The organism is Achromobacter sp. JD417 (assembly GCF_041879325.1).
Taxonomy (GTDB): Bacteria; Pseudomonadota; Gammaproteobacteria; order Burkholderiales; family Burkholderiaceae_B; genus Achromobacter; species Achromobacter mucicolens.
Genome location: NZ_CP087159.1, coordinates 2,216,106 through 2,272,437 on the forward strand (window position 1 = coordinate 2,216,106; position 56,332 = coordinate 2,272,437).

Sequence of the window (56,332 nt, forward strand, 5' to 3'; positions counted from 1 at the left end):
ACGGGATTGCTTTTAGCGAACTTGCCTTAGTGGATCGGCCGATACACGCAGCCGTACTAGGCCGCATTTTTACAAGCTGGTCACTAATCGAGAGTTCTATAACGGCCCTGCTGGGTTTGATGATGCACGACGACCATCGGGCGGCGCTGGCAATCCTCGAGACCTTCAAGAACAACAGCAGCAGGGTCGAGGCAGTCAGGCGAGTCGGCAAGGAGGTGCTTGATGCGTCTCTTCGCCAAGACTTCGACGAGTTAATGAAGGACGTGCTTTCTTACGCAAGAGAGCGGAACGCAATTGCGCACGGACTCTGGGGCTCTCGCAAGTCCGAATACGAGGTTGTATACCGCATGCCTGTGTCAGCGCTCGCAACCTTCATCGTCGAGGCGCCGCACAAGACTGATCATGACACCGGTGCGCTGCTGGATTCATTCAAAGAACAAATAAGGATGTTGACCGTAGATGATCTCGAACGAATTGAGCAGAAAGGGAGAGACCTGTTACGCCGTCTCATGAGCGAAACGACACAAAAGATGTCTTCACGGGCGCGCTCGGGCTCTAAATAGTTCAACTTGCTCTTCGATCGCTTGTTCAGGATTTGGTGGAATGATGTTTACCGGTATGACAACTTCGCAGTCTACTGGCTCTCTATGTTCCAGTTTCAATTCCACAACACTGTTGCCAAGCACATGGTAGAAGAACGTTGCATAGGCACGAACGTCTGCTTCGTTCGGCTGGTTCTGCTGCGACTCACAAAGGCCGCCCTCGTCGAGTTGGATGTGAACGCGGCCGTGTCGGAAGTCAAGTACGAATGGAAGGACAATCGTCATGCGGTCGTTAAGAAGAATGACGCGTACTACGCCCTCCCCGAATGCATCGACGCGCATCGTCATCGCTTCGAGCCCGGCTATGGGCCCGTCAGGCCATAATCCAATAGAAACTTGTCGGCCTTCTAGCTCGCCAAGTGTTCTAGTAGTGCCGCCGGCTTCCAGCAACGTCAATGTTTCTGCATGAATAATCTCCAGCCACGGCCCCAACCGGTTCCGGGTTGCATAGGTCTCGCGTTCGTTCTCAATATGCAATTCGCGGGAAATGTAATGCCGGGCGAGTGCCTCCATGATGCAAAGGTCGCTCGATATACGGCGGCGGTCCGCAGGCACGTCAGGATCGATAATCTCTCCGTTCAAACTTGCGTGAGCGACCGCGCAACGTCCGCTTTCAAACAGATGATCGCCGACATCTAGGCCACTGGCCCGAAGCTCGGCGATTCGTGCAACTGCGCTCTCGTCAGTCAGATTGTCGAGGTTAGCGTTAATCCACCGCCCCTTAATCCTGCCATTCGCGAATTGCGACTCGATAGCTTTGTGAAAGCTCAAAAAGGAATAGTTATCGTGAACGTAGCGAAGACGACTTCCTTCGCGGTAAAACGCTAAAGCCTTGCGCGCAAGCTCCTCCCGCACAATCGGCATGTGGTTACAGTTGAAGCTTTTCGCAGTTAGCGTGCCTAAGCTTGAAAAGACATTATGCGGGTCCCCGTAGAGAATCGGGTGGCTGCTGTGCACGTATCCACTTACATCAACAAACCCGCCTTGATACCATCCGAGAATCGAACTGAATCGATAAATCTTCGAGAGCGCGTCGTCGACGTTCTCTCTGTCGCACATAACCGTAATCCCGGGCGGCGAGGGGGCACCGTTCAGCTTCGAACCTCGTAGGAAGTAGTCCTCCCCGTCATAGGTAACCCAAACATCAGCGGGTGGCCAAGCGATTGACGTGGCTACGCCTGCCGTTAGCCAACCACGACGGCTTCTCAACTTTCTTTCAACCGCCTCTCCAACATAGTGAGGAATATAAGGCCCAGCCAATATTTGCCTCCTTATCGAATGATTCGGTGCACCGCAATAACCATATAGATAGATTACACGCCCCGATCCCTACACACGAACGGCCGCTTCGTATAACGCCAACCGTCCGTTCCGGGTCGGAAGCGGACCGCCACCAGGGGCTGCAACCGGCCACAAGCAGCGGTTCAACTGGCAGCTCAAGGCTCATGTGTGGGCATGCTGGCGGTCTCAAGAAGCCTCCCGTCGCGTATTAAGCCGCCCAGAAGACCCCGCCGAGGTCCTGCGGGAAATGAAGGGCCGCCGAACTCAGGCTACCGGAACGACTCGCATGGATCCCACACCGAATGCGGCTAAGACACGCAGGCGATGGAATATTTCTGTTGGCACGACCGTAGCAGTCGTCACAATTCAAAACACCCAAGGAAGTTCATTGGGTGGCGCGGTCGTAGCTGGCTACCAATGCCGTCCCGGAGGTGCTAACCCATGTCAGATGGGTTGCTCATTAAAAATCAATTCAACGGAATCTACGCCGTTATTGAAAACCGAGATTGCGAAGCGGTAGCAGTAGTTGTTTTTAAATCCAAAATCTCCCCGCCCACAGCCTTCGCTATCATTGCGGCACGAATCGATCCCAAGTTGCTAGAAGCATCACTCGGAAGATCCAGGCCTTTCAGTTGTTCGGCGAATTGATCGGTGATCTCTATGACGCCCGACTTATAAATGGTAGCAACACGCTGATCGCCCTTCATAACAGCTTTAACGGCATTTTGGGGCGAGTTGTCGGCTGGAAGGCGAGCCATGCGGCGTTCTACTGCTTCCGCGTTGCGCAGCGCTTCAGCCGAAGCCTCTAACTTATGAGCAAAGTTAGCAGTCGGTTTGACCAGCGGAAGATTCAGGTCCGCAATGCTGCGGGACTTCACCGTTAACGGTAGGCCTTTGGAAATATCCATAAAACGAACCTCCCTCCGTTAAAAATTTCCAATCACTGAAAAAGCAGTCCGACTGTTGAGGCAGCCTAATCCATCAGTCGATTCTACGAATCCCTGAACCGCATTGATGCCCGAAATAACGCCCACCTTTATGGCTATTTTTGCCATTGCGCCTGGGTTCAGAACAACGTGCTATCGCGCAGATTGGACGGGCAGCCAATGAGCGCCGTCAAATCGCTGGCAGTTTGTCGGGTGGCGAGCAGCAGATGTGCGTCATGGCGACACCCTTGTCAGCAACGCGTCGGACGTGATCTGTATCTTCGCAGTGCCAGTCCCAGGGCTGCGAGAAGTCGACCCTCAATGCCCTGCGCTTCGCGATACGGTGGTTAGCAACGGCCCCCTGGTAATGTTCGACTTCCGCGGACCGACACTTTCGTTGCCGAAGGGGGCCGTGCTTAGCGACGAGGCTGATTCAGGTTTGCGATGCTAATCTGCCCTTATTAACTTGGGCAGGGGGAGACGGCATGAATCGACTTGCTGAACGCTATCTTCGGTTTGCCAAAATCGAGGCGGCGGGTCGCTCTCCGCTGTATGAACAATGGGCGTTGCATGTCGCGGGATCGACTGACGCATTAGCTTTTCTACAGGATTTGCCCGTAGACAAGCAGCAACCCAATCTGCTGTTTGCAGCGTTCCGGCATGCAGTGGGCACGCCCACATCGACAGCGCAGTTCGATGCAGGTCTGACGCAGCATGGCGCCGCTATCCGGGCGGTTATGCTGGCTCGTTCGACCCAGACCAACGAGCCAGGCCGTTGCGCGGTATTAATGCCCGCTCTCGCCTCAATCGCGGGAAAGATCGCGCTAATCGAAGTGGGAGCATCTGCAGGGCTCTGTTTGCTGATGGACAAATACGGCTACGACTGGGGTTTACAACGCCTCGTTCCCGGCTCGGACGGTTCAGATTACCCAGTCTTCCCCTGTGACGTCACCGGTCCTGCCCCGCTGCCTCGCACTTATCCTGAAATTGTTTGGAGGGCGGGACTAGACCTGAGCCCGATCGACGTCGATTGCGAAAATGACAAGAAGTGGCTGGAAGATTTGGTGTGGCCCGAAGATGCTCCACGGCTTGCGCGCCTTCAGTCTGCGCTGCGGATCTGCAAACGCGAGTCACCTCAGATTGTCCAAGGCGATTTACGACGAGATCTTCCCTCCTTAATCGAACAGGCGCCAGCGGACGCGACGGTTGTGGTGTATCACTCTGCCGTTCTGAACTACGTTGCGGAGCCGGCACAGCGCCATGAATTCGCGCGCGGCATGCAGGCCTCGCGTTGCGTCTGGGTTAGCAACGAAAGTCCGCTGGTATTTCCGCAATTCTTGCCTGCAGACGTGCAGCAGCCGTCCGGTATGTTCCTGTTATGCATTGATGGCCATGCGGTGGCCTGGACAGACCCTCATGGCGCCGCGCTGCATTGGCTGTGATCCAGCGATTCCTACGCTGATCAACGTAGGAATCGCCATGGAGAGATGGGAAAGGCCGCTATCAACCCTTACCCCATCTGCCCATACTTTCCGGCATTGAAGTCCTGGATCGCCTCGACGATCTCCGCTTGCGAGTTCATCACAAACGGCCCATACCCGACCACGGGTTCATCAATCGGCTCCCCGCTCAAGATCAAAAACACCGCGTCGTTATTCGCTTCGACCGTGATGTCCTCGCCCTCTTTGGAGAACAGCGCCAATTGCGCATCCCGCGCGACGGATTCGCCGTTGACCAGCACTGTGCCGCGCAGCATGACGAGCATGCTGTTGCGGCCCGCGGCAACGGGGAAGGTGGCCGTCTTGCCCGCCGCCAGCTTCACGTCCCACACGTCCATCGGCGTAAAGGTCCGGGCGGGCCCCGCGTGTCCGGCGTAATTGCCTGCGATCACGCGGAGCGTGCCGGCGTCGTCGGGCAGATCCACGACCGGGATGTCTGCGTTCAGAATGCCCTGGTAGCCGGCCGGCGCCTTCTTGTCCTTGGCGGGCAGGTTGACCCAGAGCTGCACCATTTCCAGTTTGCCGCCCGTGCGGGTGAAGGCGTGGGAATGGAATTCCTCGTGCAGGATGCCGGACGCCGCCGTCATCCACTGGACGTCGCCGGGGCCGATGACGCCGCCGTTGCCGGTGGAGTCGCGGTGTTCGACTTCGCCGCTGTAGACGATGGTCACGGTTTCGAAGCCGCGGTGCGGGTGCTGGCCGACGCCGCGGGGCTGGCTGGCCGGACCGAATTCGGCGGGGCCGGCGTAGTCCAGCAGCAGGAACGGGCTGGTGTCGCGGCCTTTGTCGTTGTACGAGAACATGGAGCGCACCGGAAATCCGTCGCCCACCCAGTGGGGACGGGGGCTGGCGTGCACGCCGAGGATCTTCTTCATGGTGAGGTTTCCTGTTGCGCGGCCCCTTCGGGGCCGTTCGTCATAGGGAAGAAGATAAGGGCGGATCGGCATTCCCGGTAGTGCTCGTGATTGATAAGCACCGTTCCATGTGGCGAACGATCAATGCGGGCGAGGCGGGCGAGCCAGCGTCGCGGCGGGTATCCTTGCGGGCATGGACAAGATCAGGGACGACATCGCGGCGGTGCGGCGCGAGGCGGTGGTTACGGGATTTGCCCCGGTGGTGGGGGACGGCCCGCGCGTGCTGGTGCTGGGCTCCATGCCGGGCGTGGCGTCGCTGCGGCAGGCGCAGTATTACGCGCATCCGCGCAACGCATTTTGGCCGCTGGCGGCGCGGATCTTCGGGTTTGACGCCGGGCTGGGTTACGACGAGCGGTTGCAGGCACTGCGGGCGAACCGCGTGGCGCTGTGGGATGTGCTGCAGGCTTGCGAACGGCCGGGCAGCCTGGACGCCGATATCCGGGGCGACACGCTGGTGCCGAACGATTTCAACGCGTTCTTGGACCGCTATCCCTCGATTGCACGCATCTGTTTCAACGGCGCGAAGGCCGCGGCGATGTTCCGGCGGCATGCGTTGCCCAACCTGCCTGCTGCCGCCTCGATCCAGTTTTTTGAACTGCCTTCGACCAGCCCCGCGCATGCTTCGGCCAGCTTCGCGCAGAAACTGGCTGCCTGGGAACCGGCGCTGACGCTTCCAACGCCCTGACGAGACGTCCAGGCCAAACGCCCGCCGCTACCGTAACTCCGTCCCCCAATTGACGCTTATCAAGGTGCTATATAACTACAAGTGATAAGTTAATTTCCGTAACACCTAAACGTTTCGGAGTTTAACGATGCACACCCCCACCAGCCCCCCGGAAACACCGCTGCCGGGCAAGCGTGGCTTTCTGAAAGGGCTGCTCGGCCTGGGCGCCGCGGCCACCGTCATTCCCATCCACGCCGACGCCGCGCCCGGGCTCAATGGCCAGCCGCCGCGCCGGCCCGGCATGGCCGGCAAGCGCTACGGCATGGTTGTCGACATGCGCAAATGCATCGGCTGCCAGTCCTGTACGGTGAGCTGTTCGCTGGAAAACGTGCCGCCTATCGGGCAGTTCCGCACCACCGTCCTGCAGTACGAGGTCACGCCCGACGCGGGCGGCCCGTGTTCGATGGTCATGCTGCCGCGCCTGTGCAACCACTGCGACAAGCCGCCCTGTGTGCCGGTCTGCCCGGTGCAGGCGACCTTCCAGCGCGAAGACGGCATCGTGCTGGTCGACAACGCGCGCTGCGTGGGGTGCGGTTACTGCGTGCAGGCCTGTCCCTACGATGCGCGCTTCATCAATCACGAGACCCAGACGGCCGACAAGTGCACGTTCTGCGAGCACCGGCTGGAAGCCGGGTTGCTGCCGGCGTGCGTGGAAAGCTGCGTGGGCGGCGCCCGGGTGATCGGGGACATGAACGATCCGGACAGCGCCATTTCGCGCTTGCTGGCCGAACACAAGGCGGACATCAAGGTGCTCAAGCCCGAGATGAAGACCGATCCCCACGTTTTTTACATCGGCCTGCCCGATGCGTTCGTGCATCAGGTTGACGGCCAGGCCGGCGTGCGCCTAGCGGGCGGCCACTGAGCCAAGGAAGGGGACACTCATGCAAATCTCTGAATTGCTCACGCCGGTCTACGACGCCGCCTGGCTGCCTTGGGCCGTGCAGTATTTCTTTCTTATCGGCATCAGCGCCACCACCGCGCTGACCGCCGCCTTTGCGGCGTTTGGCCGCGCCGATTCCGACGCGCGCCGCCTGCTGCCGGCGGCGGTGACGGTGCTGCTGGTCAGCGCCATCGCCGCGCCGGTGTCGCTGTTGGCCGACCTGCACCAGCCCGGCCGCTTCTGGCACTTCTATGCGCACATCACGCCGTGGTCCTGGATGTGGCTGGGGGCATTGCTGCTGCCGGTCTTCGTGACGTTGGCGCTGCTGTTCTGCGCGGCGTGGTGGTGGGGCCGGATGGGGTGGCTGCGGGTGGTGGCGGCGGCGCTGGCGCTGTCGGCGCTGTCCATTCTGGTCTACACCGGCGCCGAGGTCATGGTGCTGCGTTCGCGGCCCTTGTGGCACACCGTGTTCCTGCCGGTGAACTTTGCGCTGACCGCCTGGCTGGGCGCGCTGGGCGCGATGTTCCTGGTGGGCCGCTGGCTGCCCGGCGGACTGCGCGTGCTGCCCGTGGCGATGCTGCGCCGGTTGAGCGTGACCGCGGTCGTGATGATGGCGATGGGCGCGGGGGCGTGGGCGTTGCTGGGCCTCTCGGGACTGGATGCGTCTTTCGAGGCGGCGCTGCGGCTTTTCGCGGACTTTCCGGTCTGGCGTCTGAGCCTGGCGGGCGCGGTCATCACGGCCTTCTGCATCGTCGCGCTGCTGCAGCGGCCGGCACGCACGCTGGCCGCGCCGCTGCCGTCGGCCGCGTTGGCGCTGACCATGCTGGGCGCGGCGTGGATCTTCCGCTGGGTGGTCTTCATGAGCGTGCAGGGCGTGCCCAAGTACGGCGCGGGGCTGTACCTGTACGACATGCCCTGGGGCAGCGATGGGCTGCTGGGCATGGTGGGCGTGCTGGGGCTGTGCGTGGCGCTGATCACCGTCGTGACCTGGGCCCTGGACATCTTCCCCGCGCGCGCACGCGCCGTGGCCGCCTGAGCGCGCGCCGAGACGAAAGCACATGGATAAGAACGCAATGGACAAGCAACACAAAGACGACAAGCCCGGCGCCGCGGACGATGGCCCGGATCTGCCTCGCGACGAGGCCCGCCGCAAGCTCATGGTGCGCGGCGGCCTGGCGGCCGGCGGCATGGCGGCGTTTGCCGCGGGCTACGGCGACACGGTGGTCAAGGCGGTCAAGGGGCTGGCGCAAGGCACGGCCGGCGTGCCGACGGCGCATGCCGTGCGGGGCAACTCGCTGCCGCCGGAATTTCGCATCGATCCGCTGACCGGTGCGCTCAGCGCCCAGCCGGGGCAGACGGTCAGCCCGTCGAGCTGTCTGGGCTGCTGGACGCAATGCGGCGTGCGGCTGCGCGTGGACACGGCCGAGAACCGCATCCTGCGCGTCGCTGGCAACCCGTATCACCCGCTGGCCACGACACGGCCCGCGGCCATGGACACGCCGGTGCGCGATGTCTACGCGCAATTGGGCGGGGACAGCGGCCTGGAAGGGCGCGCCACCTCGTGTGCGCGCGGCTCGGCCATGCTGGAGCAGATGGACAGCCCGTATCGCGTGCTGCAGCCTTTGAAGCGGGTGGGCAAGCGCGGCGAGGGCAAGTGGCAGACGATCACCTTCGAGCAGCTGGTCGAGGAAGTCTGTGAAGGCGGCGATCTGTTTGGCGAAGGCCACGTGGACGGCCTGCGCGCGATCTACGACCGCGAGACGCCGCTGGACCCCGACAATCCCGAGTACGGCGCGAAGGTCAACCAGTTCCTGTTCACCGACGCCTCCAACGAGGGGCGCACGCCGCTGATCCAGCGCTTTGCGGGACAGTCCTTCGGCACCGTCAACTTCAGCAATCACGGCTCGTACTGCGGGCAGAGTTTCCGGGTGGGGGCGGGCGCGGCGCTGGGCGACCTGAAGGGCATGCCGCACGGCAAGCCGGACTGGGACAACGCACGCTTCGGGCTCTTCATTGGCGCGGCGCCGGCGCAGGCGGGCAATCCCTTTCAACGCCAGGCGCGTCAGCTGGCCGAGGCGCGCGTGCGCCCGCAGGAATCGGGATTCAGCTATGTGGTGGTGTCGCCCGTGTTGCCGGCCTCGTCCAGCCTGTCGGCGGGATCAGGCAATGAATGGGTGCCCGTCAATCCAGCTAGCGATCTGGCGCTGGCCATGGGGCTGATCCGCTGGATTCTGGACAACGAACGGTTCGACGCGCGCATGCTGGCGCAGCCGGGCCCCGCCGCCATGAAGGCGGCGGGCGAGGCGGCGTGGACCAACGCCACGCACCTGGTGGTGGCCGAACCGGGCCATCCGCGCCTGGGCGCCTTTTTGCGCGGCGCCGATATGGGCTGGGCGCGCCCGGCCGACGCGGATGAGAAATGGGAGGACGTCTACGTCGTGCGTCTGGCGGACGGCACGTTGGCGCCGCACACGACGGCCTCGCCGGCTGCGCTGTTTGTCGACGAGCCCGTCGCCGCGCCCGGGTTGGCCGGTACACAAGGGACGCTGCGGGTCCGGACCTCGCTGGACCTGCTGCGCGAAGAGGCGCGCCGTAAGACGCTGGACGAGTACGCCACGCTCTGCGGCGTGCCGGCAGCGAAAATCGCGTCCCTGGCCGAGCGTTTCACCAGTCACGGCAAGCGCGCCGTGGCCGATGCGCACGGCGGCACCATGAGCGGCTCGGGCTTCTACACCGCCTACGCCATCGCCATGCTCAACACGCTGTTGGGCAACCTGAACGTGGAAGGCGGACTGGTACTGGATGCCGGGCCGTTTCCGCCTTACGGCGCGGGGCCGCGCTACAACATTGCCGGCTTCGCGAACAAGGCCACGCCCAAGGGCGTGTCGCTGTCGCGCAACCGCTTTCCGTATGAAAAATCCAGCGAATTCAAGCGCAAGAAGGCCGCGGGCCAGCCTGCCTATCCGGCAGCCGCGCCGTGGTATCCGGCGACGGGCGGCCTCAGTTCCGAGATGCTGGCCTCGGCGCTGGCGGGTTATCCGTACCGTGCCAAGGTCTGGTTCAACCACATGAGCAACCCGGTCTACGGCATTGCCGGGTTCAAGCACGTGGCGCTGGAAAAACTGAAGGACCCGCGCATCCTGCCGCTGGCGGTGTCGATCAACCCTTTCATCAACGAGACCAACGCGCTGGCCGATTACATCGTGCCGGACACGGTCACGTACGAAAGCTGGGGCGTGTCGGCGCCGTGGGCGGACGTGGTGGCCAAGGCCTCGACGGTGCGCTGGCCCGCCGTGCAGCCGCGCGTGGCGCGCACGGCCACGAATGAGCCGGTTTGCCTGGAGACCTTCCTGATCGCGTGCGCCAAACGCCTGGCCATGCCGGGATTCGGCGAGGGCGCGATGTCAGACAAGGAGGGCGTCAAGTACGCGCTGGATACGCCCGAGGACTTCTTTCTGCGCGGCATGGCGAACATCGCGTTTGCCGCGGGACGGCCGGTGCCGCAGGCCAGCGACGACGACATGGCGCTGACCGGCGTCGACCGCTATCGCGACCTGCTGCAGGCCAAGCTCAAGCCTGCCGAATGGCGGCAGGTGGCCATGTTGATGAGCCGCGGCGGGCGATTCGACCGGATGGACGACGCCTGGACGCAAGAAGGCGGCCAGACGCGCCGCACGCGCGTGGCGCACGCCAAGCCGCTGCACGTGTGGAGCGAAGAACTGGCGGGCTTTCGTCATGCGATGACGGGCGAGCGGTACAGCGGTTGTCCCACCTGGTATCCGACCAGGCTGGCAGACGGCCGCGACATGCGCGATGCGTATCCGCGGCAGGATTGGCCGTTCCTGCTGAGTTCGTTCAAGTCCAATCTGATGAGCTCGATGTCGATTGGCGTGAACCGCCTGCGTCAGGTGCATCCGCACAACCCGGTGTCGATCAACCGGCAGGACGGCGAACGGCTGGGCATCCGCAACGGCGATGCGGTGCGCATCGTCACGCCCGGCGGGTCGGTAACAGGGCCGGCGTTGCTGCGCGACGGCGTGCAGCCGGGCGCGGTGGGCATCGAGCACGGCTACGGCCACACCGAGCTGGGCGCGCGGGTTCATGTCGTGGATGGCAAGCCCATGCCGCACGACCCGGCGCTGGCCTCGGGCGTCAACCTGAACGACCTGGGTTTTGGCGACGCGACGCGGGGTCAGCACGCCAACGTCTGGATCGATTGGGTGTCGGGCGCGGCGGTGCGGCAAGGCCTGCCTGCCCGGATCGAGCGGGTCTGACGGCTGTGGGGGGCCGGTCCGCGTGCGCGGCGGTAAGCGTCAGGGCACGACGGTGTCGGCCACCAGCGCCAGACCGTCCGCCCGAGGCCCCACATCCGTCAGCACGCCGTTCAGGTCTCCGGGCTGGGCGGCGGCGTTGCCCGAGCGGCTGACGCGAATCTCCACACGCACCTTGCCGGCCTTGGACAGCGTGGCGTCCGGCGACATGGCGGTGCTGTCGTCCAGCACGAAGGCCCGCGGCAGGTCCGCGGCCTGCATCTTCAGGATGGCGACGGGCATGCGCGATCCCGTCATGGGGCGCGCCAGGATGAAAACGGTGTCGGTCGGGCGGACCTGATCGCGCAGGGCGTCAGCGATCCGCGCCTGGCCGGCGAGCCGGGCGGTCGTGACCGAAGCGCCGGCGGAAGGGGAGGGCGCCGCTGCGCCGGGCGTCGCCACGCCGGATGCCGTTGGCCCCGGCGCCGTCGCCGGTTGGCCCGCGGCGGTGGATGCCGAATTGCCGGAAGCCGGCGGCGCGGCGGCTCCCCCCGCCGTGCCGCTTGCTGCCATGGCGCGCGCCTGGGCGATGTTCGTCTGGATCTGCCGCGCGGCCTCAGAGTCCGGCGGCAGCAGCGCGCGCAGCCGTTCCCAGTGCGTCAGCGCGTCGGCGGCGTCGCCGCGGCGCAGCGCCATCATGCCGGCCAGCGCCAGGGCCTTGGGCTGGTCGGGATCGGCCTGAAGCGCTTGCGCGACAGCGGCAATGGAGGCCTCGTCGGGCTGTCCCTGCCGTGTCGACAGCAGCGCGTCGGCCAGATCGGCCAGCACGGCGGGTTGGCCGGGCACTAACCGCAGCACTTCCTGATAAGCGGCGACGGCGTCGTTGTAGCGGCCCAGCGTTTCGTAGGAACGCGCCAGCATGTACCAGCCATCGGCGTCATCGGGCGAGGCGCGCAGGCGCTGGGCCAGCGCGTTGATTGCCAGCGCCATGTCGTTGTCCGCCGCCTGCGCATGCGGCTCGGGCGCCTGCGACAAGGCGACGGTGGCGGCCGCGCGCGGATTGCCGAGCTGGCCGTACAGCAGCACCGCGGCCACCGGAACGGCTACCGTCAGCACGCAGGCCGCGGCCAGGCCGGCGCGCTGACCGCCCAGCCGCGCGCGCGGATCGCGGCGCATCGCCAGATCCTGCAGCAGGTCTCGCTGCAGTTCTTCGTCGGCGCGGGCGTGCGCCTGCGGGGTGAGGGCGCCGTTGGCGAGATCGCGGCGCAGTTGTTCGCGCTGCGCGAGGTAGAAGGCGCGCACGCTGGCGTCCGACGCGGTCTCCGCGGCCGGCGTGCGGCGCAGCAGCGGCGGCACCAGGCAGAGCAGGGTGGCCAAGAGCAGGACCAGGACGATGAGCCAGAGCGTGGTCATGAGCCGGAATCCAGGAAGCGGGCGGCGCGGGCGCGTTCGTCCGCGGTCAGCGACGCGCGCACGCCGGCACGCCGCTTGAGTGTGCGCACCAGCACCAGAAAGCCCAGCGCCAGCAGCGCGAAGGGGCCCAGCCAGAGCAGCCAGGTGACCGGCTTGAACGGCGGGTCGTAGCGCACGAAGTCGCCGTAGCGGTCTTCGAAAAAGCGCATGATCTGCGCGTCGGTCTTGCCGTCGGCAAGCTGGCCGCGAATGAGGTTGCGCATGTCCTGCGCTAGCGGCGCATTGGATTCGGCCAGGGTCTGGTTCTGGCAGACCAGGCAGCGCAATCCATGTGCCAGCTTGTCGGCGCGCTGCTCCTGTTCGGCCGACAGCACGGCGGGGGGCGCGGCATTGGGCGCGGGCGCGGCAAGCAGCGCGGCGGGCAGCAGCACAAGGCTTAGCAGTAGCGGCAGAAGCAGACGACGTAGCGAACGACGACGCAGCGAAAGACGAAGCAACGAAAGAGGAAGCAGCGGGCAAGGCTGACAAGGCGCGGCGGTCATTGCAGCGCCTCGATGACAGGTTGCAGGCGGGTGCGCCATAGCTCCGGCGTGATGAGGCCTAGGTGCTTGTAGCGGATGCGCCCGTCGCCGTCGATCACGAAGGTCTCGGGCACGCCGTAGACGCCATACTCGATGCCCACGCGCCCGTCGACGTCGCTGGCGGAGGCCAGGTAGGGATTGCCGTTGCGCGCCAGCCATTGGCGCGCCTCGTCGGGCTTGTCCTTGTAGTTCAGCCCGTAAAGCGCAATGCCGTGGCGCTGCGCGGCCTCGCGCAGCACGGGCAGTTCGTCCTTGCAGGGGCCGCACCAGGACGCCCACACATTCAGCAGCCACACCTTGCCGCGCTGCGACTCCACATCCAGCGTCTTGCCGGGCTCCAGCAGGTCGGGCAGGCCGATGGCGGGCGCGGGTTTGTCGATCATCGCGGACGGCACGGCGCGTGGATCGCGCGACAGCCCCTTCGCCAGGAACACGGCCATCGTCAGAAAGATCGCAAGCGGCAGCAGATAGCGCAGCATCAATAGCCCTCCCGCGCCGCGCGGGCGGTCTCGGGCAGGCCGGCCTGCGCTGCCCGCTGTGCCTCTGCCTTGGTCTGCGCTTGCTGCGCACGCCGGTAGCGGCCGTCGCCCGCCGCCAGCAGGCCGCCCAGCGCCATCAGGATGCAGCCGGTCCAGATCCAGGTCATGAAGGGCTTGACCTGGATGCGCACGGTCCAGGCGTTGCCGGCCACCGGTTCGCCCAGCGCCACGAAGAGGTCGCGGGTAATGCCGCTGTCGATGTCGGCCTGGCTGAGCGCCATGTCCTGCACGGTGTAATGGCGCTTTTCGGGATACAGCGTCACCACCGGCTTGCCGTCCCGCACGACGTGGAATACCGCGCGTTGCGCGGTGTAGTTGGGACCGGTGGCCGGGCCGATGCCGGCAAACGTGAACTGGTAGCCGCCGGCTTCCTGCGTGGCGCCCACGTCCACGCGCAGTTCGCGCTTGTCCTCGTAGCCGTTGGCAAGCGTGACGCCCGCGATGAAGATGCCCACGCCCACGTGCGCCAGCAGCATCCCGTACCAGGCGCGCGGCTGGCGCGTAAGCCGCCGCAGCACCTCGCCGTCGCCTTCCATCAGGCGCTGGCGCGCGTGCGCCGCGGCGCTGGCGACAGACCAGGCGGCAAGCCACAGGCCCAGCACGATCATCGGCGAACCGAAGCGCGACGGCCCGGGCATTGCCAGCGGCACCAGCACCGCCGTCAGCACGCTGACCACGAAGGCCACGCGCAGGCGTTTGCCCAGCTCGGGCACCTCGGCCTGTTTCCAGCGCGCGACGGGTCCCACCCCCATCAGGAAGATCGCGGGCGTCACCAGCGGCACGAACACGGCTTCGAAGTAGGGCGGCCCGATGGAGATCTTGCCCCACTCCATCACGTCCAGCACGACGGGGTACAGCGTGCCCAGCAGCACCGAACCCGCGGCGACCGTCAGCACCACGTTGTTGGACAGCAGCAGCGATTCACGCGACAGCAGCGAAAAGCCGCCGCCCAGCCCGACGGTGGGCGCGCGCCAGGCATACAGGGCAAGCGAGCCGCCCACGATCAGCGTCATGAACGCGAGGATGTACAGCCCCCGGCCCGGGTCCACCGCAAACGCGTGAACCGACGTCAGCACACCCGAACGGACCAGGAACGTGCCCAGGATGCTGAGCGAAAACGTGCAGATGGCCAGCAGCACGGTCCAGCTGCGGAATGCGCCGCGCCGCTCGGTCACGATCAGTGAATGGATCAGCGCCGTGCCCGCCAGCCACGGCATGAACGACGCGTTCTCGACCGGGTCCCAGAACCACCAGCCGCCCCAGCCGAGCACGTAGTACGCCCACGCGCTGCCCAGCAGGATGCCGATGGTCAGGAACGTCCACGCGGCCAGCGTCCACGGCCGCACCCAGCGCGCCCACATCGCGTCCAGCTCGCCCGACAGGAGCGCCGCAATGGCAAAGGCGAACGCCACCGAGAAGCCCACGTAGCCCATGTACAGCATGGGCGGGTGCACGATCATGCCGGGGTCCTGCAGCAGCGGGTTCAGGTCGCGGCCCGCCATGGCAGGCGGGATCAGGCGCTCGAACGGATTGGACAGGAACAGCATGAACAGCAGGAAGCCCACGCTGATCCAGCCCATCACCGCCAGCACGCGGCCGACGAAGGGCAGGGGCAGCCGCTTGCTGCATAGCGCCACGGCAAGCGTCCACGCGGTCAGCAGATACAGCCACAGCAGCAGCGACCCCTCGTGTCCGCCCCACACCGCCGCGAAGCGGTAGCCGGCCGGCAGGTCGGCGTGGGAATTCGCAGCCACATACAGCACCGAAAAATCGTTGTGCACGAACGACCACGCCAGGCAGGCGAAGGCCAGCGTCGTCAGGCCGAACTGGCCGATGGCGGCGGGCCGGGCCACACGCAATCCGGCTTGCCAGCCGGTGGCCGCGCCGATGAGCGGCAGGGTGCCTTGCGCCACTGCGACCAGCAGCGCGAGGATCAGGCAGAAAAGACCGATTTCGGGGATCATCGCGCCTCCGCCTGAAAGGCTGGGGCGTAGCCCGATGCCGGTAAGCCCGATGCCGGTACGCCGGCCGCCGGTACGCCAGCCCCACCCTGCGCGCGCTGCTCCGCCTTCTTGATCGCGTCGGCGGCTTCGGGCGGCATGTAGTTTTCGTCGTGCTTGGCCAGCACCTCGGTCGCGCGGAACACGCCGTCCGTGCCCATCTTGCCGGCCACTACCACGCCCTTGCCCTCGCGGAACAGGTCGGGCAGGAGGCCCTGGTAGGTGACGGGCACGGCGTGGGCGGTGTCCGTCACCGCAAAGCGCAGCGTCAGGCCGTCGGCGTCGCGGCGCAGCGAGCCTTGTTCTACCAGACCGCCCACGCGGAAGCTGCCGCTGGCGGGCGCCTCGTGCGCCACCACCTGCGTCGGGCTGAAGAAGAACACCAGGTTCGATTGCAGCGCGTTGAGCACCAGCGCGGTGGCCAGCCCCAACAGGCCAAGGCCGCCCACGATGGCGAGCGCGCGGCGTTTGCGCGGGGTCATCGGCGCGGCCCCCCGGGGCGGCGCGCGCGGCGTGCGCGCCGCCACAGCGCCAGCACTTCCCACGCCATCAGCGCGATCGTGACGCCATAGGCGCCCATCAGGTAAGGCCCGTGGCCCTGCAGCGAAAAAAACGTGTCCCAGTTCATGGCGCCTCCGACCGCGTGCCGCGGCGCACGCCGCCAGCCGCCCCGCCGTCCGGCAAACCGGCCGCCGGCATGCCACCCGATAGCACGGCGCCCGGCTCGCGCTCTGCAATGATCCCGCGCACCCGCGCCAGCGCGACCGCCGCGCTGTACAGCCAGAAGGCCGCCACCATCAGCAGCATGGCGGTCACCATGACGCGCGCCATGCTGGGGGCCGACGTCAGGTTGATCGAGGCGCCCTGGTGCAGCGTGCTCCACCATTGCACCGAGAAATAGATGATCGGCACGTTCACCACGCCCGCCAGCAGCAGGATGGCGCCGCCGCGGTCCGCGCGCTGCGTGTCGTCGGTGGCGGCCTGGAGAGCCATGAAGCCCAGGTACAGGAACAGCAGGATCAGCTCGGACGTGAGCCGGGCGTCCCAGACCCACCACGTGCCCCAGGTCGGCTTGCCCCACAGGGCGCCGGTCCACAGCGTCAGGAAAGTAAAGAGCGCGCCCGTGGGCGCCAGCGCGCGCATCATCATGAACGACAGACGCGTATTGAAGATGAGGCCCAGCGCCGCATACCCCGCCATCACCAGATACAGGAACATCGACATCCAGGCCGCGGCCACGTGGATGAAGAGGATGCGGTAGACCTCGCCCTGCTGGCTGTCGATGGGGGCCACCACGAGGCCCGTGTACAAGCCGGCCGCGGCAAGTAGGGCTGCGCCCGCCCCGAAGAACGGAATCATCCGCCCGGCCAGCGGATAGAAAAGCGCGGGCGACGCATAGCGCAGCCAGCTTGACCGCGCGGCGGCGGGGCGGGGAGCGTCGAAGGTGGAGGGATTGTGCATAGATAACCTCAGTCCAGCGCCACGCGCAGCGCCGCCGATGCGCCCCAGGGGCAGAGCAGGATCGCCAGGCAAAGGCCCGCGCCCAGCAGCGACAGCAGCGGTCCCGCGCCCAGCCCGGCGTGCGTGGCCGTCACGGCGCCCGCGCCAAAGATCAGCACCGGCACATACAGCGGCAGCACCAGGAGCGGCAGCAGTGCGCCGCCGCGCAGGCCCAGCGTCAGCGCCGCGCCCAGGCCGCCCACCAGCGCCAGCGTCGGCGTGCCCAGCAGCAGGGACAGCACCAGGATGCCGATGGCGTGCGGCGGCAGGCCGAATTGCAACGCCAGCACCGGGCTGGCAAGAATCAGCGGCACGCAAGTGCTGAACCAGTGCGCGCCCAGCTTCACGCCCACCAGCATGGGCAGCGGATGCGGCGACACCAGCAGCTGCTCCAGCGCGCCGTTGTCGTAGTCCTGCGCAAACGGGCGATTGAGGCTGAGCAGGATGCCCAAAAGCGCGCAGACCCACAGCACGCCGGGCCCGATTGCCAGGAGCAGCACGGGATCGGGTCCCACCGCCAGCGGGAACAGCGACCCCGCGACGATGAAGAACAGCGTCGCGCCCAGCGTGTCGGCCGGTCGACGCCAGGCCAGCCGGACTTCACGCAGCGCCAACTGAGACAACGTTGCCAGCATCCGCGTAGTCATCCATGTTCAGGGTTTGGGTGTGTTTGGCTAGGGTTGCCGGGCCGCGATGCGAGGCGACGACGGCCGCGCCGCCCGCCGCCAGATGGGCGGTAAGCGCCTCGCCCAACTGGTTCAGGCTGGCCGCGTCCAGGCCGGCGTCGGGTTCGTCCAGCAGCCACAGCGGCTTGGCGCCCAGCACCACGCCGGCCAGCGCCAGCCGGCGGCCCTGGCCTTGCGACAGGCGGGCGGCCGGCGCGTGCAGGCAGCCGCCCAGCCGCCACGTCTGCAGGCAGGCGGCGATCGCGTCGTCGCCGTGCGGCGTGCCGGCCACGTGCAGCGCGCAGCGCAGGTTTTCCAATGCGGTCAGGTCGCCCGATAGGCCATTGCCGTGTCCCAGGTAGGCCGTGCGCGCAAAGTGCGCCGCCGGATCGCGGCGGATATCGCCGCCCCAGCCGATGACGGCGCCGTCCCGCGGCCGCAAGAGGCCCGCCAGCATCCGCAGCAGACTGGTCTTGCCGCTGCCATTGGCGCCCTGCACATGCAGAAGCTGACCGGCATGCACGTCGAAATCCAGCGGCGCGGACGCTTCGGGAGGTCCGCGCCGGCTGACCAGCCCGCGCGCGCTCAGCATCGGCGGCGGCGCGTCAGCGGGCCGCATTGGCGACCTCTTTGGACGCCCTGGCCGGCGGCGTCGCGTCAGAGGTCTGGCCAGGCGGTATGTGCGGCAGTGTGTGGGCGATGCCCTTGTGGCAGTCGATGCAGGTCTTGGACTTGTCGGCCAGGTAGGTCGAGTGCATGTTCTGTGCACGCACGCTCTGGCGGGTGAAATCCATGTACTCGTAGTTGTGGCAGTTGCGGCATTCCAGCGAGTCGTTCGCCTTGAAGCGCGCCCACTCGTGCTGCGCCAGCTCCAGCCGCTTATCCACGAACTTCTCGCGCGTGTCGATGGTGCCGAAGATCTTGCCCCAGACTTCCTTGGACGCCTGCATCTTGCGGGCGATCTTGTCGGTCCAGTTGTGCGGCACGTGGCAATCCGAGCACAGCGCCCGCACCCCCGAGCGGTTGGTGAAGTGGATCGTGCCCTTCAGTTCCGCGTACACGTTGTCGCGCATTTCATGGCAGCCGGTGCAGAACTTCTCGGTGTTCGTCAGCTCCATGGCCGTGTTGAACGCGCCCCAGAACAGGATGCCGCCGATGAATCCGCCCACGGTCAGAAAGCCCAGGCTGAAGTGCACGCTGGGCCGGCGGATGATGTTCCAGTAACGCTTGATGAGCTTGACCATGACGGGCTCCTGTCCCTCACTTCTTGTCGGGCGCCGGGGCGGAGAGGCGCTTGAGGATCACGTCGATGTCCTGGAAGTTGTTGGGGACCAGCGGCTTGGCCTCCGTTTGCGGAACGTGGCACTGCAGACAGAAGTAGCGGCGCGGCGACACTTCGGCCAGCACGTTGCTGTCACGGTCCATGTAGTGCGTCACGCTCAGGGGCACCGCCTGCGTCTGCTCCGTGTTGACACGGGCGTGACAGGCCAGGCAGCGGTTGAAGTTCTTGTCGATCTGGTAGCCGTCGATCTTGTGCGGAATGGTCGGCGGCTGCATCGAGTACGTGCGCATGCGCCGCACGTCGCGGTTTTCAACCGGGGGCATCAGGGGCGGCGTGGCCGATTCGGTCAGCGGCGTCGGCCCCCGCATCGGATCGACCATCGGGTCGGGCGGGGCGGCCCACGCGTTGGAACCGATCAGAAAGACGATGGCGATCGAAGTGGCGCGAATGTTCATGAGCGTCTCCGTCGGCCGTCAAGCCTTGGTGATCTTGACCGCGCACTTCTTGAAGTCGGTCTGGAACGAGATCGGATCGGTGGCGTCGAGCGTGACCTTGTTGATCAGTTGGCCGGCGTCGAACCAGGGCACGAACACCAGGCCGCGCGGCGGCTTGTTGCGCCCGCGCGTCTCCACGCGGGTCTGCATCTTGCCGCGCCGCGACGCGATCTCCACCAGTACGCCGCGCCGCAGCCCCATGGCCTGCGCGTCATCCGGGTGCATGAAGCAGACCGCGTCGGGGAAGGCGCGATACAACTCCGGCACGCGCCGCGTCATCGAGCCGGAGTGCCAGTGCTCCAGCACGCGGCCGGTGGACAGCCAGAAGGGATATTCCTCGTCCGGCACCTCGGGTGGCGGCTCGTAGGGCAGGGCATAGATGTTGGCCTTGCCGTCCGGGTTGCCATAAAAATTGAAGCCAGAGCCGACCTTCACGTACGGGTCCGCCTTCTCGCGGTACCGCCAGCGCGTCTCGACCCCGTCCACGACGGGCCAGCGCAGCCCGCGCACCTGGTGATAGGTGTCAAAGGGCGCCAGGTCGTGGCCATGGCCGCGACCGAACTCGGCGTATTCCTCGAAGAGCCCCTTCTGCACGTAGAAGCCGAACGCCTTGGCCTCGTCGTTGGCGTACTCCGGGTCCAGGTCCGTGTTCGGAAACTTGTTGACCTTGCCGTTCTCGAACAGCACCTGAAAAAGCGTCTTGCCTCGAAGTTCGGGCTTTTTGGCCAGCAGGTCCGCGGGCCAGACCTCGTCGGTGGTGAAGCGCTTGGAGAACTCCATCAATTGCCACAGATCCGACCGCGCGCCGCTGGGCGCGTTGACCAACTGGTGCCAGAACTGCGTGCGCCGCTCGGCGTTGCCGTAGGCGCCTTCCTTCTCGACCCACATCGCGGTGGGCAGAACCAGATCCGCCGAGATTGTCGTCACCGTCGGGTAGGCGTCGGACACCACGATGAAATTCGCGGGGTTGCGGTAGCCGGGGTAGCCTTCGTTCAACATGTTGGCCGCGGCCTGCATGTTGTTGTTGACCATCACCCAGTAGGCGTTGATGGTGCCGTCCTTCAGCATCCGGTTCTGCAAAACCGCGTGGGCGCCAACCTTTTCGGGGATGGTGCCGTCAGGCAGCCCCCAGACTTCTTCGGCGCGCGCCCGGTGCTTGGGGTTGGTCACGACCAGATCCGCGGGCAGGCGGTGCGAGAACGTGCCCACCTCGCGCGCCGTGCCACAGGCGGACGGCTGGCCCGTCAGCGAAAACGGGCTGTTCCCCGGGGTGGAGATCTTGCCCGTCAGCAAATGGATGTTGTAGACCAGGTTGTTCGCCCACACGCCACGGGTGTGCTGGTTAAAGCCCATGGTCCAGAACGACATGACGCGGATCTTCGGGTCGGCGTACAGCTCGGCCAGCGCTTCCAGATTGCGCGCCGGCACACCGGTCAGCTTGGCGGTGTATTCCAGGTCGTACTTGGAGACGAACTTCGCGTACTCATCGAAGGTGATCGGGCGCGACCCGCCGGCATTGTTGGCGTTCTTGGCGGCCTTTTGCAGCGGGTGCTCCGGACGCAGGCCATAACCGATGTCGGTATTGCCCTCCAGGAACCGGGTGTGCTCGTCGACGAACTCGCGGTTGACGCGCTTGGTCTTGATGATGTGGTTGGCGATGTAGTTCAGGATCGCCAAGTCGGTCTGCGGCGTGAACGTCAGCGACACGTCCGCCAGCTCATATGACCGGTTCTCGAAGGTGGACAGCACCACCACCTTGGTATTGGGCTTGCTCAGCCGCCTGTCGGTCACCCGCGTCCACAGGATAGGGTGCATTTCGGCCATGTTGGCGCCCCACAGCACGAAGGCGTCGGCGCTTTCAATGTCGTCATAACAGCCCATGGGCTCGTCGGCGCCAAACGTGCGGATGAAGCCCACCGCCGCCGACGCCATGCAGTGACGGGCGTTCGGGTCGAGGTTGTTGGTGCGGAACCCCGCCTTCATCAGCTTGAGCGCGGCGTAGCCTTCCCAGATGGTCCATTGGCCCGAGCCAAACATGCCGACGGCTTCGGGGCCTTTGTCCTTGAGCACGCGCTTGAACTGTTCGGCCATGACGTCAAACGCCTGGTCCCACGAGACCGGGGCCAGTTCGCCATCCTTGGCGTACTTGCCGTCCTTCATGCGCAACAGCGGCGACGTCAGCCGGTCATTGCCGTACATGATCTTGGACAGGAAATAGCCCTTGACGCAGTTCAGGCCGCGATTGACTTCCGCGTTGAAGTCGCCGTGCGTCGCCACGACCTGGTTGTCCTTCACCGCGACGTTCACGCCGCAGCCGGTCCCGCAGAATCGACAGGGCGCCTTCGACCACTTTAGCTTGGCGGCTTCCGATTCGGTCACGATGTTCTGCGTGTAGCCCACGATGGGGATGCCGGCTACCGTGGCGGCAGCGGCGGCGGCAGATTGCTTGATGAACGCTCTACGAGCCATGGACATCGTCAATCTCCTCATTCATCGCGGCAAGCGTGTCGGAATGCTGATACACCAGCGCCGACGCCAGCACGCCATCCAGCCGCTGGATCTGCGCGATGCGCGCAAGCATGTCTTCGGTAGAGGGGGCTTCCAGCGTGACCACCAGCTTGCCGGTCTCGGAAGCGCCGTGGATTTCGCCGCCGTCGATCGCAAGGATCGCGCCGCGAACATCGGCCAGCCGGCGCGGGGCGGCATGCACCACCATGCTGGCGATGTGCAGCTCGGGCGCCGCGCTACAGGACGCGGGGGCGGGCCGACTGTCGGGGGAAGGGGGGAGGGCGCTTGTCATCAGCTTCCCGGGGGGCCTGCAAACATCTGGTAGATCCAGACCGCAAAACCGTACCCGGCCACGATGACTACTGCCAGCACCGGAGCCATGACTGCCGCCAGGAACAGGAAACTTCGGAATTCCTGGGCTTTCGTGTAGCCATCGGATTCGTCTTGCACACACCACCTCGCTGCAAAAACTTGTAGGGGTATTGCGTCAAACGTACTGATGCGAAACTTTGTAGCAGATGAGTTTGCGCCGCGTCAATGTTGCAACACAGCGAAATATTCGAGAAGGTACAGCGGACTGTTTACTTTGCGATGACGGCAAAGACAGTCCGTGCAGCTGCCAGTGGAGATGTCAGCGGAGCCGCGTGCGGCCACGTGGGCCGACCGCGGCGCCGCCCGCCGCCGCGTTAGGCGACCGCGACGCGGCCCGCCGCCGCGTCAGCCGATCGCGCCGTATATGCGCCGGGCGTCCGCCGCCGTCGCCAGCGGCCGGCCCAATGCCCGCGCGCCTTGCGCGGCTTGCGCCACCAATGCCGCGTTGTCCGGGGCGATCGTCCCGTCGCGCAGCTTCAGGTTGTTCTCAAACCCCACGCGCATGTGCCCGCCAAACGCGGCAGCCGTCGTGACGCAGGCGTTTTCCTCGGGGCCGAAGGCGCAGATGGCCCACGGCAGCGAATGATCGTAGGCGGCCAGAAAGGGCAGCAGGTCGTACGCCGACGACGTCTGCCCGGCGCTGTAGCGCCCCAGCACGAACAGCACCGACCACGCGCCGGGCGGCACCAGCCCGCGCGCGCGCAGCGACAGCCAGCGGCGCACGTCGGCCTCGTCGTACAGGATGATCTGCGTCATGATGCGGCGCTCGGCCAGCCACGCCAGGAAGGCGGCCAGTTCCGCTTCGGCAATGCCCGGCACGGCGATTTCGCGCAGGCCGATGGAGACGGCCTCGGGCTTCAATTCGCGCACCATCGCGATCTGTTCCGCGGCCTGGTACACGCCCGCCGCTTCGCTGGTCACCTGCACCAGCAGTTCGTCGCCGACTGCCTTGTGCACCGCGGCAAGCGCGTCGCGATAGGCCTGGGCATCCAGCAGGTGGCTGCCGTCGGGCTTGCGCACGTGCATGTGCATCATGGCCGCGCCGGCGTCCAGGCAGGCGCGGGCCTCGCTGGCCAGCGCCTGCGCGGTCAACGGCACGGCAGGGTGGTCGGCGGTCTTCTTGTAGGCGCCATTGGGCGCGACGGTGATGATGACGGGCGAGTCGGCCAGCGCGGCGCGCGGCAGGACGGGGGCCGGGGCGCTCATGGCTGGATCTCCGGCAGTTCGGGGGCAATCAGGTCCAGGCCCGCGCGCAGCAGCCTGTCGTAGCGGGCGCGTTCGGCGGCGATGGTTTCGGGCGACCAGACATGAAAGCCTTCTCCGGCCTTCATGCCGTGGCGCCCGTCGGCGGCGCGTTCGGTCAGGCAGCGCGCCGGGTGGTCGGCGTTGCAGAAGGTGGGATACATCGTGGCGCCGGCCGCCGCATGAACGTCGATACCGGCGTGGTCGCGCTGCATGACGGGGCCAGCCGCCAGGAACCGGAAGCCGAAGCCGAAGCGCACGGCGGCATCCACGTCCTCGGGCGACGCGATGCCGCGGTCGATGAGGTCAAAGGCTTCGCGGGACAAGGCGTGCTGCAGGCGGTTGGCCAGAAATCCGGGCAGATCCTGCTTTACCTTGACCGGCACGCTGCCGCAACGCCGCATGAACGCAATCAGCGTGTCGGCGCAGGCCTCGTCGCTGGCCTCGCCCAGCACCACTTCCACTAGCGGCACCAGGTGCGCGGGCATGAAAAAGTGCAGGCCCAGCATGCGGCCGCGCGTGTCCAGCCCCTGGCTGATCGCACTGATCGGAAAGCTGGAACTGTTGCTGGCCAGGATGGCGTCCGGCCGCGTGCGCCGCGCCAGGTCCGCAAACAGGGCCTGCTTGATGTCCAGCCGCTCGGGAATGCACTCGATGACCAGATCCACGGTGGACCAGTCCACCGCGTCCAGCGACGGCGCGGTGGCCAGCAGCGTGGCGTTCGCCTCGCGCCCGATGACCTTCAGGTTCTCCGCCACCCGCGCCGGCACGCCGGCCGCGCGCTCGGCATTCGATTCGATCACCGTCGTGCGGCACGCCGCGCGCGTCAACACGACGGCCACATCCGCGCCCATCGTGCCGCCGCCCACCACCACTGCATGCGCCGCGCCCGGATTGGGCAGCGCCTTCGCGTCCTTCTGCATGCTGTTCTCCTGATTCTGGAAACCCGTCTGGAGGCGAGTGTAGAGAAGCGCGGTTGATTGATGAATCAGAATTTTTGAATAGAATGATCGGTCAATCAGATCAATAACACCCGGGGATAAACCATGCAGATCAATCTCTCGATGCGCGACATCGACACCACGCTGGTGCTGGGCCGTACGCTCAACTTCCGGCAGGCCGCCGGGCAGCTGCATCTGTCGCAGTCGGCGCTATCCACGCAGGTCCAGCGGATCGAGGAGGCGCTGGGCGTGCGACTGTTCGACCGCACCACGCGCACCGTGCGGCTGACGGCCGCGGGCGAGGTCTTTCTGCAGCAGGCCGCGACCCTGCAGGCAGCGTTTCGCGACGCAATCGCCGCCGTGAGCGGCATTTCCAGCGCGGAAGAGGGCCAGGTGTCGGTCGCCGCGCTGCCGTCGCTGGCGGCGCGGCTGCTGCCGCGCGTGTTGATGACCTACCGCCAGGCGCACCCGCATGTCGCGCTGAAGGTGCGCGACACGCTGTCCGGCCCGGCCTTCGACCTGGTGCGTGCGGGCGAAGTGGACTTTGCCCTGACCGCCGCCGACCCGCAGCACGCCGACCTGCACTACGTGCCGCTGATGTCCGACAGCTTCATCCTGCTGATCCCCGAGGCGCATCCGCTTGCGCGCGCAAAGGGTCCGCTGCGCTGGGCCGACACGGCCGGCGCGGAGCATGTGTCCATGGTGCACCCGAGCAGCGTGCGCCAATACACGGAATGGGCCTTCCTGCAGAACCGCATCCGCTTTGCGCCCGCCTTCGAGGCCGAGCACCTGACCACCATCGTGGCCATGGTGGAATGCGGCTTCGGCGTGGCCGCGCTGCCAGAGATCGCCGCCGGCGCGGTGGCGCAGACCGGCATCGTGCAGCGCCGCCTGACGGCGCCGGTGGCCGAGCGCTCAATTGGCTTGGTGACGGCGCGCAACCGCAGTTTGTCGCCCGCCGCCGTGGCGCTGGTGCAGACGCTTCGGGAGTACGTGGCGGCGCAGCCGCGATGAAAAAAGCCGGCCTCGTTGCGGAGGCCGGCTTTGCGGCAGGCAGCGGATTCGCGGCGCGGGGGCCGCGAATCCTTGCAGGCGTACGGATCAAAAATCAATCTGCGCCGACAACAAGAACGTGCGCGGCGCGGCCACCGTCGCGTACGAGCCGCTGGCCAGCCAGAAGTCCTTGTTGAACAGGTTTTCGATATTCGCGCGGAACACCACGGAGCGGCCCAGGATTTCGGTGTTGTAGCGCGCGCCGATGTCGTAGCGGGTCCACGAGGGCAGGGTCAGCGTGTTGGCCGCGTTGAAGTACATCGACGAGGTGTGGATCACGCGGGCGTTCAGGCTCAGGCCGCGCACCCAGGGGGTGTCCCAGTCCACGCCCAGGTTGAAGGTGTTCTTCGGCACGCCGTTGGCTTCGTTGCCGTCGTTCACGCCGCCCGCGGTGCGCTTGAGGGTGGCGTCGTAGAACGTGGCGCTGGCCATCATGCGCAGGCCGGGCATGGCTTCACCGAAGGCCGACAGTTCCAGGCCGCGGTTGCGCTGTTCGCCGTCGAAGCTGTAGATCCGCGTGTCGGGATCGGTCATCGAGTTGGGGCGCGTGATCTGGAACACCGAGGCGCTGGTGATGATCTTGCCCCAGTCGACCTTGACGCCCGCTTCGTATTGCTTGGACTTGTAGGGCGCAAACACCTGGCCGGCGTTGGCGGCCGTGGCGGGGGCGATGCCGCCGCGGGTCAGGCCGGAGGTGAAGTTGCCGTACAGCGAGACATTGGAAATCGGCTTGAAAACGATGCCGGCGACCGGGGAGATCGCGCTTTCGTCATAGGCGTTCAGGCGCGCGCCGGTGGCGGTGGAATAGTTGTCCAGCGCGACGCGCTGGTTGCGCAGGCCGCCGGTGATCAGCAGGGTGTCGTCGGCGAAGGACAGGGTGTCGGTCAGCGTGTAGCTGGTCAACTCGGTCTTGGACGCCGTTTGCGGCGCGCCGCGGTAGGCCGTGACCGGGGGCAGCGGCGCGGGGCGGTAGATGCTGGACGGCACGCCCGGGCGCGAAGACGTGACGTAGGCGTTGCCGGACTCCTGGTCCAGGCGCGTGGCCGACAGGGTGACGGTGTGGCCGACGCCCCAGGTGTCGAAGCGGGCGCGCAGGCCGACGTCGCCCGTCCAGGTGCGCGAATACGAGTCGTAATAGGCGTTGGACACCGTGAAATTGCCCAGCGCATCGGCGGGGCCGGACGGGAAGGTCTGCTCGGCGGTGCCGTAGCGGTAGCCGGTCGCGCCGTAGACCATCAGGTGGTCGTTGATGTCGTACTCGAGGCGGGTGGCCACGGTCGAGTCGTTCAGCTTGAGCTTGGTGCCGGGATAGAAGTTGCGGTGGCCGGATGGCGGCGACGGCAGCGAGGTCACGTTCGACTGGAAGCCGATCTGGGGACGGAAATTGTCGATGTCTTCGTGCTGCGTGTAGGCGTCCAGCGACCAGCGCAGCTTCGTGCCGCGGTAGTCGAGCGCCAGCGCGCCCACGCCTTGCTCCTGCTTGCCGTCATCGATGTTGGTGTCGCCGTTGCTGTAGACGCCGTTGACGCGGATGCCCCATTCGTTGTTCTCGCCAAAGCGCCGGCCCATGTCGAGCTGGCCGCCCAGTTGCGATTTGCTCTGGTAGGTGGTGGTCAGGCGGGTCAGGGGGTCGTCGCCCGCGCGCTTGGTGACGATGTTGATGCCGCCGCCGATGCTGCCGCTGGGGCCGATGCCGTTCATCAGCGTGCCGGGGCCCTTCAGGACTTCGACGCGCTCCATCATGGCCGCGGGCATGCGGCTGGCGGACGCCAGGCCGTACAGGCCGTTCAGGCCCACGTCGCCTGCCGCGACGGAAAAGCCGCGGATCTGGAATTCATCGGAGAAGCCGCCGCTGGACGTGGTGGTGCGCACCGAGGACTCGCTGATGACGATGTCGGCCAGCGTGCGGGCCTGCTGGTTCTCGATCATCTGCGCGGTGTAGTTGGTGGTGCTGAACGGCACGTCCATGACGTCGCCCGTGCCCAACACGCCCAGGCCGCCGCCGCGCGCCACCTGGCCGCCCGCGAAGGGCGCGGGCAGGGTGGGATCGGCAGCCGAGGCCGTCACCGTCACGGCGGGCAGTTGCGTTGTGGCGATGCCCGCGCCGGCCGGGCGGTCCAGCACATAGCTGCCATTGGACTGCGGCAGCACGCGGATGCCGGTGCCGGCCAGCAGGGCGTCCAGCCCGCCGCGCACGCCGTAGGCGCCACGCAGTCCGTTGCTTTGCAGGCCAGCCGTCACGTCGGGCCGGAAGGACAGCACGATGCCGGCTTCGCGCCCGAAGCGGCCCAAAGCGTCCTCAAGCGTTCCCGCGGGAATGTCGTAGCTGCGCGTGGCGGCGGCCTGCGCGTGGGCGGCGGTGGGGACGGCCAGTGCGGGGGCCGCGAGCAGCGTGGCGGTGGCGATGCGGCCCGCCAGACGCGCCGTGGCTGCGCGGCGCAGGATGCGGGAGGACTGGCGCTTGGGCGCCCGGACGTGATTCATGAACTGGCCTTTCAGAAAGGTGAGGTTGCTGTGTGCTCACCCTCCTTGACCCTTCGGATCGAAAAACGGATCAGCTTTTTTGTAACAGCGGCGGCGGACGCGCCGTGTCGGGGCCGGCGATGAGGTGCAGGCGGCGGCCGCGCCAGCGCCGCGTCTCGGTTTCCACGCGGATGTCCAGCGTGGCGCTGAGCGCGGCCAGCACCTTGTCCACGTTGTTGACGGGAAAGGAACCGGACAGCAGCCGGTCCGCCACGGCAGGGTCGCAACTCAGCGTATCGCGGCAATAGCGGCCGAGTTCGGCAATGAAATCGGCCAGGCGCATGCCGCGCGCCACGATGAAGCCGTCCTTCCAGGCGATCTGGTTGGTCTCGGCGGCGGCCGGCTGCGCGACGCCACGCGACGAGTAATGGGCGCGCAGTCCCGCTTGCAGCGTCAGTCCGTGCGCGGCGTCGTCGCGCGGGCGGATCTGGACGGCGCCTTCGAACACGCTGACCTCGGTCGAGGTGTCCAGCAGCCGCACGGCGTATTCGGTGCCCAGCGCGCGCGCGGTGCCGTGCGCAGTCTCGACAAGAAAGGGCCGGTGGGGTACGCCTGTCTCTTGGGCGGTGGTGATCAGGATTTCGCCCGCGATGAGCGCCACTCGCCGCAAACCCGCGCTGTAGCGCACGTCGATGGCGCTGTCGGTGTTCAGCACCACACGGGTTCCGTCCGGCAGCGTCAGGCTGCGGTGTTCGCCGATGGCGGTGCGATGGTCTGAGACCCAAGTGCGCCACGGGGCGCTCTGCCCGACGCCCCAGGCCGCGCCGGTGGTGATACCCAGGACGCTCACGGCCTTCAATGCGCGCCGGCGCTGGGCGCAGGCGGGGGCGGCCAGCGCTGCCTGCGCGATGGCCGAGCTTCCCGGGCCGGCCAGCGGATGCAGGCGGCCTTGCACGGATTCGATGCGCAGCCACGCGCGTTCGTGGTCGGGGTGCGCGGCGCGCCAGCGGGTCCATGCCCGCACCGTTTCCGGGGCGACGGGGTCGTCTTGCAATTGCACCAGCCATTCCAGCGCGCGTTGCGCGACGGCGGGCGACACGGCAGCCGCATCGCGGGTGGCGCCGTACCACGGCGAGGCGGACATGCGGCGGCTCATCCGCTAAAAGACAGATCGGCGAAGCAGCAGCGCTGCAAGGCCTTGACGAGATAGCGCTTCACCGTGGGAACCGAGATGCCTAGCGCTTCGGCCACCTGGGCATGCGTGTGTCCGTCCAGCTGCGACAGCAGGAATGCCTGCCGCACGATGGCGGGCAGCCCATCCAGCAGGCGGTCCAGTTCCAGCAGCGTTTCCAGCACGATGGCCCGGTCCTCCGGCGACCAGTGCACCGCCTGAGGCGCCTGGGCCAGCGCTTCCAGATACGCGCGCTCCAGTTTCTCGCGGCGCCAGTGGTTGGACACCAGGTGCTGGGCGACAGTGGTAAGAAACGCGCGCGGCTCGGTGAGCGTGGCCGGAATCCGGTCGCTGCTAAGCAGGCGGATGAAGGTGTCGTGCGCCAGGTCTTCAGCCTGATCGGCGTTGCCCAGGCGGCGGCGCAACCAGCCTCTCAGCCAGGAGTGGTGATCGCTATAAAGCGTTTCGATGGAGGAGGGGAAGGCGCATCCCGGCGTACTCAAGATCCAACCTTTTGATCAAGCCGCCGGCGCCTCGCAGTCGGAGGCGGGACAACTGCTCATGCGAATTACAGGAAATAGTAATTGTTATTATTACCGATTCCAGGCAGGGCTTGTCAAATTGTTGCCGGGCGCGGGCGGCCGGGCGTTGCCGGCAGGCGTCAGCGCGGCGCGCCAGCGACTGGGTACGCGCCCTGCGTCTGCGCATACGCCTGTTGGGACGCCAGATAGGCATCGCGCGAGGGAATCAGGTGGTCGCGGCACACGGCCATCAGCGCGTCGCGGTCGCCGTCGCGCAGTGCCTGGATCATCGTCCAGTGTTCCTGCCGGGCCCGTTCGCGGTGGCCGGCTGTCACCAGCGAGCCGAAGCGGATCGGGTGGGTGCGGCGCGCGTATTCCTCGATGGCCTGCCCCAGCACGGCGTTGTCCAGCAGGCCTACGAATTCACGGTGAAAGTGCTGGTTGCTGCGGAACACGCGGCGCGCGTCGCCCGCGGCCACCGCGGCGTCGTGCTCGCGCTGCACTGCCACCAGCGCGGCCAGCCGCGCTTCGGGCACGGGCAGCGGCATCTGGCGGGCGGCGTGCACTTCCAGCACCTCGCGCAAGGCGTACAGCTCCATGACCTCGCGCACCGAGAACGCCCGCACCACCGCGCCGATGTTGCGCTTTTTCTCGACCACGCCCAGAAGCTCCAGGTCGACCAGCACCTGGCGCACCGCGTGCCGCTTCATGCCAAAACGCGCCATCAGCTCGTCCTCGGTCAGGCGTTCGCGCGGATGCAGCCGGCCGAAGACGATGTCTTCCTCCAGCGCGGCCACCGCCGCCTGTACGGCGTCGGGGGCGGGCTCCTGCAAGGCGGCGGGCGTGATGGCGTTCATGGCGATGAGGGCAGGTTTACTTCTTGGGCACCGTGTCGTGCGTGACGCCGGCGCGCAGGAAGTCGAAGTCGACGCCCTGGTCGGCCTGCGTCACGGACTGCAGGAAGAGCTTGCGGTAGCCGCGGTCGGCTGCCGGCCGCGTGATGGGTTGGGCGGCGGCGCGGCGCGCCAATTCGGCGTCGTCGACCAGCAGCGCGATTTCGCGCCGGGCCACCGACAGGCGGATGCGGTCGCCGTTCTGCACATAGGCCAGCGGACCGCCGATGGCGGATTCCGGCGTGACGTGCAGCACGATGGTGCCGGCCGCGGTGCCGCTCATGCGGCCGTCCGAGATCCGGACCATGTCCTTGACGCCGGCGCGCGCCAGCTTCTTCGGGATGGGCATGTAGCCGGCTTCGGGCATGCCCGGCGCGCCGGTGGGGCCGATGCGCTTGAGCACCAGGATGTCGTCGGCGGTCACGTCCAGCGCGTCGTCGTCGATGCGGCGCGCCATGTCCTCGGCGTCTTCGAACACCACCGCGCGGCCTTCGTGCTCCATCAGTTGGGGATTGGCCGCCGACTGCTTGATGATGGCGCCGCCGGGCGCCAGGTTGCCGCGCAGCACGGCCAGGCCGCCCACCGGATAGATGGGCGCGGCGGCCGTGCGGATGACGTCCTGCTTGAAGGGCGGGGGGGCGTCGTCCAGTTCTTCGCCCAGCGTGCGGCCGGACACGGTGAGCACGTCCAGATGCAGGAAGGGACGTAGCTCGCGCAGCAGGGCGGGCATGCCGCCCGCGTCGTGGAAGTCTTCCATGTAGTGCTGGCCCGACGGCTTCAGGTCGACCAGCACGGGCGTCTCGCGGCTGATGCGGTCCAGCCCGGCCAGGTCGATGTCGATGCCCAGGCGGCCGGCAATGGCGGTCAGGTGGACGATGCCGTTGGTCGACCCGCCGATGGCAAGCAGCACGCGCAGCGCGTTTTCGATGGACTTGCCGGTCAGGATGCGGTCCGGGGTCAGGCGCGAAGCCGCCATGGCGACCGCGGTGGCGCCGGTGTGCTCGGCCACGCGCACGCGGTCGGCGGTGACGGCCGGGGCCGAGGCGCCGCCGGTCACCATCATGCCCAGCGCTTCGGTGATGCAGGCCATCGTGCTGGCCGTGCCCATGACGGAACAGGTGCCCACGCTGGCGACGAGCTGGTTGTTCACGTCGGCGATCTCGACAGCGTCGATTTCCTCGGCGCGGTAGCGGCCCCAGTAGCGGCGGCAGTCGGTGCAGGCGCCCACGCGCTCGCCGCGGTGCGAGCCGGTCAGCATCGACCCGGTGACGAGCTGGATGGCGGGTACGCCTGCCGAGGCGGCGCCCATCAGTTGCGCAGGCACGGTCTTGTCGCAGCCGCCGATCAGCACGACGGCGTCCATCGGCTGCGCGCGGATCATCTCCTCGGTGTCCATGGACATGAGGTTGCGCAGGTACATGCTGGTGGGCTGCGAGAAGCTTTCGTGCACCGAGATGGTGGGAAAGTCCATCGGCAGGCCGCCGGCCAGCATGACGCCGCGCTTGACGGCCTCGATGAGCTGCGGGGCGTTGCCGTGGCAGGGGTTGTAGCTGCTGCCGGTGTTGACGATACCGATGATGGGACGCGCCAGGGCATCGTCCGACAGGCCGGCACCCTTGATGAAGGCCTTGCGCAGGAACAGCGAAAAGCCCTTGTCGCCGTAATTCGTCAGCCCGCGGGCCACACCCTGCGCGGTGGCGCTGTCGCTGTCAAAGGGGCCCTTGCCGGGCTTGCCGCCCTTGGTCTCGTCCGTCATTTTCAGTCCCGATAATATTATTGATAATCCTGCGGCGTCATCATATCCAGCCCCTTGCAACGCCCGCAAGCGGTTTGTGCAGATGCCTTCTATTGATCTGAAATAAAGATCAGTCGATAGAAAAATGGCGATTCTTCAATCAAGCACGGACCCCTACACTGGCTCGGTTGACGAACCGGGCGTCCGTTCATTCCTATACCCATCCCGGCTTGGAGAGACCCTATGTCAGACCTGCGTCTGCGGCCGCGCCGCGCCGTGCTGTTTTCCCTGCTGGCCCTTTGCGCCGGCGTTTCCGCCCCGGCGCTTGCCGCCGACGCCTATCCGGACAAGCCCATCCGCATGATCGTGCCTTACCCGCCCGGGGGCGCCACCGACGTGATCGGCCGCGTGCTTGCGCAGGAATTGACGGGCGCGCTGGGCCAGACCGTGGTGGTGGAAAACCGCGCGGGCGCTGCCGGCAACATCGGCGCGGACCAGGTCGCCAAGGCCCAGCCCGACGGCTACACGCTGCTGATGGGCGCGCTGACCAGCCACTCGATCAATGCCGCGCTGTACCGCGGGCGCGTCACCTACGACGTGGAAAAGAGCTTCGCGCCGGTGTCCATCGTCGGCACCGTGCCGCTGGTGTTCGTGGTGAATCCGTCGGTGCAGGCCAAGACGCTGCCCGAGTTCATCGCGCTGGCCAAGTCCAAGCCCGGCTACCTGACCATGGCCTCGGCCGGCAATGGCTCGCCCCAGCATCTGGCCGGCGAAATGTTCAAGCGCGCGGCGGGCGCCGACATCCTGCACGTGCCTTACAAGGGCAGCGGCCCGGCCATGACCGACCTGATGGGCGGACAGGTGCTGAGCATGATCGAAACGGTGCCTGCGGCGCAGGCCAACATCAAGGCGGGCAAGCTGCGCGCCCTGGCGGTGACCTCGCCGCAGCGCGTCGATGCGCTGCCCGACGTGCCCACCGCCGCCGAGGCCGGCCTGAAGGACTTCGAGGTCAGCTCGATGTTCGGCATCGTGGCGCCCGCCAACACGCCGGCGCCGGTCATCGAACGCCTGAATGCCGAGCTCAAGAAGATCCTGGCCAAGCCCGAAGTGAAGGCGTCGCTGCTGAACCAGGGCGCGATCGCCACGTGGACCACGCCTGCCGACGCCGGCAAGCGCGTGTCGGCCGAAGTGGCGCGCTGGACCAAGGTCATCGATGAGGCCGGCGTGAAGGGCGAATAAGCCCATTGCCGCGGGGGCGCCTTGCGCGCCATCTCCGCCATGCGCCGGAAACCCTCCAAGGGTTTCCGGCGTTGTCGTTTTTGCGGGTATTGAAAGGAAGCGAAATAATCGATTCCCGTCGCACGCCGGCTGCGCCGGGAAAACACCTGTATTTCAGACAATTGCAAAGCTGCGGGAATGGCTGTGCAATAAACCGCAATAAACAGGTTTGCACCGCCGCAAAGGTGGTTGACCCCAAATTCAGTAGCCCGTAATGTGTTTCGCGGGCCTTAGGACGGCGGGGGGATACCAATGACTGAGAACCAGGACGAAAAGTCGATCCTGCACACGCATTTCGGTACGCAGAGCCCATATTGGCGGTTATCCGCCGATAGCGATGCGATTGAACTCGCCGCAGTCAAGGGCGCGACCAATATCGCCATGGCCTTGCGCCCGGATCAGGCCGAGGCCGTGCGCAGCCTGACCGGCATCACGTCCAGCGTGCGCATCGACATCATGCTGTATGGCGATCTGCTGCACCTGCACCTGGTCGGCCGCAAGATCAATCCGAACGAATGGGCCGGCACCGCCTCGGCCCACACCGATACCGAATCCGTCGCCAAGGACCTCGTCGAAGGCCTGTCGTTCGCCGAAACGGTGGTATCGGAAGCCAATTCGGTCATCGTCATCGTCGACCAGAACGGCCGCGTGCAGCGCTTTAACAAGCTCAGCGAGGAATACACCGGCAAGCGCGAACAGGACATCGTGGGCCGCAGCGTCTTCGAGATGTTCATGACGCGCGAAGAAGCCATCGCCTCGCGCCGCAATATTGCCGAGTTCTACAAGCGCGGCCAATCGTATGAGGTCGAGCGCACGATCAACACCGTCAAGGGTCCGCGCCTCTTTTTGTTCCGCAACAAGTTCGTCACCAGCGGCAGCGGGGAAAAGCGCGTCTACCTGATCTGTTCGGGCACGGACATCACGGAAGAGCGTCAGGCGCAGGAACGCCTGCGGGTGCTTGCCAACACCGACATGCTGACCAACCTGCCCAACCGGCACGCGATCACGTCGCGGTTGAAGGCCGCGCTGGACGCCGGCCGGGAAGGGCGGGGCGGGGTGCTGTTCCTGGACCTGGACAACTTCAAGCGCATCAACGACCACTACGGCCACGGCTTCGGCGACCGGCTGTTGAAAGCCGTGGCCGTCGCCATCTCGAACTGCCTTTCCGATGGCCAGACGCTGGCCCGCCTGGGCGGCGACGAATTCATCGTGCTGCAGGAAGAGGCGCAGGCCTGGCAGCTGGAGGCCACCGCGCAGCGCATCATCGACCGGCTGCGCGAGCCCTTCCGCCAGGGCCTCATCGAGGTCTACACCAGTTGCTCCATCGGCATCGCCATGTACCCCGACCACGGGGCCGACCTGGACAGCGTGGTGCGCAGCGCCGACATCGCCATGTATGTGGCCAAGGAAGCGGGCCGCCATACGTACCGCGTGTTCCAGCCCGACATGGACCGCCGCAACGCGGACTACGTGTGGCTGGACACCAATCTGCGCAAGGCGCTGGCCGAGAATCATCTGATGCTGTACTACCAGCCCAAGCTGGTGGGACGCACCGGCGAGGTGGACGGCGTGGAAGCGCTGGTGCGCTGGCGCTCTCCGGAGCGCGGCATGGTCGGACCCGACACCTTCATTCCGTATGCCGAGGAGTCGGGCCTCATCTCGCCGCTGGGTGTCTGGGTGATGCGCGAAGCCGCGCGGCAGGCGGCGGCCTGGAAGCGCGACGGCCTGAACCTGCGCATCGCCATCAACATGTCGGCCCGCCAGCTGGACGACAAGGGTGTGGTCAGCGAATTCATGCGGGCCATCAACGACGCCAGCCTCAATCCCTGCCTTCTCGATATCGAACTGACGGAAAGCTGCCTGATCGACGATGAAGACGCCGCCATCGAACTCATCAAGCAGTTCCGGCAACTGGGCGCGCGCGTGCACCTGGACGACTTCGGCACGGGCTATTCGTCGCTGTCGCAGCTGGCGCGCATTCCGCTGGACGCGATCAAGCTCGACGCCAGCTTCGTGCGCGGCGTGAACGAGAATCCGGTGTCGCAGGCGCTGGCGCGCGCCATCGTCGCGGTGGCGCGCACGCTGGAGCTCAAGGTCATCGCCGAGGGCGTGGAAACCCAGGAAGAAACGGTTTTCCTGGACACCCTGGGCGTGGACGCCAAGCAGGGCTATCTGTACGCCAAGCCCATGCCGGCGCAAGAGCTCACCGCCTGGCTAGCGCAACGCCGCCGGCTGCATCTCATCGCGTGACGCAACCGGCGGCGCGCCGCCGGATCAGTGCATGGTGGCCACTTCGGTGGCTTCCGAGCTGCCTGCCGTGCGGCGGTTCTGCGCCATCACCAGCCGTTCCATGTAGGCGCGGTCCTTCGGATCGATGGAGAAGGCCGCCTCGACCCAATCCTCGGTGATATCCATCAGCTCGGAACGCGACAGGCTGAGCACGCGCTGGCGGGCGCGCAGCATCGCGCGCATGCCGTTGAGCTTGGGGCGCATGACGTCGATGAAAGTGCGCGTGGCCTTGTAGGCGTCGCCCGGCTCGAACAACACGTCGACCAGGCCGCGGCCGTGATACCACTCGGCGGTGTGCGATTCGCCGGTGCCGATCAGCTCTTCGGCCAGCTTCATGCCCGAGCGGCGCGCGACCAGCGAATAGCCGCCCATGCCGGGAAACAGGTTGAACGCCATTTCGGGAAAGCCCATGCGCGCATTGTTCTGCGCCAGCACGAAGTGGTGGGCCAGCGCGGCCTCGAAGCCGCCGCCCAGCGCGGTGCCTTCGATCATGGCCAGCGAGATGGCGCCGGTATCGAAACCGCGCGTGGCGGCATGTACGCAGTCGACGCAGGCGCGGGCATAGGCCCGAAGCGCCTCGCGCTTGCCGGTGCGGATGGCCTCGGCGAAAAAGTTCAGGTCGCCGCCAACGTTGTAGATCTGAGGCACCAGCGAACCGGTGACCCAGAAGTCGATGGGCAGGCCGGAATCCTTGGCGGCGCGCGCCAAGGTCATGATCTCGTCGATGAGTTCATGGTTAAAGCACGGGCGCGGTTGCGCGCGCAGCATCATCCACATGACACGGCGACCTTCCTCGTAATACGCGGAGATCTGCTTCAGATTGCCTGCGGCGGTAAAGGGGTGGCAGTCCGGATGAATGAGTTGATTCATTGCTTTCGTCCAATCGATCAAGGTGAGTCGGAGTACTGCCGGGTCAGGCTAAACCACGGCTTAGGCACTCCGTCTCATGCAAACCTCGTCCAACTGGCCAGACTTTTCCGTAATGCAAAGTCCGGAGCGCGCGATCGGAAAATCTGAAAACCCGCAACGGCCCCTCGGTCCATCGGCCGAGGTGCGCATGGGTAGAACGGATGAGGACAGCAGCAAATATGCGGCGTTCAACGCCGTGAAAGAAAAACCCGGCCGACTGGCCGGGCTCGTGCATTGGGATGAGAGCGCGCCGCAGGAAGGCGTCGGCGCTGACGAAAAATTTTCAGGCCACGCCGCCATTGGCGCGCACGATCTGCCCATTTACCCACCCGCTGTCCGGTCCCGCCAGAAACGAGACGATGCCCGCGATGTCATCCGGTTGGCCCAGGCGTTCGAGCGGCGGCATCTTGGCGTAGTGCTCGATCAGCTCGGGGCTCTTGCCCTTGAAGAACAGCTCGGTGGCGACGGGGCCGGGGGCGACGGCATTCACCCTGATCTGGCGGCCGCGCAGTTCCTTGGCAAAGACCTGCGTCAGGCTTTCGACGGCGGCCTTGCTGGCGATGTAGACCGAGTAGCCGGGCAGGTTGAGCGCGACGGTGGTGCTGGACACATTGACGATGCTGCCGCCATCGGCAAGGCGGGCGGCCGCCTCGCGCAGGGTGTTGAAGGTGCCGCGGGTGTTGATGTCGAACGTCCGGTCGTACAGGTCGTCGCTGGTGTCCGCCAGCGGCTGCACCTGCAGCACGCCCGCGCTGTTGACCAGCACGTCCAGGCGGCCGAATTCGGCCGTGACGGCATCGAACATCGCGCGCACCGCATCCGGCTTGGAGACGTCTGCACGCACCGCGAGGGCGCGTCCGCCGACCTGGCGGATGTCGGCGGCCAGGGCGTCGGCGTCTGCCGCGCCGGACGCATGGTTGATGGCGACGGCAAAGCCGTCATTGGCCAGGCGGCGCACGATGGCGGCGCCGATGCCGCGCGATCCGCCCGTGACGAGGGCAACGCGTTGGGAAGCTTGGTCGGTCATGCGATCTCTCCGTGAAAGGGTGAGGCGTATGATCGACTATTCCGTTCGAAAGATAATTAGGCGGCGTTTGCTAAGATAATTTCATTTGCTTTAACAATTGGCCCGTACGGCGGGCAGCCAAAGGCATGGATCGATTCCAGGAAATGCAGGTGTTCGTGCGCATTGCAGAGCGCGGCAGCTTTACCAAGGCCTCCGATGACCTGCGCATTCCGCGTGCCACGGTGACCAACCTGATCAAGCGCATGGAGGCCCGGTTGGGCGCACGCCTGCTCGAGCGCACCACGCGCCAGGTGCGGCTGACGCATGACGGCGAGGCCCACTACCGGCGGTGCGTGCGGCTGCTGGCCGACCTGGAGGAAGCCGATGGCGCGTTCCTGGATACGGCCCCCAAGGGGCTGCTCAGGGTCAATGCGCAGGGCACGCTTGCCCGCTTTTTCGTGATGCCCGGCCTGCCGGACTTTCTGAAGCGCTATCCCGACATTGCGCTGCACTTGGGCGAAGACGACCGGCTGGTGGACCTGGTGCGTGAAGGTGTGGATTGCGTGCTGCGGGCGGGCGTGCTGCAGGATTCGACGCTTGTCGGGCGGACGATCGCGCAGATGCCGCAGGTAACGGTGGCCAGCCCCGCGTATCTGGCTCGACATGGCATGCCGGACAGCGTGCAGGCGCTGGAAAAGCACCTGGCCGTGGACTACGTGTCCAGCGCCACGGGCCGCGCGGCGCCGCTGGATTTTTGGGTCGATGGCCGCATCGTGCAGGTGCGCCCGCGCGCGGTGGTCAGCGTGAGCGGCGCCGAGCTTTACACCAGCGCGGCATTGGCGGGCCTGGGTATGGTGCAGGTGCCGCGCTATCGCGTGGAACGCGAACTGGCGGCGGGGCACTTGAAGATCGTGCTGCCCCAGGCGCCGCCCGCGCCGATGCCGGTGTCGGTGTTGACGCCGCAGAACCGGCAGGTGCCGGCGCGGGTGCGCGTGTTCACGCAGTGGCTGGCGGGCGTGTTTGCCGCCGCCTTCGATCAGACGATGCCGGTCAGGTAGAACACGCCGATCACCAGGAACACCGACATCGTCGATATCAGGGTGATGGCGAAGATATCGCCATAGGACTGGCGGTGCGTCAGGCCCGTGACGGCCAGCAGCGTGATGACCGCGCCGTTGTGCGGCAGCGTGTCCATGCCGCCGCTCGCCATCGCAGCGACCCGGTGCAGCACTTCCATGGGAATGCCGGCCGCCAGGGCGCCGTCGATAAAGGTCTGCGACATCGCGGCCAGCGCGATGCTCATGCCGCCGGAGGCCGATCCGGTGATGCCGGCCAGCGTCGTCACCGCCACCGCTTCGCCGACCAGCGGATCGGGAATGGCTTTCAGGGCCTGCGCCACCAGCAGAAAGCCCGGCAGTGCGGCGATGACGCCGCCGAACCCGTACTCGGCCGCGGTGTTCATCGAGGCCAGCAGCGCGCCCGACACGGCGCTCTTGCTGCCCTCGGCAAAATGCGACTTGATGGCGCGAAACGAGAACAGCAGGATGGTGACGATGCCCGCGATCAGCGCACCCATCACGGCCCACAGCGCCACCTGCTCGTCCGCGTTGACGGGCAGGGGCTTGGGCAGGCCGGGCAAGTTCACTTCGGAACCGGCCGGATACCAGCCCGGGATCCAGCGCGTCAGCAGAAAGTTCATCACACCCACCACCACCAGCGGCAGCAGCGCGATCAGCGGATGGTGATTGCGTTCGGCGGGGGGCGTGGCGGGTTCGTTGCGCAGGTCCGTGCCGTAGGTCTCGCCGGCCGCGGCGGCGCGCTTGCGGCGCCATTCCAGGTAGGCGATGCCCGCGGTCAGCGTGAACGTGGCGCCGATGAGGCCCAGCCAGGGTGCGGCCCAGGTCGTGGTCTCGAAGAAGGTCGTCGGAATGATGTTCTGGATCTGCGGCGTGCCCGGCAGCGCCGTCATGGTGAACGTGAAGGCGCCCAGCGCAATCGCGCCCGGCATCAGACGCTTGGGGATGCCGCCCTGGCGGAACATCTCGGCGGCGAACGGGTACACCGCGAACACCACCACGAACAGCGACACGCCGCCGTAAGTCAGCACCGCGCAGACCAGCACGATGGCCACGATGGCGCGCTCGGCCCCGATCAGCCGCAGCACCGCTTGCACGATGGCGCGCGAAAAGCCCGATAGCTCGATCAGCTTGCCGAACACGGCGCCCAGGAGGAACACGGGGAAGTAGAGCTTGGCAAAGCCCGCCATGCGCTCCATGAAGATGCCCGAGAACACGGGCGCCAGCGCGGACGGGTCCGTCAGCAGCACCGCGCCCATCGCCGCAATGGGCGCGCAAAGGATCACGCTATAGCCTCGATACGCCGCCAGCATCAAGAACGCCAACGCCGCCACCACGATGAACAATCCGGTCATTCGGTACTCCAGGAATGAAGAGACAAGGGGTGTGGGGCTACACCTTAACGTATCGGGCGGTCAGCGCGCTGCCATCAAGTCGGCCGCCTTATGCGCCAGTTCCGCGACGCCGAAACTGGTGGCCAGTGCGTGGTCATCAAGATCGGCCAGGGACACCCAGCGCGCGTCGCGGGCATCGTCGCCGGCGACCGGTTTGCCGGACACCCAGCGGCACAGCACCGCGATCAGGATGAAGTGGCGGTGCAGGGCGCCTGCGTCGTCGCGGTCGAACACGTCGACGGCGTCGAAGACGTGCAGCGGCTCGGCCGTGACGCCCGTTTCTTCCAGCAACTCTCGCGCGGCCGCATCGGGAAGGCGTTCGCCCGCATCGATCTTGCCGCCCGGAAACGCCCAGCGGTCCTGATCGGGCGGATTGGCGCGGCGCACCAGCAGCACGTGGCCGTCGCGCACGACGGCGGCGATGGTGGCGGCGATGGGGCGCGGGGCGGGTTGGGTCATGCGGGTCTCCAGCGGCAGTCAGGCATGCGGCAAGGATACGCTGGTCCGGTCACACCTCTTCGATGCGTTGGCTGGGGGCGAACGGCGTGCCCAGGCCGAGCAGCGCGTAGATACGTTCGGTGATGCGCTGGCGCCGTGTCGGCCTGCCCATGCGCCACCGCATGTCGAGCCACAGAAGCGGCAGCGCAAAGCACAGCCATACCACCAGGAACATCCCCAGGATGAAAAGCGCGAGTTCCGGAAAATCGCCCTGTAGCGCGTCGGCGTCCATGAACCAGGTCAGGCCAATCAGAAACAGCCAGACCGCAAGCATCAAGCCGCCGATGGCCTTGAGCAGGGGCGCGCGCTGGTTCATGCCGACGCCGACCGGCGTGTCGCGGCCCGGAATGGCGCGGAATCGCAGATGACACAGGTAGGCCCGCCCGTCCTCCAGATTGCGCAGCGCATACACCGCATGCGGTTCGCCCGGAACCGGCTGGGCGTTGACGGCCATTTCAACGGCATCGTCCTGCGCCAGGAACGGCTGCCAGCTTCCCAGCGATTCATCGACCGTCATCAGGAACGGGCGGCCCTGGATGGAAAAGCGATAGTGGCCGTAGGTCGGGCCTTTGTGCACATGCCGCGTTTCATGCGTGATCCCGTCAAGCTGCCCCCGGATCAGGAGCAGGGGCGGATCGCCATCCTGCGTCAGCGCAGCGGGTTCCTGCCGGGGACGCGGGGCGGCTGGCGCAGCTGAAGCGGCCACCATGGCCGCTGGCCGCCGGGCGGGATCGAACTGCGCCTCGCTGGCGAGAATGCGTGGCCGCTCGCGGCGGTTGTGCCAGAGGACATGCAAGGCATTCGCGGCAAGTACCAGCCCCATCAACGCGATCACCAGCGCGAACACCATCAGGAATACGCGCGGCAGCGTCGCGATCCCGGACAGCCACGCCGCACCCAGCGCGGTCACGCCCACGGCGCCGCAGATCGCGGCCTCGCGCCCGCTACGCCGTTGCGCGGTCTGGTAGGTGAGCGGAGCAATGGGATCGCCCTGCGCCGGCACGGCCCAACAGAAGCGGTTCAGGCCATGCTGGGCCTCCAGCACGCCAATGCGAACGGCCGTGCCTTTGTCGTGGAAGGCGCGCAACTGGGCGATGTGCGATGGGTCCAGCCCGGGACCCCAAATGGTTTGCGCGCCGACCCGCAGGAAGACATCGTTTCGCCAGACTGGCGTTGCGAGCCGGATCTGGTCAATCTTTCCCTCGATGATGCGGGCTGCGCGGTGTGGCATGTCGGAGCGGCGAAGGCAAAGCCGAAAGGATAACGCGGCGGGCGTTTCCCGCGACGGGCGTTACCCGCCGCGGTTGCCATCAGCCGCGTCCGCGCGCCGCGTCCGCCCGCCGCGGGACCGCCTGCCGCGCTACTTCTTCACCAGCGGGCACGTCGACCGGGACAGCGGCATGAAGGCCTGGTCGCCGGGCAGCGTGGCCACCAGCTTGTAGTAGTCCCACGGCCGCTTGGATTCCGACGGCTTTTTCACCTCGAACAGGTACATGTCGTGGACCATGCGGCCGTCCTCGCGGATGCGGCCGTTGGTGGCGAAGAAGTCGTTGATGGGGGTGGCCTTCATCTGCTTCATGACGGCAGTGGGTTCGTCGGTGCCCGCCGCCTGCACGGCTTTCAGGTAGTGCATCACCGACGAATACGTGCCCGCCTGGCTCATGTTGGGCATCTTCTTGAGCTTGTCGTAATAGCGCTGCGACCAGGCGCGGGTCTGGTCGTTCATGTCCCAGTAGAAGGCTTCCGTCAGCGTCAGGCCCGCGGCGGCGTCCAGGCCGATGGCGTGGATGTCGTTGATGTACAGGAGCAGGCCCGCCATCTTCTGCCCGCCCTTGGTCAGCCCGAATTCGCTGGCTGCCTTGATGGCGTTGACCGTGTCGCCGCCCGCGTTGGCCAGCCCGACGATCTGCGCCTTGCTGGCTTGCGCCTGCAACAGGTACGAGGCAAAGTCGCTGGAACCCAGCGGGTGGCGCGAGGCGCCCAGCACCGTGCCGCCGTTGGCCTTCACGACGTCGGTGGCCGAGGCCTGCAGCGTGTGGCCGAACGCGTAGTCGGCCGTCAGGAAGTACCAGCTCTTGCCGCCTTGCTCGACGGTGGCGCGCGCGGTGGTGTTGGCGAGCGACCAGGTGTCGTAGGTGTAGTGCACGGAATAGGGCGAGCACAGGTCGTTGGTGATGCGCTCGGTGCCCGGTCCGCTGAAGACGACGATCTTCTTCTTTTCGCGCGCCACTTCCAGCACGGCCAGCGCGGGGGCGGAGCCGGCGACGTCCATGATGGCATCGACCTTCTGGGTGTCGTACCACTCGCGCGCCTTGGCGGCGGCGATGTCGGCCTTGTTCTGGTGGTCCACCACCAGCAGGTCCACCTTCTTGCCCAGCACGGTCCCGCCGAAGTCGGCGATCGCCATCTCGGCGGCGGTGGCGCTGCCCTTGCCGGTCACGTCGGCATAGACGCCGCTCATGTCCAGGATCAGGCCCAGCCGCACGACGTCGTCAGAGACGGCGGGCGCAGGCGACTGCGCGTGCGCGCCGGCGGCGGCAGCTATCGCCGTGGCGGTAAACAATTGGATGATCTTGCTGCGGCACTGCATTGAAATCCGGGTCTTGTCGGCATGCTTCATGGTTGTCTCCCTGTATGCCGGATTCTTTTCGGATAGTGCGGGCGCGTGTCCTGGTTTTATTGATCTGGCGCCTTGTTTGTGGTGCGGACGGCGGTGGTGGGCAATGGGCGGGCGATGGTCTCCTTCATGCGGTTTCGCGAGCGGGTCAGCGGCTGGTGAGCAGGTCGAATTCCATCCGCACCTTGCGAAACGGAAATTCCAGCCGCGCGAAATACACCACGCGGCCGTCGATGCAGGCATAGCGGCGCAGTTCGGCCACCGGCGAGGACACGGGAATCTGCAGCGATTCGGCCGACTCCTGGCCCGCCTCGATCACATTCAGGACCTGGCGCGCCTCGGAGATGCGCGCCCCGTAGAACTGGTCCAGCACGGGCGCGACGGTGCTCTTCTGGATGCGGGCGCGATGCTTGCGAAAGAGGCCGCTGTCCAGAAAGACCTCGCTATAGCAGAAAGGGCCGGCATCGGTCGTGTGGATGCGCCGCAGGTACTGAAAGCTGCCGCTGCGGTCGGCGCCGCACGGCATGCCCAGCGTGTCGGGCAGCGGGGAGTCGGCGTTGGACTCGACCAGCGACACCGTGCCCAGCTGGTTGCTCAGCTCGACGGTTTCAGCCCAGGTCTTGGGAATGAGCAGCGTGGGCGTTTCCGGCAGCTCGGCGTTCACGAAGGTGCCCGACCCGCGCGAGCGCCGGATGAGGCCGTCCTCTTCCAGCAGGCCGAACGCCTGGCGGATGGTCGCGCGCGAGATGCCGTAGGTTTCCATCAGCGATTCCAGCGGCGGAATCTGCTGTCCGGGCCGCCACGTCCGGTTCTGGATGTGGCTGCGAAACAGCGCGGCGGCCTGCAGATAAAGCGGCTGGGGACTGCGCGAAAAAAGCTTGCGGGCGGGCATGGCGGGCGGAGGGTTATGACGCGGAACCCGAGAGCATAGCGTCCGCCATCTCGCGCAGCCGGTGCTTCTGGATCTTGACCGAGTTGGCGCTCTCGACCGACGGAAAGGCGTCCAGCACGGTAAACCCGGCGGGCGCCTTGAAACCCGCCATGGCCGCCTTGCACGCGGCGGTCCAACCGGCCGGGTCGGCCTGGGCGCCCGCGTGCAGCAGCACGAAGGCGTAGGGCACGATCTTGCCGTGGCGCGTGGCGCCCACCACCTGGCAGGCGCGCACGCCCGGCAGGGTTTCGACGACCTGCTCGATCTCCACCGGATTGACCAGAAAGCCCGAGAGCCGCAGCGAATCCCCCATCCGGGTCTGGAACACGAATTGCCGGTCGGTCAGCGTATAGCCCAGATCGCCGGTCTTGAAGTAGCCGTCGGCCGTCAGGGCGGCGCGGGTGGCGTCCGGATTGTCCAGGTAGCCGAGCATCAGGCTGGGCGACAGGATTTCGATCTCGCCGGACTGGCCGTGCGGCAGCACCTGGCCGCTTTCGGGATCGCGGGCCCGCACGCGGGCGCCCGGGTAGATCAGCGTGCCGCCGGGCTGGTGCCGCGCCGACACGTCGCCTTCGGCGGGATCGCGGGGCTGGCCGGCCACCAGCGCGATCAGTTCGCTGGAGCCATACAGGCCGGTGAGCGGCACGCCGGCCGCGCGGGCCAGGTCCAGCATGTTGTCCAGCGCGGGCGTGAAGCTGGCAAACCCGAACAACTGGACGGACGAGAACTTGCCGGGCGCGGCGGCCTGCATCATGCCGACCAGGGCCTCATTGTTGGCGTAGGTGTGCGTGACGGCGTGGCGGGCGATGGCGCGTGCCGATTGGGCCGCATCGAAAACGGGCGCGCAGACGACGGGCACGCCGCGGGCCAGACCGCCCACCAGCGTGGCAAACCCGAAGGCGCCGCAGAATGGCGCGCTGGCCAGCACGCAGGCCCGGTCGTCGTAGCCGAACGCCTGCGCGACCATGGCGCCGTGCCGCAAGAGGGTCTTCTGGTCGTGCAGGACGAACTTGGGCTTGGAGGTGGTGCCGGATGTGGTGAAGCACAGCACGCCGGCATTGGGGTGGGCGGCGGGCGTGGGGTCGGCACAGGCCAGAAGCGCGTCGTACCGGTGCACCGGCTTGCCGTGCAGCGATGCCGGGGGCAGTTCGTCCGGTCCGGCCAGGGCGACCGCGCCCTGCAACTGCTCCGCATCCACGGGCGCCACGCCATCCAGGATGCCCTGGAAGTCGATGCCCTTGAAGTCGGGCCAGTACACCAGCCAGTCGGCGCGGCCGCGGCCCAGGATGTCGGCCACCTCCACCGACCGGAAGCGGGTGTTGACGGCCAGCACCAGCGCGCCCAGATGCGCGCACGCCAGAAAGGTTTCGACCCAGGCGGCGCAATTGGGCAGCCAGACGGCGACGCGGTGGCCGGGCTGCACACCGATGCGGGCAAGGCCGGCCGCCAACGCGCGGCTGCGCGCGCGCAGGTCGGCAAGACGCAGCGGCTGGTCGCGGTCGATCAGCGCAATGGCATCGGGCTGCCGGGCCGCCAGCGCATCCAGGTGTTGGGAGAACGTGGAGTGGGACAGCGGCATGGCTTACACCGTGGCAATGGGTGTCACGGGCGAACCCACCGCGCCGGGCATGCGCAAGGGCGGGGCGGTCAGCAGGAACCGGCTGCGGCCGTGGGCGTGAAGCCAGTCGGCCAGGTCCTTCAGGTACCACAGCTCGGCCAGCGGCACCCCCAGCTTGAACAGGCAATGATGGTGCAGCGGCAGAATGGAGTGGCCCGGGCCGGTGGTGCGCGCGGGATAGGCCTCCACGGCATAGTTGTCGGCGCAGATCGCCGCAATGCCGGACTGCGTGATCCAGTCGAGCAGAGCGGGGTCGGACCCGTCCAGCACCGCGCCGGTTTCCTCAAGCTTGTGCGGATCGGGCTGGCCGTTCATGGCCACGATGGCTTCGGCGAATCCGGTCCGCAGCACCAGCATGTCGCCGGCCTCGGGCACGGCGTCCTGCTCGCGCATGGCAGCCTGTAGCTGGTCATGGCCGACGAGGGTGCGGCCGGGGCCAAACGCGCGGGCCAGATCGACCAGCACGCCGCGGCCCTGCATGCCTTTTTCGGCGTAGCGGCTGACGCTGAGCTTGCGCGCAAAGGAGCCGCCCGGCGGGCAGCAGGGGGCTTGCGCGTTGTCGGGATCCGCGCCGCCAAACACGTCCACGCCGGCTGCGTAGCCGTTGTAGTAGACGCGGCGCGCCTGGCCGTCTCCCTGGATGTCGAACATCGCGCCCACGTGGCACAGGCCGTCCCATTGCGTGGAGTACTGCATGGACAGGGTGACCTGATCGTCCGACAGCACGTCGACCGCCTCGGGCTGCACCTGCGACATGGCGAAGTTCAAATAAGGCGTGCCCTCGCGGAAGGTGGGCTTGAGCGTGGGCGCGTGACGGCGGGGATTGAGGACGTTGCCGCCGGGCAGATCCAGCGGCAGCGACAGGCAGAAGACCTTGCCGGCTTGCACTTCGCGCACCGCCTGCAGCACCTTTTCCTCGGTCAGGAGGTTCAGGCGGCCCAGTTCGTCGTCGGGGCCGAAGTCGCCCCAGGTGGAACCTTCGGGGCGTTGCGTCCAGCGTTTCATCTGCTTGTCTCCTGTCGGTTTTCTATGTTCTTATGAATATAGTACGTATTTACGTACTTTAAAAAGAAATCCGCAATCAGCGGGTTCGATAGGAGACGAGACCATGACGCATTTGCCGCAGCCGCGCGCCGGATGGCGCATTGCCCTTGCCGCGCTGGCCGTTCTGGCGCTACCCGCAGCCCACGCAGCGGGCTATCCCGAGCATCCCGTGACCGTCGTCGTGCCGTATCCGCCCGGAGGCGGCGCAGACCTCTTTGGCCGCGCCATCGCCAACGCGTTGCAGCCCGGCCTGAAGCAGACGGTGCTGGTCGAGAACAAGCCGGGGGCGGGCGGCAATATCGGCATGGCGTACGTGGCCCGAGCCAAGCCGGACGGCTACACGCTGGGACTGGGCACGATCGGCACGCAGACGATCAATCAGTTTCTCTACAGCAACATGCCGTTCGATCCCGAACGCGACCTGGTGCCGATCGCGCTGGTGTCGACCACGCCAAACGTCATCGCGGTGAGCGCCAAGTCGCCGTACAAGACGGTGGCGGACGTGATCCGGGCCGCCAAGCAGTCGCCGGACAAGAAACTGACGTACGCATCGCCGGGCATCGGCTCGTCCGTGCACCTGACCGGCGCGTACTTCGAGGCCATGGCCGGGGTGACGATGCTGCACGTGCCGTTCAAGGGCTCGTCGGCCTCGCTGCCGGCGGTGGCGGGCGGGCAGGTGGACCTGCTGTTCGACAACCTGCCGGGCGCGCTGGCGCAGATCAAGGACGGCAATCTGGTGCGCGGGGTGGCCGTGACCTCGGCCGCGCGGGATCCGTCGGTGCCGGACTTGCCCACGGTTGCCGAGTCGGGGCTGCCGGGTTTTGACGTGACGGCGTGGTTCGCGCTGTACGCGCCGCGCAATACGCCCCAGCCGGTCGTCGACCAGTTGATCGCCGCCGCGCGCAGCGGGTTGCAGACGCCGGCCATCGCCGCCAACTTCGCCACCATGGGCGCCAAGCCGGGGACGCTGTTCGGCGCGGATCTTGCCGCATTCGAAGCCGCCGAACGCAAGAAGTGGGGCGGACTCATCAAAGACCAGGGAATCAAGGCGCAATGAACCCACGCATCGCTCTCGTCACTGGCGCCAGCCGGGGAATCGGCCGCGCCATCGTGGCGCGCCTGATCCAAGACGGCTTTCAGGTCGTCAATTTCAGCCGTACGTCGCCCAAGACGCTGCTGCCGGGGGAAACGTTCCGGTCGGTGGACCTGTGCGACGCGGCCGCAACCATTGCCGCCGCCCGCGAGCTTGCGGCGCGGCAGCCGGTGCTGAATCTGGTCAACAACGCGGGCATGATCCAGGTCGCCAACATCGAGGACATCACGCAAGAGGAACTGGCGCGCACGATGGCGCTGAACCTGACCGCGCCGATCCTGCTGATGCAGGCGCTGCTGCCAGGGATGCGGCAGGCGAAGTATGGGCGCGTGGTGAACATCGGCAGCCGGGCCGCGCTGGGCAAGGGCGGGCGGTCGGTGTATGGGGCGTCCAAAGCCGGGCTGGCGGGCATGACTCGGACCTGGGCGCTGGAGCTGGCGGGCGATGGCATCACGGTGAACACCGTGGCGCCGGGGCCGGTCGCGACCGAGCTGTTCAATCAATCCAATCCGCCGGGTGCGCCGAAGACGCTGGCGCTGGAGGCGGCGATTCCCGTGGGGCGGGTCGGCCAGCCGGATGAGGTGGCGCATACCGTGTCGATGTTCCTGGATCCGCGTGCCGGGTTTGTGACGGGGCAGGTGCTTTTTGTTTGTGGGGGGATGTCGGTGGGGTTGGTGGGATAGATTGGAGTGCTATTGCTGGTAATGGATTGGGTTCTTTAGGCGCCCGGCGCGGCGTGGGCCTGGGGCGGGCGGGGCTCCGATTGCGGTCCGGAGCCTTCGCTCCGGACTGCCCCGCGCTCAACCTCGTACGCCTTCGGCTCCCTTCGGTTTCCGCCGGGCGCATCTAAACGCCCCGCCCACCCCAGGCCCACGCCGCACCGGGCTCTACGGTTGAATCTTTACGGGTGCCGGGGCGAGTCGGGTTCTTAAGGTTCTTGCACGCAGTCGTTTGGAAGAGAAGCATCTTGCGGGGCCCGCCCCCGGGCGGCCGCGCGGGCGGCCTTCGTGGACTTACGCTGCGTCTTGCGTCGTCGCGATGGCGCTCCGCGTGTGGCTGCTTCTGCTACTGGTGTTTGACACTCTGTCCGAAGTGTCTGACACCCTGGTGAGATTCGCTTCATACCAAGTTCATCTACCAAGGGTGTCAGACACCGGCAGCGGCGGACGATCGGTGGCCGTGCAGAGGTGCTGCCCCGACCACGGGGACCGCAACGTCGGGCGGCCTACGACGATCTCACGCGGCCTTGCCGTTATTGCCGGGGGCGCTTGGGCACCGGGCCCACGTGTTGCTCGACGGCCTTCCTTGTCATCTTGCCGGCGCTCTCCAAGGCGTCGGCACGCTCCTCGCGCAGGCGCCGCAGGACTTCGGTGGGCGCGACGCCGAAGTGGGCCGCGAACTTGCGTTGGAAGGTGCGGCGCGACATCTGGCAGGCGTCTGCCATGTCGTCCACCGACCAGCGGGCCGATAGCCGCGCTTCCATTTTTTCGATTAGTTCGCGAAACGGCGCGGCCACGCGGTCTTGCAGCCGCAGCGTCTGGCTGTATTGGCGCTGGTCGCCGTTGCGGCGCATGAAGACGACGAGGCGGCGCGCGACCTGTTGGGACAGCGCGGCGCCGAAGTCGCGCTCGATGAGCGCCAGCGCCAAGTCGATGCCGGCCGTGACGCCGGCTGACGTCCAGTATTTGCCGCTTTCGATGAAGATGCGGTCGTCGTCGACGCGCAGGCCGGGGTAAAGCTGGCGCAGCCGGTCGGCCGAGCGCCAGTGTGTGGTGACCGCGCGGCCGTCCAGCAGTCCGGCCGCCGCCAGTACGAACGCGCCGGTGCAGACGCTGCTGGTGCGGCGCGTGCCGGCGTCGCGCCGCCGCAGCCAGGCGCGCGTTTCGCCGTGCGCCGCGGCCCGGTCGACGCCGGGGCCGCCGGGCACGAGCAGCATGTCGATGGGCGCATCGCCGTCGGCCTCGAAGGTGCCGTCGACCTGCATGCGCAGCCCCTGTTCCCACGTGGCGACGATGGGCGTCGCCGCGATGGTGTGCAGGGCGTACAGCTGGCGGCCCGACTCTTCGTTGGCCGAGCTGAAGGCCTGCCACGGTCCGGCCAGGTCAAGCGGCTGGAAACCGTCGTACAGCACGAACATGACGCGTTGTGGCGCGATTGGCGCATTTGGCGCGCATTCTGGCGCGCCGTGCGTGGCGCGTTCGCCTATGCTGGGTTCTGGCGTTTCCATGGGAGCATCGTCATGAAGGTGAATATCGTCTTGTTCGAAGGGCTGACCCAGCTTGATATGACCGGGCCGTACGAAGTGCTGGCGAACGCGCCGGGATTTACGGTGGATTTTGTCGCAAAAACGATGGAACCGGTGCGTTGCGACCGGGGATTGTGCTTCGTGCCCACGCAGACGATCGCGTCGGCGCAGCCTTGCGACTTGCTGGTGGTGCCGGGCGGTCCGGGCACGGATGACGCCATCGTCGACCCAGAATGGGTGGATTTCACACGCCGGCAAGGGCAGGGCGCCAAGTATCTGTTTGGCATCTGCACGGGTTCCTTGCTGCTGGGCGCGGCCGGGTTGCTGCGGGGCAAGCGGGCGTCCAGTCACTGGCGCGCGCGGGAACTGCTGTCCCGTTTCGGGGCCACGCCGAGCGACGAGCGCCTGTGCGTGGATGGCAACGTGTTCACCGCGGGCGGCGTGACGTCGGGGATCGACATGGGGTTGAAGGTGGTGGCGGCACTCTGCGGCGAGGACGTCGCCAAGCTGATCCAGTTGCAAATCGAGTACGACCCGAAGCCGCCGTTCCCGGGCGGCACGCCGAAGACGTCGGACCCGGCGATCGTGGAACGCTATCTGGCGATGTCGCAGGCGCGTTTCGAGCGGCGCCGCGCGGCGGTGGACAGGGCGGCGGCGGCCATGCCCTGACCGCGCCGCGCCAGCATCACTTTCCGAAGGCGAACGAGGCAGCGTCCACGTCGTCCGCCTGCGCGGGCGGGGGAACGGCGCCGTCTTCCAGGAGTTCGGCCGGATCCAGGCCCTTCGTCAGCTCCAACGCCTGACGCTCGAACAGGCGCCGGTACAGGCCGCCCTTCAGGCGGATCAGCGCGTCATGGCTGCCTTCCTCGATCACGCGGCCATGGTCCATGACCAAGAGGCGGTCCAGCGCGCGGACCGTCGACAGGCGGTGCGCCACGACCAGCGTCGTGCGGCCTTCCATCAGGCGGTCCATCGCGCGCTGGATCAGCACCTCGCTTTCGCTGTCCAGGCTGGACGTGGCTTCGTCCAGGATCAGGATGGGCGCGTCGGCCAGGAATGCGCGCGCAATGGCCACGCGCTGGCGTTCGCCGCCGGACAGCTTGACGCCGCGTTCGCCCACCAGCGTGTCGTAGCCCTTGGGCAGCGCCATGATGAAGTCATGCGCGCTGGCCAGCCGGGCCGCCTGTTCGATGTCGGCCTGCGACGCACCGGGCCGCGCGTAGGCGATGTTCTCCGCCAGCGTCCGGTGAAACAGGACGGGCTCCTGCTGCACGATGGCGATCTGGCTGCGCAGCGACGCCTGCTTTACCTGGGCGATGTCCTGTCCGTCGATAGTGATGCGCCCGCCGTTCACGTCATACAGGCGCTGGATCAGCTTGATGAAGGTGGTCTTGCCGGAACCCGAGTGGCCGACCAGGCCCACGCGTTCGCCCGGCGCGATCCGCACCGAGAACCGGTCGTACAGCGCGGTGTGGTGCGACCCGTAGCGGAACGTCACGTCCTCGAAGCGGATCTCGCCCGCGGTCACGGCGATGGCGCCCGCGCCCGGCCGGTCTTCCACGCCAAGCGGCTGCTTTTCCAGCGACACCAGTTCCTCCATGTCGTTGACCGACCGCTGCAGGTTGCGGATGTGCATGCCGACGTCGCGCAGATAGCCCTGCAGGACGAAGAACATGGTCAGCGTGAACGTGATGTCGCCCACGCTGGCCTGGTTGCGCGACCACAGCAGCAGCGACGCGCCCAGGATGGACGCCTGCATGGCCACCAGCATCGCGCCCTGGATGCCGCCGTTGAACGTGGCGCGGATCCAGGTGCGGCGCGTGCGCCGGCGCCACTTGTCGATGACCCGGTCAAGGCGCGCTTCCTCACGCGTCTCCGCGCCAAAGGCCTTGACCACGGCGTTGCAGCTGACGGCGTCGGCCAGCGCGCCGCCCATGCGCGTGTCCCAGGCGTTGCCCAGGCGCGCCGCGGGCGCCACATAGGCCAGCGACAGCGTGGCGGTGACGGCGATGTACAACACCGAGCCCAGGCCCACCACCAGCCCCATCAGCGGCCAGTGCGCGCCCAAGAGGGCGGTGGCGCCCACCAGCATGACGACCGACGGCAGCAGCGCCACCAGCAGCGTGTCGTTCAAGAGGTCCACCGCCCACATGCCGCGCGTGATCTTGCGCACCGTCGAGCCGGCGAAGCTGTTGGCATGCCAGTCGGTGGAAAACCGCTGCACGCGGTAGAACGCGTTGGAGGCGATGCCGTTCATCATCTTCAGCGTGAAGGTGATGATGTTCTGGAAGACGGCCTGGCGCAGCAGCGTGCCGCCCACGCCCAGCGCGACCAGCAGCCAGAAGGCCGTGATGGCGGCATTCCAGGCAAGCTGGTCGCCGGCCGCGCCCGACGCCACGGCGTCGACAAGACGGCCGGCGTACATCGGCGTCAGCACGTCGGCCACGGCGGACAGCAGGGCTAGCGCCACGATAACCACGATGCGCAAGGGTTGCCGGCCCCAATAACGGAAGGTAAAGCCCAGGACATCCTTGAAGGCCTGTCCTCGAAAGTCGATTTTTTTTCTAGCCATTGCCATGGTCTGGCGGGACGAACGCGCCAGGTTCCTTGTAAGGAAAGAGGGGAAAACACGCCGGGCGCCTGTTGGGCGCTGGCCACTGCGTTCAAGGGTTCAGATAGGCACGGCGGACCGGTCGCCAGATAGGGAACTGGCGACGGGCCCGCGCGGGCGACGACTTAATGGCGTCGCGGGGACACGCGCGGGACGGCGTTCGGCATGGGGTACATCATGCAGCCTCCCTGTCGGTGGGTGAGGGGAAAAAAAGAATGGGCAACGGCCCGAATTGCCGATTCTATCGAAGTGATGTAGGCGAATCAACGGGCCGTGCGAGGGGACGGAAGGGGCTGTCGGTTTTTTTCAACGCGGCGCTAGCCGGCCTGCGACGCCGCGGCCGCATAGCCGCCCTGATGGCTTGCCAGCCGCGCATACACGCCTTGCTTGCGCAGCAGCTGGTCATGCGTGCCGGACTCGGCCAGCGTGCCGCGGTCCAGCACCAGGATCAGATCGGCGTCACGGATGGTGGACAGCCGATGCGCAATCACGAGCGTCGTGCGGTGGCGCATCAGCACGTCCAGCGCGCCGCGCACCTGCATTTCCGATAGCGTGTCCAGGTGCGAGGTGGCCTCGTCCAGAATCAGCACCGGCGCGTTCTTCAGGAAGGCGCGGGCGATCGAGATGCGTTGGCGCTGGCCGCCCGACAACTGCATGCCGCGTTCGCCCACGCGCGTGGCCAGACCCTCGGGCAGGCGCTTGACGAAGTCGGCCAGCGCCGCCTGTTCCAGCGCGCGCATCAGGTCTTCGCGGCTGGCCTCGGGGCGGGCCAGCCGGATGTTGCCTTCGAGCGTGTCGTTGAACAGGTAGGTGTCCTGCGTCACCAGCGCCACGCGCTCGCGCAGGCCGTCGAGCCTGAGCTGGCGCACGTCCACGCCGTCCAGCTTGACCGCGCCTTCGCGCGGGTCCCAGAAGCGCAACAGCAGACTGGCCACCGTGCTCTTGCCGGCGCCCGAGGCGCCCACGATCGCCACCGTGGCGCCGGCCGGCACGGTGAAGCTGAGGTCGTGCAGGGTGTCCTGGCGCTTGCCGGGATAGGCAAAACTGACGCGATCGAAGGCGAGCGACAGGCCATGGGCCGCCACCGGCGCGGGCAGGGGGCCGTCCACGACCGGTTCGGGTTCGTTGGCCACCACGTGCAGGCGGCGCGTGGCGGCGATGGTGTCGGCCAACTGCCGGCTGACCTGCGAGATCTCCGACACCGGCAGGAACGTGGCCAGCGCAATCAGCACCAGCAGGGGCAGCATGCCGGCGGACAGCGCGCCCGCCTGCACCTGCAACGCGCCCACGACCGCCACGGCAAGGCCGCCCAGGCCCATCGCGGTTTCGAACCAGGCGGTCTGGCGCGACAGGTCGCGCAGAATGGCAAGACGCCGCGCGCGGTAATGGTCAGCGACCTTCAGGAACTGGTCGCGGCGCCGGCCCGTGGCCTGGAAGGCGGTCAGGTCCGCCAGGCCCTGGATGGTGTCGGTGGTGTGGGCGCTCATTTCGCCCAATGCCTGGCGCGCCTTGTCGCCCAGGGCGTCCACGCGCTGGCGGCCGCGCACCGGCGACAGCAGCGCGTAGGCCAGGAAGGGCAGCAGCGCCAGCGCGACCGGCCAGCTGTAGAACCCCAGAAAGCCCAGCACGGACAGCGGCACCAGTACCGACACGATGGCCGGCGCGATGGTGTGCGCGTAGAAATACTCCACCATCTCCACGTCTTGGGTGGCCAGCGCCACCAGGTCGCCGGAGCGGCGCTGCAGCAGATAGGCGGGCGCCAGCCGTTCGAGCTTGTCGTAGAGCTTGACGCGCATGTCGGCAAGCAGCTGATAGGCCATCGCGTGCGCCAGCCACGACTCCAGCCAGTGGAAAAGGGCGGCCAGCGGCGCGGCGATCAATAGGCCAGCGACCAGCGCGCCGGTCTCGCGGCCATCGCGGATGGCGGCCACGATGAGGGCGCTGAACACGCCCACGCCGATGAAGGCGGCAACGCGTGCCACGCCCAGCAGGATGGTCGCAATCAGCGTGCCGCGCCACGGCCGCACCACCGACAGCAGCGTGCCCAGCGTGGCGCGCCAGCCGACCTGATCGGCGTCGGCGTCCAGCGAGCGCAGGGCGGGGCCCTGGCCGTTGCCGTCGTCTGGCACAGCCGCCGGCGCCGTGTCGGGCCGCGCGGCGGGCATCGTGCCCGCCGCGGGATTCCGATGCGCGGCGGCCTGTTCGTGCATCAGCCGGTGGTACAGCCCGCCTTGGCGCATCAGTGCGGCATGGGGGCCCGATTCCGCCACGCGGCCCTGGTCCAGGACCAGGATGCGGTCGGCGCCGATCACGCTGGCCAGGCGGTGGGCCAGGATGAGCGTCGTGCGGCCGGCCATCAGACGGTCAAGCGCCTGCTGGATCAGCGCCTCGTTCTCGGTGTCCACCGACGACAGCGCCTCGTCCAGGATCAGGATGGGCGCATCGCGCAGCAAGGCCCGGGCGATCGCCACGCGCTGGCGCTGGCCGCCCGACAACTGCAAGCCGCGTTCGCCGATGCGCGTGGCGTAGCCGTCGGGCAGCGCCATGATGAAGTCGTCGATGTTGGCGGCGCGCGCAGCCGCGCGCACTTCGTCCTGGGTGGCGTCTGGGCGGCCCAGCCGCAGGTTGTCGTCGATGGTGCCGTGAAACAGCGTGATGTCCTGGCTGACCAGCGCAAAGTGCGACAGCAGGAACTGCGTGTCCAGCGTGTTGATGTCGTGTCCGCCGATCCGCACCACGCCACCTTGCGGCACGCATTCGCGCAGCAGCAGCCGCACGATGGTGGACTTGCCCGCGCCGCTGGGGCCGACCACGCCAACCCGCTCGCCCGCCGCGATGCGAAATGCCAGGCCCTGGTGGGCAGCGCGTTCGGGCGTATACGAAAACGCCACGTCGTCGAATTCGATGGTGGGCGCCAGGCGGGCGGCGTCCGCTCGCACGGCGCCCGCTTCCACGGCGGTGTCCGGGGCGGGCGTCAGCGGTTGGGCGTCCATCAGCGCGTGGATGCTGGCGGCGGCCGACTGGCCCAGCATGCCCCGGTGCAGCACCGCGCGCAGGTCGCGCAGCGGCCGGAAGATCTCGGTGCCCGCCATCAGCACGATCAGCAGCGCCTCGACGCTCATGTCGCCGGCGGCGACGCGCCACGCGCCCAGCGTCAGCGCCAGCGCGGCGCCCAGCGCCACGCCCAGGTCGCTGATGCCGCGCGTGAGCAGGCTGACGGACAGGACCCAGAAGGTGTTCTCCGACAGGCTGCGCGCGCGGGCGGCCAGCCGTT

The 56,332-nt window shown here is 66.9% G+C and carries 50 protein-coding genes (2 of these 50 only partly in view); 14 read left to right on the forward strand and 36 right to left on the reverse strand.

Features of this window, described 5'->3' with window-relative positions; genetic code table 11:
* Window positions 1–563, forward strand: the 3' portion of a protein-coding gene (locus tag LN047_RS10190; RefSeq protein ID WP_373981674.1) for a hypothetical protein. 22 nt of this gene lie to the left of the window's left edge; only the last 563 of its 585 coding nucleotides appear in the window; its start codon lies beyond the left edge, outside the window; it ends in the stop codon at window positions 561–563.
* On the opposite strand, the gene mauJ is transcribed toward LN047_RS10190, so the two are convergent.
* Window positions 537–1,661 (reverse strand): methylamine utilization protein MauJ, encoded by a 1,125-nt coding sequence (gene mauJ / locus LN047_RS10195; protein WP_373981675.1) that lies wholly within the window; start codon window positions 1,659–1,661, stop codon window positions 537–539. The two genes, LN047_RS10190 and mauJ, sit on opposite strands and share 27 nt — an antisense overlap.
* A 704-nt stretch (window positions 1,662–2,365) precedes the next feature.
* The gene (locus LN047_RS10200; RefSeq protein WP_373981676.1) at window positions 2,366–2,791 is read right to left on the reverse strand and encodes a hypothetical protein; all 426 of its coding nucleotides are present in this window, start codon (window positions 2,789–2,791) and stop codon (window positions 2,366–2,368) included.
* Window positions 2,792–3,294: 503 nt separating this feature from the next.
* On the opposite strand from LN047_RS10200, the gene LN047_RS10205 reads away from it, so the two are divergent.
* A complete protein-coding gene (locus tag LN047_RS10205; RefSeq protein WP_373981677.1) occupies window positions 3,295–4,251 on the forward strand; it encodes a DUF2332 domain-containing protein in 957 nt (318 codons plus the stop codon).
* Between the two features lie 68 nt (window positions 4,252–4,319).
* On the opposite strand, the gene LN047_RS10210 is transcribed toward LN047_RS10205, so the two are convergent.
* Window positions 4,320–5,183 carry a pirin family protein gene (locus tag LN047_RS10210; protein ID WP_179688826.1) on the reverse strand — a complete coding sequence of 288 codons (864 nt, stop codon included), beginning with the start codon at window positions 5,181–5,183 and terminating at the stop codon, window positions 4,320–4,322.
* 172 nt (window positions 5,184–5,355) lie between these two features.
* Between LN047_RS10210 and LN047_RS10215 the strand changes: the two genes are divergently transcribed.
* The 5 genes from LN047_RS10215 (at window position 5,356) to LN047_RS10235 (ending at window position 11,100) form a co-directional block, all read left to right on the forward strand.
* The gene (locus LN047_RS10215) at window positions 5,356–5,907 is read left to right on the forward strand and encodes a DNA-deoxyinosine glycosylase (protein WP_373981678.1); all 552 of its coding nucleotides are present in this window, start codon (window positions 5,356–5,358) and stop codon (window positions 5,905–5,907) included.
* 127 nt (window positions 5,908–6,034) lie between these two features.
* Complete coding sequence (dsrO, locus tag LN047_RS10220; protein WP_056316165.1) at window positions 6,035–6,808, forward strand: sulfate reduction electron transfer complex DsrMKJOP subunit DsrO; 774 nt, start codon at window positions 6,035–6,037, stop codon at window positions 6,806–6,808.
* A 19-nt stretch (window positions 6,809–6,827) separates the two neighbouring features.
* A complete protein-coding gene (gene nrfD, locus LN047_RS10225) occupies window positions 6,828–7,862 on the forward strand; it encodes an NrfD/PsrC family molybdoenzyme membrane anchor subunit (RefSeq protein ID WP_373981679.1) in 1,035 nt (344 codons plus the stop codon).
* Window positions 7,863–8,810: 948 nt separating this feature from the next.
* The gene (locus LN047_RS10230) at window positions 8,811–8,996 is read left to right on the forward strand and encodes a chaplin family protein (RefSeq protein WP_373982121.1); all 186 of its coding nucleotides are present in this window, start codon (window positions 8,811–8,813) and stop codon (window positions 8,994–8,996) included.
* A 1,708-nt stretch (window positions 8,997–10,704) separates the two neighbouring features.
* Entirely contained in the window at window positions 10,705–11,100 is a 396-nt protein-coding gene (locus LN047_RS10235; protein ID WP_373982122.1) for a molybdopterin dinucleotide binding domain-containing protein, read from the forward strand.
* A gap of 39 nt (window positions 11,101–11,139) precedes the next feature.
* Here the strand turns inward: LN047_RS10235 and ccmI are convergent, their stop codons facing one another.
* From ccmI to LN047_RS10315, 16 genes are all read right to left on the reverse strand, one after another.
* Complete coding sequence (ccmI, locus tag LN047_RS10240) at window positions 11,140–12,489, reverse strand: c-type cytochrome biogenesis protein CcmI (protein WP_373981680.1); 1,350 nt, start codon at window positions 12,487–12,489, stop codon at window positions 11,140–11,142.
* Window positions 12,486–12,920 (reverse strand): cytochrome c-type biogenesis protein, encoded by a 435-nt coding sequence (locus LN047_RS10245; RefSeq protein ID WP_373981681.1) that lies wholly within the window; start codon window positions 12,918–12,920, stop codon window positions 12,486–12,488. The genes ccmI and LN047_RS10245 overlap by 4 nt, the downstream gene beginning before the upstream one ends.
* Window positions 12,921–13,027: 107 nt before the next feature.
* Window positions 13,028–13,549 (reverse strand): DsbE family thiol:disulfide interchange protein, encoded by a 522-nt coding sequence (locus LN047_RS10250; RefSeq protein ID WP_062841797.1) that lies wholly within the window; start codon window positions 13,547–13,549, stop codon window positions 13,028–13,030.
* Window positions 13,549–15,573: a heme lyase CcmF/NrfE family subunit gene (locus LN047_RS10255; RefSeq protein WP_373981682.1), complete on the reverse strand. Its 2,025-nt coding sequence runs from the start codon at window positions 15,571–15,573 to the stop codon at window positions 13,549–13,551. Before LN047_RS10255 ends, LN047_RS10250 begins: the two co-directional genes overlap by 1 nt.
* Complete coding sequence (gene ccmE / locus LN047_RS10260) at window positions 15,570–16,091, reverse strand: cytochrome c maturation protein CcmE (RefSeq protein ID WP_373981683.1); 522 nt, start codon at window positions 16,089–16,091, stop codon at window positions 15,570–15,572. The genes LN047_RS10255 and ccmE overlap by 4 nt, the downstream gene beginning before the upstream one ends.
* Window positions 16,088–16,237, reverse strand: coding sequence for a heme exporter protein CcmD (gene ccmD, locus LN047_RS10265; protein WP_056316183.1), 150 nt, complete (start codon window positions 16,235–16,237; stop codon window positions 16,088–16,090). Before ccmD ends, ccmE begins: the two co-directional genes overlap by 4 nt.
* Window positions 16,234–17,070 carry a heme ABC transporter permease CcmC gene (gene ccmC / locus LN047_RS10270; RefSeq protein WP_373981684.1) on the reverse strand — a complete coding sequence of 279 codons (837 nt, stop codon included), beginning with the start codon at window positions 17,068–17,070 and terminating at the stop codon, window positions 16,234–16,236. The genes ccmD and ccmC overlap by 4 nt, the downstream gene beginning before the upstream one ends.
* 8 nt (window positions 17,071–17,078) lie before the next feature.
* Entirely contained in the window at window positions 17,079–17,744 is a 666-nt protein-coding gene (ccmB, locus tag LN047_RS10275; RefSeq protein ID WP_373981685.1) for a heme exporter protein CcmB, read from the reverse strand.
* Window positions 17,710–18,393 (reverse strand): heme ABC exporter ATP-binding protein CcmA, encoded by a 684-nt coding sequence (ccmA, locus tag LN047_RS10280; RefSeq protein WP_373981686.1) that lies wholly within the window; start codon window positions 18,391–18,393, stop codon window positions 17,710–17,712. Before ccmA ends, ccmB begins: the two co-directional genes overlap by 35 nt.
* Complete coding sequence (locus LN047_RS10285) at window positions 18,380–19,018, reverse strand: cytochrome c3 family protein (RefSeq protein ID WP_108696731.1); 639 nt, start codon at window positions 19,016–19,018, stop codon at window positions 18,380–18,382. Before LN047_RS10285 ends, ccmA begins: the two co-directional genes overlap by 14 nt.
* A 16-nt stretch (window positions 19,019–19,034) precedes the next feature.
* A complete protein-coding gene (locus LN047_RS10290; RefSeq protein WP_062841791.1) occupies window positions 19,035–19,511 on the reverse strand; it encodes a nitrate reductase cytochrome c-type subunit in 477 nt (158 codons plus the stop codon).
* A gap of 18 nt (window positions 19,512–19,529) precedes the next feature.
* Window positions 19,530–22,025, reverse strand: coding sequence for a periplasmic nitrate reductase subunit alpha (napA, locus tag LN047_RS10295; protein ID WP_373981687.1), 2,496 nt, complete (start codon window positions 22,023–22,025; stop codon window positions 19,530–19,532).
* Complete coding sequence (locus LN047_RS10300; protein ID WP_223575259.1) at window positions 22,009–22,350, reverse strand: chaperone NapD; 342 nt, start codon at window positions 22,348–22,350, stop codon at window positions 22,009–22,011. The genes napA and LN047_RS10300 overlap by 17 nt, the downstream gene beginning before the upstream one ends.
* Window positions 22,350–22,508: a periplasmic nitrate reductase, NapE protein gene (gene napE / locus LN047_RS10305; RefSeq protein ID WP_056316205.1), complete on the reverse strand. Its 159-nt coding sequence runs from the start codon at window positions 22,506–22,508 to the stop codon at window positions 22,350–22,352. The genes LN047_RS10300 and napE overlap by 1 nt, the downstream gene beginning before the upstream one ends.
* Before the next feature lie 267 nt (window positions 22,509–22,775).
* The gene (locus tag LN047_RS10310; protein WP_373981688.1) at window positions 22,776–23,636 is read right to left on the reverse strand and encodes a 3-keto-5-aminohexanoate cleavage protein; all 861 of its coding nucleotides are present in this window, start codon (window positions 23,634–23,636) and stop codon (window positions 22,776–22,778) included.
* Window positions 23,633–24,595 carry a 3-hydroxyacyl-CoA dehydrogenase family protein gene (locus tag LN047_RS10315; RefSeq protein WP_373981689.1) on the reverse strand — a complete coding sequence of 321 codons (963 nt, stop codon included), beginning with the start codon at window positions 24,593–24,595 and terminating at the stop codon, window positions 23,633–23,635. Before LN047_RS10315 ends, LN047_RS10310 begins: the two co-directional genes overlap by 4 nt.
* A 123-nt stretch (window positions 24,596–24,718) precedes the next feature.
* On the opposite strand from LN047_RS10315, the gene LN047_RS10320 reads away from it, so the two are divergent.
* On the forward strand, window positions 24,719–25,627 hold the full coding sequence (locus tag LN047_RS10320; protein ID WP_373981690.1) for a LysR family transcriptional regulator: 909 nt from the start codon (window positions 24,719–24,721) through the stop codon (window positions 25,625–25,627).
* An 87-nt stretch (window positions 25,628–25,714) separates the two neighbouring features.
* On the opposite strand, the gene LN047_RS10325 is transcribed toward LN047_RS10320, so the two are convergent.
* The 5 genes from LN047_RS10325 to LN047_RS10345 all read right to left on the reverse strand — a co-directional run bounded on the left by LN047_RS10325 (window position 25,715) and on the right by LN047_RS10345 (window position 32,470).
* Window positions 25,715–28,150, reverse strand: a complete 2,436-nt coding sequence (locus tag LN047_RS10325) for a TonB-dependent siderophore receptor (protein ID WP_373981691.1) — start codon at window positions 28,148–28,150, stop codon at window positions 25,715–25,717.
* Between the two features lie 70 nt (window positions 28,151–28,220).
* The gene (locus LN047_RS10330; protein WP_373981692.1) at window positions 28,221–29,273 is read right to left on the reverse strand and encodes a FecR domain-containing protein; all 1,053 of its coding nucleotides are present in this window, start codon (window positions 29,271–29,273) and stop codon (window positions 28,221–28,223) included.
* An 8-nt stretch (window positions 29,274–29,281) separates the two neighbouring features.
* Window positions 29,282–29,803: a sigma-70 family RNA polymerase sigma factor gene (locus LN047_RS10335; RefSeq protein WP_152384048.1), complete on the reverse strand. Its 522-nt coding sequence runs from the start codon at window positions 29,801–29,803 to the stop codon at window positions 29,282–29,284.
* Between the two features lie 158 nt (window positions 29,804–29,961).
* Window positions 29,962–30,678: a GntR family transcriptional regulator gene (locus LN047_RS10340; RefSeq protein ID WP_062840810.1), complete on the reverse strand. Its 717-nt coding sequence runs from the start codon at window positions 30,676–30,678 to the stop codon at window positions 29,962–29,964.
* 16 nt (window positions 30,679–30,694) lie between these two features.
* Window positions 30,695–32,470, reverse strand: a complete 1,776-nt coding sequence (locus LN047_RS10345) for an IlvD/Edd family dehydratase (RefSeq protein WP_062840811.1) — start codon at window positions 32,468–32,470, stop codon at window positions 30,695–30,697.
* Between the two features lie 222 nt (window positions 32,471–32,692).
* Between LN047_RS10345 and LN047_RS10350 the strand changes: the two genes are divergently transcribed.
* Window positions 32,693–33,688, forward strand: a complete 996-nt coding sequence (locus LN047_RS10350) for a tripartite tricarboxylate transporter substrate binding protein (RefSeq protein WP_056316251.1) — start codon at window positions 32,693–32,695, stop codon at window positions 33,686–33,688.
* 291 nt (window positions 33,689–33,979) lie between these two features.
* Window positions 33,980–35,977 carry a cyclic di-GMP phosphodiesterase gene (pdeR, locus tag LN047_RS10355; protein WP_179688839.1) on the forward strand — a complete coding sequence of 666 codons (1,998 nt, stop codon included), beginning with the start codon at window positions 33,980–33,982 and terminating at the stop codon, window positions 35,975–35,977.
* A gap of 24 nt (window positions 35,978–36,001) precedes the next feature.
* On the opposite strand, the gene LN047_RS10360 is transcribed toward pdeR, so the two are convergent.
* Together LN047_RS10360 and LN047_RS10365 are read right to left on the reverse strand one after the other, a co-directional pair.
* On the reverse strand, window positions 36,002–36,886 hold the full coding sequence (locus tag LN047_RS10360) for a crotonase/enoyl-CoA hydratase family protein (protein ID WP_056316258.1): 885 nt from the start codon (window positions 36,884–36,886) through the stop codon (window positions 36,002–36,004).
* A 322-nt stretch (window positions 36,887–37,208) separates the two neighbouring features.
* Window positions 37,209–37,952, reverse strand: coding sequence for an SDR family oxidoreductase (locus tag LN047_RS10365; RefSeq protein WP_373981693.1), 744 nt, complete (start codon window positions 37,950–37,952; stop codon window positions 37,209–37,211).
* Window positions 37,953–38,077: 125 nt separating this feature from the next.
* Here LN047_RS10365 and LN047_RS10370 point away from each other — a divergent pair, with 125 nt between their 5' ends.
* The gene (locus tag LN047_RS10370) at window positions 38,078–38,989 is read left to right on the forward strand and encodes a LysR family transcriptional regulator (protein ID WP_373981694.1); all 912 of its coding nucleotides are present in this window, start codon (window positions 38,078–38,080) and stop codon (window positions 38,987–38,989) included.
* Here the strand turns inward: LN047_RS10370 and LN047_RS10375 are convergent.
* The 7 genes from LN047_RS10375 to LN047_RS10405 all read right to left on the reverse strand — a co-directional run bounded on the left by LN047_RS10375 (window position 38,968) and on the right by LN047_RS10405 (window position 47,070).
* Window positions 38,968–40,362, reverse strand: a complete 1,395-nt coding sequence (locus tag LN047_RS10375; RefSeq protein WP_373981695.1) for a GntP family permease — start codon at window positions 40,360–40,362, stop codon at window positions 38,968–38,970. The two genes, LN047_RS10370 and LN047_RS10375, sit on opposite strands and share 22 nt — an antisense overlap.
* Window positions 40,363–40,422: 60 nt before the next feature.
* Window positions 40,423–40,860 (reverse strand): NUDIX hydrolase, encoded by a 438-nt coding sequence (locus LN047_RS10380; RefSeq protein ID WP_373981696.1) that lies wholly within the window; start codon window positions 40,858–40,860, stop codon window positions 40,423–40,425.
* Between the two features lie 49 nt (window positions 40,861–40,909).
* Entirely contained in the window at window positions 40,910–42,130 is a 1,221-nt protein-coding gene (locus LN047_RS10385; protein WP_373981697.1) for a hypothetical protein, read from the reverse strand.
* Window positions 42,131–42,259: 129 nt separating this feature from the next.
* Entirely contained in the window at window positions 42,260–43,489 is a 1,230-nt protein-coding gene (locus LN047_RS10390) for an ABC transporter substrate-binding protein (protein WP_373982123.1), read from the reverse strand.
* Between the two features lie 175 nt (window positions 43,490–43,664).
* Window positions 43,665–44,408, reverse strand: coding sequence for a GntR family transcriptional regulator (locus LN047_RS10395; RefSeq protein ID WP_280021304.1), 744 nt, complete (start codon window positions 44,406–44,408; stop codon window positions 43,665–43,667).
* A 13-nt stretch (window positions 44,409–44,421) separates the two neighbouring features.
* Window positions 44,422–46,026, reverse strand: a complete 1,605-nt coding sequence (locus LN047_RS10400) for an AMP-binding protein (protein ID WP_373981698.1) — start codon at window positions 46,024–46,026, stop codon at window positions 44,422–44,424.
* Between the two features lie 3 nt (window positions 46,027–46,029).
* A complete protein-coding gene (locus LN047_RS10405) occupies window positions 46,030–47,070 on the reverse strand; it encodes a cyclase family protein (protein ID WP_373981699.1) in 1,041 nt (346 codons plus the stop codon).
* 103 nt (window positions 47,071–47,173) lie between these two features.
* On the opposite strand from LN047_RS10405, the gene LN047_RS10410 reads away from it, so the two are divergent.
* Complete coding sequence (locus LN047_RS10410) at window positions 47,174–48,166, forward strand: tripartite tricarboxylate transporter substrate binding protein (RefSeq protein ID WP_223575278.1); 993 nt, start codon at window positions 47,174–47,176, stop codon at window positions 48,164–48,166.
* Window positions 48,163–48,885 (forward strand): SDR family NAD(P)-dependent oxidoreductase, encoded by a 723-nt coding sequence (locus LN047_RS10415; protein WP_373981700.1) that lies wholly within the window; start codon window positions 48,163–48,165, stop codon window positions 48,883–48,885. The genes LN047_RS10410 and LN047_RS10415 overlap by 4 nt, the downstream gene beginning before the upstream one ends.
* 569 nt (window positions 48,886–49,454) lie before the next feature.
* On the opposite strand, the gene LN047_RS10420 is transcribed toward LN047_RS10415, so the two are convergent.
* Window positions 49,455–50,339, reverse strand: a complete 885-nt coding sequence (locus tag LN047_RS10420; RefSeq protein ID WP_373982124.1) for a GlxA family transcriptional regulator — start codon at window positions 50,337–50,339, stop codon at window positions 49,455–49,457.
* A gap of 102 nt (window positions 50,340–50,441) precedes the next feature.
* On the opposite strand from LN047_RS10420, the gene LN047_RS10425 reads away from it, so the two are divergent.
* A complete protein-coding gene (locus tag LN047_RS10425) occupies window positions 50,442–51,116 on the forward strand; it encodes a DJ-1/PfpI family protein (protein ID WP_226848855.1) in 675 nt (224 codons plus the stop codon).
* Between the two features lie 16 nt (window positions 51,117–51,132).
* Here the strand turns inward: LN047_RS10425 and LN047_RS10430 are convergent, their stop codons facing one another.
* The gene (locus LN047_RS10430) at window positions 51,133–53,019 is read right to left on the reverse strand and encodes an ABC transporter ATP-binding protein (RefSeq protein ID WP_063952517.1); all 1,887 of its coding nucleotides are present in this window, start codon (window positions 53,017–53,019) and stop codon (window positions 51,133–51,135) included.
* A gap of 356 nt (window positions 53,020–53,375) precedes the next feature.
* Window positions 53,376–56,332, reverse strand: the 3' portion of a protein-coding gene (locus LN047_RS10435) for an ATP-binding cassette domain-containing protein (protein WP_373981701.1). Its footprint extends 655 nt past the window's final position; the window shows 2,957 of its 3,612 coding nt (coding positions 656–3,612); the start codon falls outside the window, past its right edge; its stop codon occupies window positions 53,376–53,378.

Excerpts from the sequence above, each read along its gene's own strand:
- mauJ (WP_373981675.1), bottom strand. The coding sequence starts at position 1,661 with ATGTGCGACAGAGAGAACGTCGACGACGCGCTCTCGAAGATTTATCGA.
- LN047_RS10200 (WP_373981676.1), bottom strand. The coding sequence starts at position 2,791 with ATGGATATTTCCAAAGGCCTACCGTTAACGGTGAAGTCCCGCAGCATT.
- LN047_RS10205 (WP_373981677.1), top strand. The coding sequence starts at position 3,295 with ATGAATCGACTTGCTGAACGCTATCTTCGGTTTGCCAAAATCGAGGCG.
- LN047_RS10210 (WP_179688826.1), bottom strand. The coding sequence starts at position 5,183 with ATGAAGAAGATCCTCGGCGTGCACGCCAGCCCCCGTCCCCACTGGGTG.
- LN047_RS10215 (WP_373981678.1), top strand. The coding sequence starts at position 5,356 with ATGGACAAGATCAGGGACGACATCGCGGCGGTGCGGCGCGAGGCGGTG.
- dsrO (WP_056316165.1), top strand. The coding sequence starts at position 6,035 with ATGCACACCCCCACCAGCCCCCCGGAAACACCGCTGCCGGGCAAGCGT.
- nrfD (WP_373981679.1), top strand. The coding sequence starts at position 6,828 with ATGCAAATCTCTGAATTGCTCACGCCGGTCTACGACGCCGCCTGGCTG.
- LN047_RS10235 (WP_373982122.1), top strand. The coding sequence starts at position 10,705 with ATGTCGATTGGCGTGAACCGCCTGCGTCAGGTGCATCCGCACAACCCG.
- ccmI (WP_373981680.1), bottom strand. The coding sequence starts at position 12,489 with ATGACCACGCTCTGGCTCATCGTCCTGGTCCTGCTCTTGGCCACCCTG.
- LN047_RS10250 (WP_062841797.1), bottom strand. The coding sequence starts at position 13,549 with ATGCTGCGCTATCTGCTGCCGCTTGCGATCTTTCTGACGATGGCCGTG.
- LN047_RS10255 (WP_373981682.1), bottom strand. The coding sequence starts at position 15,573 with ATGATCCCCGAAATCGGTCTTTTCTGCCTGATCCTCGCGCTGCTGGTC.
- ccmE (WP_373981683.1), bottom strand. The coding sequence starts at position 16,091 with ATGACCCCGCGCAAACGCCGCGCGCTCGCCATCGTGGGCGGCCTTGGC.
- ccmD (WP_056316183.1), bottom strand. The coding sequence starts at position 16,237 with ATGAACTGGGACACGTTTTTTTCGCTGCAGGGCCACGGGCCTTACCTG.
- ccmC (WP_373981684.1), bottom strand. The coding sequence starts at position 17,070 with ATGCACAATCCCTCCACCTTCGACGCTCCCCGCCCCGCCGCCGCGCGG.
- ccmB (WP_373981685.1), bottom strand. The coding sequence starts at position 17,744 with ATGCTGGCAACGTTGTCTCAGTTGGCGCTGCGTGAAGTCCGGCTGGCC.
- ccmA (WP_373981686.1), bottom strand. The coding sequence starts at position 18,393 with ATGCGGCCCGCTGACGCGCCGCCGCCGATGCTGAGCGCGCGCGGGCTG.
- LN047_RS10285 (WP_108696731.1), bottom strand. The coding sequence starts at position 19,018 with ATGGTCAAGCTCATCAAGCGTTACTGGAACATCATCCGCCGGCCCAGC.
- LN047_RS10290 (WP_062841791.1), bottom strand. The coding sequence starts at position 19,511 with ATGAACATTCGCGCCACTTCGATCGCCATCGTCTTTCTGATCGGTTCC.
- napA (WP_373981687.1), bottom strand. The coding sequence starts at position 22,025 with ATGTCCATGGCTCGTAGAGCGTTCATCAAGCAATCTGCCGCCGCCGCT.
- LN047_RS10300 (WP_223575259.1), bottom strand. The coding sequence starts at position 22,350 with ATGACAAGCGCCCTCCCCCCTTCCCCCGACAGTCGGCCCGCCCCCGCG.
- LN047_RS10310 (WP_373981688.1), bottom strand. The coding sequence starts at position 23,636 with ATGAGCGCCCCGGCCCCCGTCCTGCCGCGCGCCGCGCTGGCCGACTCG.
- LN047_RS10315 (WP_373981689.1), bottom strand. The coding sequence starts at position 24,595 with ATGCAGAAGGACGCGAAGGCGCTGCCCAATCCGGGCGCGGCGCATGCA.
- LN047_RS10320 (WP_373981690.1), top strand. The coding sequence starts at position 24,719 with ATGCAGATCAATCTCTCGATGCGCGACATCGACACCACGCTGGTGCTG.
- LN047_RS10325 (WP_373981691.1), bottom strand. The coding sequence starts at position 28,150 with ATGAATCACGTCCGGGCGCCCAAGCGCCAGTCCTCCCGCATCCTGCGC.
- LN047_RS10330 (WP_373981692.1), bottom strand. The coding sequence starts at position 29,273 with ATGTCCGCCTCGCCGTGGTACGGCGCCACCCGCGATGCGGCTGCCGTG.
- LN047_RS10340 (WP_062840810.1), bottom strand. The coding sequence starts at position 30,678 with ATGAACGCCATCACGCCCGCCGCCTTGCAGGAGCCCGCCCCCGACGCC.
- LN047_RS10345 (WP_062840811.1), bottom strand. The coding sequence starts at position 32,470 with ATGACGGACGAGACCAAGGGCGGCAAGCCCGGCAAGGGCCCCTTTGAC.
- LN047_RS10350 (WP_056316251.1), top strand. The coding sequence starts at position 32,693 with ATGTCAGACCTGCGTCTGCGGCCGCGCCGCGCCGTGCTGTTTTCCCTG.
- pdeR (WP_179688839.1), top strand. The coding sequence starts at position 33,980 with ATGACTGAGAACCAGGACGAAAAGTCGATCCTGCACACGCATTTCGGT.
- LN047_RS10360 (WP_056316258.1), bottom strand. The coding sequence starts at position 36,886 with ATGAATCAACTCATTCATCCGGACTGCCACCCCTTTACCGCCGCAGGC.
- LN047_RS10365 (WP_373981693.1), bottom strand. The coding sequence starts at position 37,952 with ATGACCGACCAAGCTTCCCAACGCGTTGCCCTCGTCACGGGCGGATCG.
- LN047_RS10370 (WP_373981694.1), top strand. The coding sequence starts at position 38,078 with ATGGATCGATTCCAGGAAATGCAGGTGTTCGTGCGCATTGCAGAGCGC.
- LN047_RS10375 (WP_373981695.1), bottom strand. The coding sequence starts at position 40,362 with ATGACCGGATTGTTCATCGTGGTGGCGGCGTTGGCGTTCTTGATGCTG.
- LN047_RS10380 (WP_373981696.1), bottom strand. The coding sequence starts at position 40,860 with ATGACCCAACCCGCCCCGCGCCCCATCGCCGCCACCATCGCCGCCGTC.
- LN047_RS10385 (WP_373981697.1), bottom strand. The coding sequence starts at position 42,130 with ATGCCACACCGCGCAGCCCGCATCATCGAGGGAAAGATTGACCAGATC.
- LN047_RS10390 (WP_373982123.1), bottom strand. The coding sequence starts at position 43,489 with ATGCAGTGCCGCAGCAAGATCATCCAATTGTTTACCGCCACGGCGATA.
- LN047_RS10395 (WP_280021304.1), bottom strand. The coding sequence starts at position 44,408 with ATGCCCGCCCGCAAGCTTTTTTCGCGCAGTCCCCAGCCGCTTTATCTG.
- LN047_RS10400 (WP_373981698.1), bottom strand. The coding sequence starts at position 46,026 with ATGCCGCTGTCCCACTCCACGTTCTCCCAACACCTGGATGCGCTGGCG.
- LN047_RS10405 (WP_373981699.1), bottom strand. The coding sequence starts at position 47,070 with ATGAAACGCTGGACGCAACGCCCCGAAGGTTCCACCTGGGGCGACTTC.
- LN047_RS10410 (WP_223575278.1), top strand. The coding sequence starts at position 47,174 with ATGACGCATTTGCCGCAGCCGCGCGCCGGATGGCGCATTGCCCTTGCC.
- LN047_RS10415 (WP_373981700.1), top strand. The coding sequence starts at position 48,163 with ATGAACCCACGCATCGCTCTCGTCACTGGCGCCAGCCGGGGAATCGGC.
- LN047_RS10420 (WP_373982124.1), bottom strand. The coding sequence starts at position 50,339 with ATGTTCGTGCTGTACGACGGTTTCCAGCCGCTTGACCTGGCCGGACCG.
- LN047_RS10425 (WP_226848855.1), top strand. The coding sequence starts at position 50,442 with ATGAAGGTGAATATCGTCTTGTTCGAAGGGCTGACCCAGCTTGATATG.
- LN047_RS10430 (WP_063952517.1), bottom strand. The coding sequence starts at position 53,019 with ATGGCTAGAAAAAAAATCGACTTTCGAGGACAGGCCTTCAAGGATGTC.